General features: G+C 44.3%; 54 protein-coding genes and 1 tRNA gene. 24 read left to right on the forward strand and 31 right to left on the reverse strand.

Annotated elements, in window-relative coordinates; genetic code table 11:
• Positions 1–571: 571 nt before the first annotated feature.
• Positions 572–2,137, reverse strand: a complete 1,566-nt coding sequence (locus tag AAFP14_RS14760; protein ID WP_341733008.1) for an RNA-directed DNA polymerase — start codon at positions 2,135–2,137, stop codon at positions 572–574.
• A gap of 68 nt (positions 2,138–2,205) precedes the next feature.
• Between AAFP14_RS14760 and AAFP14_RS14765 the strand changes: the two genes are divergently transcribed.
• The 6 genes from AAFP14_RS14765 (at position 2,206) to AAFP14_RS14790 (ending at position 5,337) form a co-directional block, all read left to right on the forward strand.
• Entirely contained in the window at positions 2,206–2,337 is a 132-nt protein-coding gene (locus AAFP14_RS14765) for a hypothetical protein (RefSeq protein WP_341733009.1), read from the forward strand.
• 224 nt (positions 2,338–2,561) lie between these two features.
• Positions 2,562–2,735, forward strand: coding sequence for a hypothetical protein (locus AAFP14_RS14770; RefSeq protein WP_341733010.1), 174 nt, complete (start codon positions 2,562–2,564; stop codon positions 2,733–2,735).
• A gap of 589 nt (positions 2,736–3,324) precedes the next feature.
• Positions 3,325–4,266: a DnaJ C-terminal domain-containing protein gene (locus AAFP14_RS14775; RefSeq protein ID WP_341733011.1), complete on the forward strand. Its 942-nt coding sequence runs from the start codon at positions 3,325–3,327 to the stop codon at positions 4,264–4,266.
• Complete coding sequence (locus tag AAFP14_RS14780; RefSeq protein ID WP_341733012.1) at positions 4,263–4,574, forward strand: chaperone modulator CbpM; 312 nt, start codon at positions 4,263–4,265, stop codon at positions 4,572–4,574. The genes AAFP14_RS14775 and AAFP14_RS14780 overlap by 4 nt, the downstream gene beginning before the upstream one ends.
• A gap of 327 nt (positions 4,575–4,901) precedes the next feature.
• A tRNA-Gly gene (locus AAFP14_RS14785) sits at positions 4,902–4,973 on the forward strand.
• Between the two features lie 121 nt (positions 4,974–5,094).
• A complete protein-coding gene (locus AAFP14_RS14790) occupies positions 5,095–5,337 on the forward strand; it encodes a hypothetical protein (RefSeq protein ID WP_341733013.1) in 243 nt (80 codons plus the stop codon).
• Positions 5,338–5,351: 14 nt separating this feature from the next.
• Here AAFP14_RS14790 and pqqE read toward each other — a convergent pair whose 3' ends face one another.
• The 6 genes from pqqE to pqqA form a co-directional block, all read right to left on the reverse strand.
• On the reverse strand, positions 5,352–6,458 hold the full coding sequence (gene pqqE / locus AAFP14_RS14795) for a pyrroloquinoline quinone biosynthesis protein PqqE (protein ID WP_341733014.1): 1,107 nt from the start codon (positions 6,456–6,458) through the stop codon (positions 5,352–5,354).
• The gene (gene pqqD, locus AAFP14_RS14800; RefSeq protein WP_341733015.1) at positions 6,451–6,714 is read right to left on the reverse strand and encodes a pyrroloquinoline quinone biosynthesis peptide chaperone PqqD; all 264 of its coding nucleotides are present in this window, start codon (positions 6,712–6,714) and stop codon (positions 6,451–6,453) included. The genes pqqE and pqqD overlap by 8 nt, the downstream gene beginning before the upstream one ends.
• Before the next feature lie 275 nt (positions 6,715–6,989).
• Complete coding sequence (gene pqqC / locus AAFP14_RS14805; protein ID WP_341733016.1) at positions 6,990–7,712, reverse strand: pyrroloquinoline-quinone synthase PqqC; 723 nt, start codon at positions 7,710–7,712, stop codon at positions 6,990–6,992.
• Between the two features lie 254 nt (positions 7,713–7,966).
• A complete protein-coding gene (gene pqqB, locus AAFP14_RS14810; protein WP_341733017.1) occupies positions 7,967–8,869 on the reverse strand; it encodes a pyrroloquinoline quinone biosynthesis protein PqqB in 903 nt (300 codons plus the stop codon).
• Positions 8,870–9,137: 268 nt separating this feature from the next.
• Entirely contained in the window at positions 9,138–10,364 is a 1,227-nt protein-coding gene (locus AAFP14_RS14815) for a PQQ-dependent sugar dehydrogenase (protein ID WP_341733018.1), read from the reverse strand.
• Positions 10,365–10,378: 14 nt separating this feature from the next.
• Positions 10,379–10,543, reverse strand: coding sequence for a pyrroloquinoline quinone precursor peptide PqqA (gene pqqA, locus AAFP14_RS14820; RefSeq protein ID WP_333058502.1), 165 nt, complete (start codon positions 10,541–10,543; stop codon positions 10,379–10,381).
• A 445-nt stretch (positions 10,544–10,988) separates the two neighbouring features.
• On the opposite strand from pqqA, the gene AAFP14_RS14825 reads away from it, so the two are divergent.
• Together AAFP14_RS14825 and AAFP14_RS14830 are read left to right on the forward strand one after the other, a co-directional pair.
• A complete protein-coding gene (locus AAFP14_RS14825) occupies positions 10,989–11,234 on the forward strand; it encodes a hypothetical protein (protein WP_341733019.1) in 246 nt (81 codons plus the stop codon).
• The gene (locus tag AAFP14_RS14830) at positions 11,231–11,419 is read left to right on the forward strand and encodes a hypothetical protein (RefSeq protein ID WP_341733020.1); all 189 of its coding nucleotides are present in this window, start codon (positions 11,231–11,233) and stop codon (positions 11,417–11,419) included. Before AAFP14_RS14825 ends, AAFP14_RS14830 begins: the two co-directional genes overlap by 4 nt.
• Positions 11,420–11,466: 47 nt before the next feature.
• Here the strand turns inward: AAFP14_RS14830 and AAFP14_RS14835 are convergent, their stop codons facing one another.
• The 3 genes from AAFP14_RS14835 to AAFP14_RS14845 form a co-directional block, all read right to left on the reverse strand.
• Positions 11,467–12,594, reverse strand: a complete 1,128-nt coding sequence (locus AAFP14_RS14835; protein WP_341733021.1) for an RNA-guided endonuclease InsQ/TnpB family protein — start codon at positions 12,592–12,594, stop codon at positions 11,467–11,469.
• Between the two features lie 384 nt (positions 12,595–12,978).
• Positions 12,979–13,863 (reverse strand): ChaN family lipoprotein, encoded by an 885-nt coding sequence (locus AAFP14_RS14840; protein ID WP_341733022.1) that lies wholly within the window; start codon positions 13,861–13,863, stop codon positions 12,979–12,981.
• 550 nt (positions 13,864–14,413) lie between these two features.
• Positions 14,414–14,689, reverse strand: coding sequence for a hypothetical protein (locus AAFP14_RS14845; protein ID WP_341733023.1), 276 nt, complete (start codon positions 14,687–14,689; stop codon positions 14,414–14,416).
• Between the two features lie 168 nt (positions 14,690–14,857).
• On the opposite strand from AAFP14_RS14845, the gene AAFP14_RS14850 reads away from it, so the two are divergent.
• From AAFP14_RS14850 to AAFP14_RS14865, 4 genes are all read left to right on the forward strand, one after another.
• A complete protein-coding gene (locus tag AAFP14_RS14850; protein WP_340524493.1) occupies positions 14,858–15,496 on the forward strand; it encodes a peroxiredoxin in 639 nt (212 codons plus the stop codon).
• Between the two features lie 100 nt (positions 15,497–15,596).
• Positions 15,597–16,181, forward strand: coding sequence for a Uma2 family endonuclease (locus AAFP14_RS14855; RefSeq protein WP_341733024.1), 585 nt, complete (start codon positions 15,597–15,599; stop codon positions 16,179–16,181).
• Positions 16,182–16,307: 126 nt separating this feature from the next.
• Positions 16,308–17,282, forward strand: a complete 975-nt coding sequence (locus tag AAFP14_RS14860) for a cysteine synthase A (RefSeq protein WP_341733025.1) — start codon at positions 16,308–16,310, stop codon at positions 17,280–17,282.
• Positions 17,283–17,462: 180 nt separating this feature from the next.
• Positions 17,463–17,762 carry a (2Fe-2S) ferredoxin domain-containing protein gene (locus AAFP14_RS14865; RefSeq protein WP_341733026.1) on the forward strand — a complete coding sequence of 100 codons (300 nt, stop codon included), beginning with the start codon at positions 17,463–17,465 and terminating at the stop codon, positions 17,760–17,762.
• Between the two features lie 14 nt (positions 17,763–17,776).
• Here AAFP14_RS14865 and AAFP14_RS14870 read toward each other — a convergent pair whose 3' ends face one another.
• The 5 genes from AAFP14_RS14870 to AAFP14_RS14890 form a co-directional block, all read right to left on the reverse strand.
• Positions 17,777–19,009 carry a hypothetical protein gene (locus tag AAFP14_RS14870; RefSeq protein ID WP_341733027.1) on the reverse strand — a complete coding sequence of 411 codons (1,233 nt, stop codon included), beginning with the start codon at positions 19,007–19,009 and terminating at the stop codon, positions 17,777–17,779.
• Positions 19,010–19,045: 36 nt separating this feature from the next.
• Positions 19,046–19,396, reverse strand: a complete 351-nt coding sequence (locus AAFP14_RS14875; RefSeq protein ID WP_341733028.1) for an HNH endonuclease — start codon at positions 19,394–19,396, stop codon at positions 19,046–19,048.
• Between the two features lie 19 nt (positions 19,397–19,415).
• Entirely contained in the window at positions 19,416–20,687 is a 1,272-nt protein-coding gene (gene iscB, locus AAFP14_RS14880; protein WP_340094708.1) for an RNA-guided endonuclease IscB, read from the reverse strand.
• A 295-nt stretch (positions 20,688–20,982) separates the two neighbouring features.
• Positions 20,983–21,741 carry a class I SAM-dependent methyltransferase gene (locus AAFP14_RS14885; RefSeq protein WP_472851056.1) on the reverse strand — a complete coding sequence of 253 codons (759 nt, stop codon included), beginning with the start codon at positions 21,739–21,741 and terminating at the stop codon, positions 20,983–20,985.
• A 211-nt stretch (positions 21,742–21,952) separates the two neighbouring features.
• Entirely contained in the window at positions 21,953–22,972 is a 1,020-nt protein-coding gene (locus AAFP14_RS14890) for a S66 peptidase family protein (RefSeq protein ID WP_341733030.1), read from the reverse strand.
• A gap of 74 nt (positions 22,973–23,046) precedes the next feature.
• On the opposite strand from AAFP14_RS14890, the gene AAFP14_RS14895 reads away from it, so the two are divergent.
• On the forward strand, positions 23,047–24,480 hold the full coding sequence (locus AAFP14_RS14895; RefSeq protein ID WP_341733031.1) for a carotenoid oxygenase family protein: 1,434 nt from the start codon (positions 23,047–23,049) through the stop codon (positions 24,478–24,480).
• A 657-nt stretch (positions 24,481–25,137) separates the two neighbouring features.
• Complete coding sequence (locus AAFP14_RS14900) at positions 25,138–25,962, forward strand: SDR family NAD(P)-dependent oxidoreductase (RefSeq protein WP_341733032.1); 825 nt, start codon at positions 25,138–25,140, stop codon at positions 25,960–25,962.
• Between the two features lie 76 nt (positions 25,963–26,038).
• Here the strand turns inward: AAFP14_RS14900 and AAFP14_RS14905 are convergent, their stop codons facing one another.
• From AAFP14_RS14905 to AAFP14_RS14935, 7 genes are all read right to left on the reverse strand, one after another.
• Complete coding sequence (locus AAFP14_RS14905; protein WP_341733033.1) at positions 26,039–26,341, reverse strand: type II toxin-antitoxin system RelE/ParE family toxin; 303 nt, start codon at positions 26,339–26,341, stop codon at positions 26,039–26,041.
• A 2-nt stretch (positions 26,342–26,343) separates the two neighbouring features.
• Positions 26,344–26,619 (reverse strand): ribbon-helix-helix domain-containing protein, encoded by a 276-nt coding sequence (locus tag AAFP14_RS14910; protein WP_341733034.1) that lies wholly within the window; start codon positions 26,617–26,619, stop codon positions 26,344–26,346.
• A 33-nt stretch (positions 26,620–26,652) separates the two neighbouring features.
• Positions 26,653–30,468, reverse strand: coding sequence for a tetratricopeptide repeat protein (locus AAFP14_RS14915; protein WP_341733035.1), 3,816 nt, complete (start codon positions 30,466–30,468; stop codon positions 26,653–26,655).
• A gap of 95 nt (positions 30,469–30,563) precedes the next feature.
• Complete coding sequence (locus tag AAFP14_RS14920; protein WP_341733036.1) at positions 30,564–33,503, reverse strand: CHAT domain-containing protein; 2,940 nt, start codon at positions 33,501–33,503, stop codon at positions 30,564–30,566.
• 40 nt (positions 33,504–33,543) lie between these two features.
• On the reverse strand, positions 33,544–34,311 hold the full coding sequence (gene tsaB, locus AAFP14_RS14925; protein ID WP_341733037.1) for a tRNA (adenosine(37)-N6)-threonylcarbamoyltransferase complex dimerization subunit type 1 TsaB: 768 nt from the start codon (positions 34,309–34,311) through the stop codon (positions 33,544–33,546).
• 3 nt (positions 34,312–34,314) lie between these two features.
• Positions 34,315–36,027: a serine/threonine-protein kinase gene (locus AAFP14_RS14930; protein WP_341733038.1), complete on the reverse strand. Its 1,713-nt coding sequence runs from the start codon at positions 36,025–36,027 to the stop codon at positions 34,315–34,317.
• Between the two features lie 392 nt (positions 36,028–36,419).
• Positions 36,420–36,668, reverse strand: a complete 249-nt coding sequence (locus AAFP14_RS14935) for a Ycf34 family protein (protein WP_341733039.1) — start codon at positions 36,666–36,668, stop codon at positions 36,420–36,422.
• A gap of 106 nt (positions 36,669–36,774) precedes the next feature.
• Here AAFP14_RS14935 and AAFP14_RS14940 point away from each other — a divergent pair, with 106 nt between their 5' ends.
• Both AAFP14_RS14940 and AAFP14_RS14945 read left to right on the forward strand, forming a co-directional pair.
• Complete coding sequence (locus AAFP14_RS14940; protein ID WP_341733131.1) at positions 36,775–38,028, forward strand: CCA tRNA nucleotidyltransferase; 1,254 nt, start codon at positions 36,775–36,777, stop codon at positions 38,026–38,028.
• Between the two features lie 205 nt (positions 38,029–38,233).
• A complete protein-coding gene (locus tag AAFP14_RS14945) occupies positions 38,234–39,247 on the forward strand; it encodes a DNA-methyltransferase (protein WP_341733040.1) in 1,014 nt (337 codons plus the stop codon).
• Between the two features lie 12 nt (positions 39,248–39,259).
• Here AAFP14_RS14945 and AAFP14_RS14950 read toward each other — a convergent pair whose 3' ends face one another.
• From AAFP14_RS14950 to AAFP14_RS14965, 4 genes are all read right to left on the reverse strand, one after another.
• Positions 39,260–39,853, reverse strand: coding sequence for a PDDEXK family nuclease (locus tag AAFP14_RS14950; protein ID WP_341733041.1), 594 nt, complete (start codon positions 39,851–39,853; stop codon positions 39,260–39,262).
• A 6-nt stretch (positions 39,854–39,859) separates the two neighbouring features.
• Entirely contained in the window at positions 39,860–40,219 is a 360-nt protein-coding gene (locus tag AAFP14_RS14955; RefSeq protein ID WP_341733042.1) for a DUF952 domain-containing protein, read from the reverse strand.
• Between the two features lie 206 nt (positions 40,220–40,425).
• Positions 40,426–40,878: a cupin domain-containing protein gene (locus tag AAFP14_RS14960; RefSeq protein ID WP_341733043.1), complete on the reverse strand. Its 453-nt coding sequence runs from the start codon at positions 40,876–40,878 to the stop codon at positions 40,426–40,428.
• A 241-nt stretch (positions 40,879–41,119) separates the two neighbouring features.
• Positions 41,120–41,890, reverse strand: a complete 771-nt coding sequence (locus tag AAFP14_RS14965) for a cysteine hydrolase family protein (RefSeq protein ID WP_341733044.1) — start codon at positions 41,888–41,890, stop codon at positions 41,120–41,122.
• A gap of 308 nt (positions 41,891–42,198) precedes the next feature.
• On the opposite strand from AAFP14_RS14965, the gene AAFP14_RS14970 reads away from it, so the two are divergent.
• The 4 genes from AAFP14_RS14970 (at position 42,199) to AAFP14_RS14985 (ending at position 47,582) form a co-directional block, all read left to right on the forward strand.
• Complete coding sequence (locus AAFP14_RS14970; RefSeq protein ID WP_341733045.1) at positions 42,199–43,848, forward strand: amidohydrolase family protein; 1,650 nt, start codon at positions 42,199–42,201, stop codon at positions 43,846–43,848.
• Between the two features lie 74 nt (positions 43,849–43,922).
• Positions 43,923–45,116: a glycoside hydrolase family 10-like protein gene (locus AAFP14_RS14975; protein ID WP_472851057.1), complete on the forward strand. Its 1,194-nt coding sequence runs from the start codon at positions 43,923–43,925 to the stop codon at positions 45,114–45,116.
• A gap of 169 nt (positions 45,117–45,285) precedes the next feature.
• Positions 45,286–46,059: a 1-(5-phosphoribosyl)-5-[(5-phosphoribosylamino)methylideneamino]imidazole-4-carboxamide isomerase gene (gene hisA / locus AAFP14_RS14980; protein ID WP_341733047.1), complete on the forward strand. Its 774-nt coding sequence runs from the start codon at positions 45,286–45,288 to the stop codon at positions 46,057–46,059.
• A gap of 119 nt (positions 46,060–46,178) precedes the next feature.
• Positions 46,179–47,582 carry a cation:proton antiporter gene (locus AAFP14_RS14985; RefSeq protein ID WP_341733048.1) on the forward strand — a complete coding sequence of 468 codons (1,404 nt, stop codon included), beginning with the start codon at positions 46,179–46,181 and terminating at the stop codon, positions 47,580–47,582.
• A gap of 233 nt (positions 47,583–47,815) precedes the next feature.
• Here AAFP14_RS14985 and arfB read toward each other — a convergent pair whose 3' ends face one another.
• Positions 47,816–48,229: an alternative ribosome rescue aminoacyl-tRNA hydrolase ArfB gene (gene arfB / locus AAFP14_RS14990; RefSeq protein WP_472851054.1), complete on the reverse strand. Its 414-nt coding sequence runs from the start codon at positions 48,227–48,229 to the stop codon at positions 47,816–47,818.
• 235 nt (positions 48,230–48,464) lie between these two features.
• Here arfB and AAFP14_RS14995 point away from each other — a divergent pair, with 235 nt between their 5' ends.
• Complete coding sequence (locus AAFP14_RS14995; protein WP_341733049.1) at positions 48,465–48,617, forward strand: hypothetical protein; 153 nt, start codon at positions 48,465–48,467, stop codon at positions 48,615–48,617.
• Positions 48,618–48,648: 31 nt separating this feature from the next.
• Here AAFP14_RS14995 and gnd read toward each other — a convergent pair whose 3' ends face one another.
• Positions 48,649–50,103, reverse strand: coding sequence for a decarboxylating NADP(+)-dependent phosphogluconate dehydrogenase (gene gnd, locus AAFP14_RS15000; protein ID WP_341733050.1), 1,455 nt, complete (start codon positions 50,101–50,103; stop codon positions 48,649–48,651).
• A gap of 289 nt (positions 50,104–50,392) precedes the next feature.
• On the opposite strand from gnd, the gene AAFP14_RS15005 reads away from it, so the two are divergent.
• Complete coding sequence (locus AAFP14_RS15005) at positions 50,393–50,821, forward strand: hypothetical protein (protein WP_341733051.1); 429 nt, start codon at positions 50,393–50,395, stop codon at positions 50,819–50,821.
• A gap of 587 nt (positions 50,822–51,408) precedes the next feature.
• On the opposite strand, the gene AAFP14_RS15010 is transcribed toward AAFP14_RS15005, so the two are convergent.
• Positions 51,409–53,274: an ABC transporter ATP-binding protein gene (locus AAFP14_RS15010; RefSeq protein WP_341733052.1), complete on the reverse strand. Its 1,866-nt coding sequence runs from the start codon at positions 53,272–53,274 to the stop codon at positions 51,409–51,411.
• A 238-nt stretch (positions 53,275–53,512) separates the two neighbouring features.
• On the reverse strand, positions 53,513–54,283 hold the full coding sequence (locus AAFP14_RS15015; protein ID WP_333390850.1) for a phospholipase D-like domain-containing protein: 771 nt from the start codon (positions 54,281–54,283) through the stop codon (positions 53,513–53,515).
• Positions 54,284–54,469: 186 nt separating this feature from the next.
• Here AAFP14_RS15015 and AAFP14_RS15020 point away from each other — a divergent pair, with 186 nt between their 5' ends.
• Together AAFP14_RS15020 and AAFP14_RS15025 are read left to right on the forward strand one after the other, a co-directional pair.
• Entirely contained in the window at positions 54,470–54,817 is a 348-nt protein-coding gene (locus tag AAFP14_RS15020; RefSeq protein ID WP_341733053.1) for a helix-turn-helix transcriptional regulator, read from the forward strand.
• Positions 54,817–55,971, forward strand: coding sequence for a PIN domain-containing protein (locus AAFP14_RS15025; protein WP_341733054.1), 1,155 nt, complete (start codon positions 54,817–54,819; stop codon positions 55,969–55,971). The genes AAFP14_RS15020 and AAFP14_RS15025 overlap by 1 nt, the downstream gene beginning before the upstream one ends.
• Positions 55,972–56,048: 77 nt before the next feature.
• Here AAFP14_RS15025 and AAFP14_RS15030 read toward each other — a convergent pair whose 3' ends face one another.
• A complete protein-coding gene (locus tag AAFP14_RS15030) occupies positions 56,049–57,236 on the reverse strand; it encodes a Fic family protein (protein WP_341733055.1) in 1,188 nt (395 codons plus the stop codon).
• Positions 57,237–57,348: the final 112 nt, after the last annotated feature.

Consider the following 57,348-nt stretch of genomic DNA (forward strand, 5'->3'; position numbering starts at 1 on the left):
AATTGAACAATGCTGGTCTTGGCTGAAAAGTCGAATTCGTAAACTCAAGAATCAGTTTGATTCTTTGCGAGATGCGATCGAGGTTGTCTTACATCTTGCGTCCTAACCGCCTTGGCGGTTGCTATAACTGACCAGAAACTGCTCCGAACAGAATGCTTTCATTCAAACAAAAATAAGGAGCGTTACATTTCATTAACTCACCCTAAAGCGATCGCTATTCCTGTGAGTCGTGATTTTTAGGCGATCGCACTTAACCTACAAGATCAGCGATCGCGCCTTTTACTCACCGAATACCAGACCGAACCACACTACAGCGTCATGCCGATATGATTGAACGCGGTGGGCAGGAAGGAATTGCGGAGGAGTTGGACTACGAAAATGTGAAGGAGCGGTATCTGGCTGCGGTGAAAGCGATCGGTCAAGTTTAATCAATCTGCGATCCCACTTAACCGACAAGAGCAGCGATCGCATTAATAAACATCCCAAAAATCAGATAATTACAAATTCATCATGATTAAAAGAAAAAAGGCGCGTTGAGCAACGCACCCTACAGCGATGGCGATCGCACTGTTTAGATAATTTTTTCAATAATACCCTTGGTTTTATGTGCTAACTTCCAATGCTTCCTTTCATCTTTACCTAACTTTTGAGACGCTTCTAAAATAGCCAATCTCAGCATATCGGAGGCTGCACTCAAATCATTCTTAATTACAAGTGCCTCTGATCTGGTTCCACTTTTTGCGATAGCTAATGCTGCATAACGTTTCACAACCTCTGAGGTGGAGTTTTGATAAATTTTAATGATATCTGTTATGTGATTCCAATCTTCTGATGTGCTAAATATATATAACATCCACATTGCATAGTAATCAGGCGGGGAATTCCGTTTACGAATTAATGGATTTAATAGTTTTTTTGCTATTTTTTTCTTTTTGGTTTTTGGAAGATTGGTGAAAGAAACAACATATTTAGCAATTTGCTCAGATAAGGGGTAAAACAGTTCGGCACTTTCAATAATTAAATCTAATACTTCATGCTTGAGTTGTTCTGGCACACCAGGAATATGAGGGAGTCTAGTCAAAACATAGTTGACAATTTCGTAATCTACTAAAGTTGTATCAGAGATAGACCTCTGAAGCATACTGCGAATGTCAAATCTTTGTAGCTGTTCCAAAACATTTTGAATCTCTTCCTCATCAAGCTCTTCTTCAATGTCTCCTTCATCTTGATAACTAGTATGAACCTTTTTTAACAAAGCAACAGCAGAGTCTCTATCTCTTAAATCCTCATCTGGCTTTGCAAGCACTTCTTTGATATACCTATGTTTAGGTAGTATTTTTGTCTTCGCTGACTGCAATGTTAGCCCATGATTAGAGAATAACCATTCTCCTAAACGAAAAAGGTTGGATTGAGTCTCATACTCTGATTTGCAGAATATATTGTAATCATCCACCCAACGAACAAAATCTATATTGTTTGAGTATAAATATGAGTCAACGTCGATCAATACAGCTTCCGCTAAAATCCTAGATGCATAAGGACCAACAGGAATACCGTAACTATTACGCTCCATTAAATTAGAAATTAATTTCTTTACTAAGACACGTGCTATTTCCATTCCACGCAGAGTTGTAGCAACTGTCTGAACTATATTTTCTAATCTATGCTGATAAATTCTTGGATAGAAATCGGCAATATCTGCAATTCCGATAAATTTGATGTCACGTTTATGGGATCTCTTTTGTAATTGATCCAAATAAGAATCGTGCGTTCCTTCTGTATTATAAAGTCTGTCTGCTCTTGATGTATCAACTCTATGTGAGAATACCCGCTGAGATTTTTTAGGGAGACGTTGAGCTTCTATGTCGTTTTTAACTATTAAAACTAAAGCAGTATAAATAATTAAGTCTTCAGGGTGTAGAAGATGGACGATTCGTATGTTTGCTCTACTTTTGGGAGCAAACACTTTCATGGGTTTGTAGGGTTCATAAATGTCTAGATCTACATCCTTGATATAATCTTTTACTTCTTGCCACTTGTTCTGTATGTCCACCCATTCGATGGGTTCAGGCAACATTGTACTATATCCGTGATGGTTTATCGCTTCAAAAGCATATTCTAATTCTTGCTCGGACAACTTAAACACTCAACTATATCCCTTGTTATAAAGTTTTGGCTGAATTATACATTTTGTTCAACAGAAGATTGAACAGATCCCCCTATAGTGCGATCGCCGATCTTTTAGCTTGGGTTAAGGAACGCAACCCAACGAGAGAAAATGATAACCTCACTGTGGGTTACTGCGTACCGACTCAAGTTCGATCGCCGATCTTGTAGGAGAATTATAACTCTGTTTTGGGCTAATTCGTCAAGTTACTGCGATCGCTATTCCTGTGAGTCGTGAGTTCTAGGGGATTGCCTCAATTATCTATCTGCTAAAGGTTTTGCGGTATGCGATCGCTATTACTGTGAGTCGTGAGTTTTGGGCGATCGCTCAAACCCAGTAAATTTATCCCAGTTTGATTATTTATCCGCATTCTAATCACTATCTTGCTCTATTCGTGTATATCATACCACAGCGAGGTTTTAATGTTAAAGATGCGAGGGTATCTTTTAACTCCAATGGCGATCGCATCTATTTAACAGCTAGCAGCGATCGCGGCACGAATATTCAAGGACTTTTTTGGCTAAATAGACACCGCCATTTTCCGACCTTGAGAAGCCACGACGGGTAAGTCTTGCCGATTGGCTGCTAGTCCTTTTTTTGAACTTAGGATAGCCTACCTTACCCCCTTTTCTCTTCCCCCTACAGGAGTCAAAAAAATTATTGAAATCAGACCCAAATTCTTGGTGAGATTAACCTCAAGGCTCGAAACAATCAACTTTAAACGCATTCTGGTTGCCATTAATCATTCTCCTTTTAACATCCATCGTGTTTGATCTGGCACTCAATTTAGCTTGCTTTTGCTGCGCTAAATTGATGATCTATAATTATAAAAGATGAGTATATTAGCGCGAGCATTAGGTTAAAATTTTATCTATCACTATTGACATAGATTCAACTAAAAATTAGGAGTTAAATATCTGTCTATTGACTGATAGATTTACGGGGGATTTCGAGTCTAGTTAAAGTGGTTAGATAGCAGATAAATTTAATCTTCATAAAATCATCAAAAACTTATATCAAATCCGTGGGTATCAAAATCATTCATCCCTCTCTTATCTTGCTCTGCGGTCTCTGCGCCCTCTGCGGTTTAATAATTCCGAAACCACCATAAACGATATTATTTTTTTTCCAAGATTAGAGTATTTTAGAGGTCAGTGATGCCAACAGCAACGGATTTTAAAGACTATTACACCATCCTAGGAGTCAGCAAAACGGCAACTCCTGAAGAAATCAAACGGGCTTATCGCAAACTTGCTCGCAAATATCATCCTGACCTTAATCCTGGAGATAAAGACTCCGAGGCAAAATTCAAAGACCTCAACGAAGCAAATGAGGTGCTTTCCGATCCAGAGAAACGGCCGAAGTACGATCGCTTTGGTGAGCACTGGAACCAGGCTGCTTACAGTGAAGCGCCACCATCTAGAGGTGCTAATCCTGGGAATGTTGACTTCGATCAATACGGCGATTTTGATTCCTTTATCAACGATTTGTTAGGTCGATCGGGACGTAGAACCAACACCCAGAGTACAGATTTTGCTGGCGGATTTCGATCGCAAGCCCCCGCACCGGATAGCGAAGCTGCGATCGCCCTGACATTTTCCGAAGCGTTTCACGGTGTCCAGAAACGCCTGCAATTCGACGATGAAACCATCAATATTCGCATTCCCGCAGGCGCAAAACCAGGTAGTCGCATTCGCCTCAAAGGTAAAGGCCGCGCGAGTCCGTTTTCTCAGCAGCGTGGCGATTTGTATCTAACTATTGAGGTGTTGCCACATTCCTTATTTCGATTTGAAAACAATGACCTTATTTGTGACATTCCAATTCGTCCCGATGAAGCGGTTTTAGGGACCGAAATTAGCGTTCCCACACCGGATGGTAGCGTAAAAATGAAAGTGCCTAAAGGAGTGCGATCGGGACAATCCCTCAGACTGCGCGGCAAAGGCTGGACATTGCAAAAGGGGGGACGCGGTGACTTACTTGCCAAACTTCTGATTGTTACGCCAAAAGACTTAAGTGCGATCGAGCAAGAATGCTACGAAAAAATCCAAGCAAATACCAACTTTAACCCGCGCGCCCAGTTAGAGGAGATTAAATTATGAGCTTTAGCCTTTCAACAACGGTGGTTTCACTCGAAGGAGACCAACTCTACACCTTTGAATATGCTGCATGGGTAACAGAGACTTCGGTTATGCTCGTGAAGGTTTATGTTGAGTTGGGGGTAATTGAGGCGATCGGCTCAATGCTACATCAGCGCGAGATTGCTCGAATTGCTCAGATTCAGCGGTTGCGTCAAGACTTGGGGCTAAACTTAGTCGGAGCGGCAATGGTGCTAGATATGGCGAATGAAATTGCCCAACTACGAGCACAATTAAAGGCATATCAGTCTGATCGATCGAACGCATTATGAGCTATCAAAATCAATAAATGAACTGAAACAACGTCTTGAGGTAAATAATTTGGGTGGTCGCATTGTAGGTATTGAAACAGTTGACAAGATGACTGAGCCTCAGATAGTGGCCAAGATTCGACAGCACTTTGCCGAGTAGTGTGATTGCCCTGGGGCTGAGGGGGTGCGATGGGAGGGCGATCGAGATATGTGCAAGGACCGATCGACTCCCACCCCCAATTGACCCTGAAAAGAGTAGACTCAAAATTGGAAAATAGGTGTATAATGTGTTTGAAGTCATTTTTTACGGTGATTCCTACAAGCTAAACACAAGTAAAAAAGACAAGGGCGGACGTAATTCAGTGGTAGAATGTCAGCTTCCCATGCTGAACGTCGCGGGTTCGAGTCCCGCCGTCCGCTTTGCCAAAAACATTTAAAACCCTTGATTTCTCAAGGGTTTTCGCGTTTCTAGGGTCTAAGTTTGTGCTGTCGTCTGAGCGTTCTTCTGAAGATATCCAGGGGATTCGGAATAAAGCGTCCTTTGCTCGACCTGCAACTGGTCGCGATCGCTCTTTGTTTGCGGCCAGAGAGCAAGAATTATTTTAGTATCGGCCACCTGCTTACAAGAAAACTTGAGTGTGCGATCGACAGCAATAGCAGGGTTTTATTGGCGCCGAAAATCAATTCCAAGATTGCTGCCGCATTAGATGGTGCGGTGCAAACAAGAGAAGTATTCGCATCTTACTCTTATTACTTCGGACGCATTTATCTCGCTATTGCTTAAAACCATTGTGGGATTTAATTAAATCCTTTTGTTCCTGCCGATCGATCGCGGTAGACAAAATCTTCTTTGTGCACGGACAATCTATCTAACACCGATCGAATTTCAGAGTGTTGGGGTGAAAGATGGCAAACAGGATCGGTAGCCCGTGCATCTTGGGTTAACAGAAATGCTTGACAGCGACAACCACCCCAATCCAAGGTTTTACGATCGCAACTCTGACAAGGTTCCGGCATCCAATTCGTGCCGCGAAATCGATTCATTCCCGCAGACTCAAACCAAATCCAATCAAGGGGGCGATCGCGAATATTGCCAAACTCAAGATCGGGAATTGCCATCGCCGCTTGACACGGTAAACCGTCGCCATTGGGAGTAATAATTAACGTCCGATTCCCCCAACCGCCCATGCAAGGTTTGGGATATTCAGCGTAGTAATCGGGAATAACATAGAGAATTCCCATCGGAATTTTGCGCGTTTGTTGAGCTGCTTTCACCACTTGTTTCGCGCGGGCTAACTGTTCGCGAGTCGGCAATAAAGCATCCCGATTGTGCAGCGCCCAACCGTAGTATTGAGTATTTGCTAATTCAACGCGATCGGCTTGCAAAATCTCGGCTAGCGATAGCATTTCCTCAAGGCGATCCAGATTCTGACGGTGTAAAACAAAGTTCAATGTTAGCGGAAATCCTAGCTCTTTTACCAGTTGAGCCGCAGCAATCTTTTGGTCGAACGATCGCGCTCCAGCAATGCGATCGGACTGGGCCGCGAGGCTATCTTGAATGCTGATTTGAACGTGATCTAAACCCAAGTTTTTTAAATTTGCAGCCCGTTCTTTGGTGAGTAAAGTTCCGGCCGTAACTAATGTCGTGTAAAGCCCTAACTCGGCCGCAGTTTCGACCAATATTTCTAAGTCTTTGCGTAGCAAAGGTTCTCCACCAGTCAGTCCCAATTGCAAAACACCCAACTTTCGAGCTTGTCGGATTACTCGCAACCAGTCCTCTGTCGGGAGTTCTTGCTGGTAAGAATTATCGCTCCAATTCATCGGATTCGAGCAGTAGGGACAGCGCAAAGGACAGCGATAGGTTAACTCTGCAACCAAACTAAAAGGTAATGGAATCTCATTCATTTAAAAAACCTCGCTGCGAAATTCGATCGATTAGTTGGCGGACATCTGCTTCTACATTGGGGCTAGCAAACTGCGCGGATAACTCTGCAATAATTTCCTCTGTCGTATGGTGGCGATCGCACAGTTTTAAAATTGCCCAAGCCGTTTTATTCAGTTTGACTGCGCCTTCGGGAAACAAGAGAAAATGCTGTTGCCTGATCTCATCCCAAAACAGCCGCACTCCACAAGCAAGATAGGGATAACTGTTATCATTCATTTGTTTTCAACATAGTTGACAGTTGACATTTTGTAGGGGCGGTGCCCCCGTGCCCGCCCTCTTAGTTGACAGTTAGTAATTTTCCCAATCTCCCAATCTCCCAATCTCTCAATCTAAAATCTCCCTCTGTTCCCCTCATGTTTCACAAAGAGTAATTATACCAAATCGTAGTTATCCATCACCTTTATAAATCCTTCGTTTATAGTCATAGTCTATGCGATTGCTTCACTTCCTTAGCAATGACAATAAAAGGGGTCCTCAACCCGGATTTGGTATTATTTACCTTCGGGACGAGTGTCTCCTCGATCGATCGCTTCAAGCTGGCTCCACAACAGATCGCATTTAAAAATTAATGCTTGAACAGCTTTCTGTTGCATCTCAACAGTCTGACAGTTTTTCAGCACTAAATTCAGTGCGTAGCGAGCGTCTTGAGGGGCTTGATGCAATCGCACTCGGAAATAATCAAATCCACTTGGCTCGATCCATGAATAGTATTTTTCCAACGCAACCAATCGATCGCGAATTGCATCGGGCCCGAACAATTCTGTCAGCGAAGATGCGATCGCTTCAATCCAAGGTTTAGTCTTGCAGAAATTGACATAAGCATCGACAGCATATCGCACTCCGGGCAAAACATTGCGATCGTCCAACAGTCGATCGCGCGACAGTCCCACCGCTTCACCCAATCGCAACCATGCTTCAATTCCTCCTGCTTCCGCACCCTTACCGTCGCGATCGATATTCCGGCCGTCATGGTCGATAATGCGTTGAATCCACTCGCGCCGCACTTCGCGATCGGAACAATTCGATAAAATTGCAGCATCTTTAAGCGGAATATTGCGTTGATAATAAAATCGATTAATTACCCAGCGCCGAACTTCTTCTTGAGTCAATTCTCCTGCATTCATGCGTTGGTGAAACGGGTGCAGGTGGTGGTAGCGGTGGTGTTGCTGGCGCAGCAAATTCTCGAATTCGATCGGTGACAATAATTCTTGCATATAGCAATCCTAAATCATTTGCGTAATTACTGTAGGGGCAATCCCCCCGTGGTTGCCCGATAGATTAGGGGTAGGCACGGGGGCACTACCCCTACAAATTTTGCGAATCATTTAGGATCGCTATAGTTCGTCTAAATTATTTAAGATCTCTGTATAGCGATCGCAAATGATTTGTAAATCTCTTACTCCCTCCCCTTAGTAAGGGGAGGGTTGGGGTGGGGTTAAAAATTTATGCTTCATTTAGGGTTTCTCTATCACAAAGCAAACATTAATCCATCACAACCAATTTCAACTCCTTGACTCTCAACTGCTTGTCGCTCAGGAGAATTAGTAACTAGAATTGGATTGGTATTATTGATATGAACTAAAATTTTGCGCAGCCCAGTTAGTCCTTCAAGCTGCCGCAAACTGCCTTGCTCTCCCGATAAAGGTAAATGTCCCATTTGCAGTGCCGATCGCGCTCCAACACCCAAGGCTGGAAGTTCGTCATCAGTCCAAAACGTGCCGTCGATCGCGATGCAATCGCTGGCATTTAAACGGCGCTGCATTGTCTCGTCGATCGCCGCCAATCCCGGTGCATAAGTTAGAGTTTTACCAGTGCACAGATCGCGAATTGTCAATCCTACACCCCAAACTTCATCCGGCGATCGATCTTCGTTCTGCATATATTTCGGCGGTTTTGTCGAAAGTGCAAAAGCCTCGACTTCCAGATCGGATGCCAGCGAGATAGAAGCATCTAGAGGCGACCAATCGACACCGCAATAATTTTGCAGTGTCGAAAATAATGGATAGCCGGTTGTCAGGGCGAATTTGACTCGATCGGAACTGTAAATTTTTAAAGGATGCGATGATTCCCGCAACAGCATCAACCCAGTCGTATGGTCGATTTCAGCATCCGTTAAAATGATGCCAGCAAAAGGCAGCGAGCGCCCGTTTTGCGGAGCAAAACAGTTGTGCGTTCTCATTAGTTCAATTTGCTGGCGCACGTCCGGCGAAGCATTAATTAAAAACCAATCCCCGCCGTTCGATCGAATTGCGATCGATGATTGAGTTAGCGCTGTTGCTTTACCCGATCGACTCGCTTCACAGCCCCGACAGTGGCAGTTCCATTGGGGAAATCCCCCGCCCGCCGCTGCTCCCAAAATTCTCACGATCATCTATCAAAATCCGTTAAAAATAAGAATTCAGCAGCCAGAATTCAGAATAATTCTAACTCCTGATACCAATTTAATCCGTCGTTGCATATATTTCGATCCCCCTCGCATCCCCCTGATAGTCGGGGGACTTTGAGAAGAATCTTGTCCCATCCGAATGTAGGGGCGGTGCCCCCGTGCCCGCCCTCTTAGTTAGGGGCGATCGGATTCGGGAGCAGCCTCATGAAAAATTGGTATGACTCCTGAATTCTGTTGTGTCGATCGACCTCAGTTAGCTAGTCGGTTCCAGCCGAATCAATTTACCGTTCGACTCATCTGTGAGAACGTACAGCAACCCATCTGGACTTTGGCGCACATCCCGCACCCGCTGCCCGATGCTAATTTCTTCCTGGCTGCGGACATTTCCTGCTGCATCTAGCTCGATCCGGCGCACGTCTTGAGAAACTAAGCCCCCGGCAAACAGATTTCCCTTCCAAGTCGGAAAACGATCGCCAGTGTAAAACGCCAATCCAGAAGGAGCAGTTGCCGGAGTCCAAACCACTTTAGGATCTACCATACCGGGGCGCGATCGCTCCTGTGAAATCTCGCCGCCTGTATACTCCTGACTGTGGGTGACGAGCGGCCATCCATAGTTTTTGCCGGCTTCAGCTAGATTCAATTCATCGCCGCCGCGCGCCCCGTGTTCCGTTACCCAAACTCGTTTTGTTCCCGGATCGAAGGCCAGCCCTTGAATATTGCGGTGTCCGTAACTCCAAACAGCCGGATCTGCATTGGCATTTGTTGCCAAGGGATTATCGCGAGGAATTGAACCATCATCGTTTAACCGCACTATTTTGCCCAGACGGCTGCGTAAATTCTGTGCTTGCTTCCGAATGAGTTGGCCTTCTAGCTGCACCGGTGGATTTCCGCCATCTCCGATCGCGACTAACATGGTGCCATCTGGCAGCCACTGGATGCGCGATCCAAAATGTTGCGTACCCGACTTGACTTGAGACACCTCGAAGATGACGCGCAAATCCTGCAAAGCTTTGCCGTCAAATCTGGCTCTGGCAATGCGAGTCCGATTGGCATCGGCGGTGCCGGAGGCGTAAGTCAGATACACAAATCGATTTTCGGCAAATTTAGGATGAAGGGAAACATCCATCAATCCACCTTGGCCTGATGACATTACGGACGGCACTCCCGCGATCGGAGTTGGTTCCAACACCCCATTTTTCAGCAACCGCAGTCGCCCTGCTTTTTCCGAAATCAACATACTGCCATCGGGCAGCCATGCCATGCCCCAGGGGCGTTCTAACCCTTCCGCGACCGTTGCTTGCTTGAACCCCTGAGCCGTGCTGCTTGAAGATACTGCTTGAACGGGCGATGCTTCAGCAGTAGGGGCAGCAGTAGGGGCAACAGCAGCCGTATTTGGGGGAGCGACAGAACAAGCTGCGATCGTGATTCCAGCACTTGCCAGCCCAATCCTCAGAATTGAGTGTTTTATCAACAAAAGCATGATAGTTATGACTCCTATTGCTGGTTGTAGATATAGGCGGTGACTTCCAAACACAAATCGAATTCTTCGAGCTCTGGTTTTTCCCAATCTTCAGAAGTGCGGATCGGTTGGCGAGATTCAGGGCGATCGTCGCTAGCTGAATTTTGCTGTGAGGTTTGAGATTGGTTTTGCGTTGCCATGAAAATTCTCCTAAAACTTAAAGCTGTGTTCGGAGCGTGCTTGATGCTGTTGCAACTTCCAGTTATATCGCAAAATCTAAAAAAAGATCGGCCTATCAAAAGGATGAACTCGCGATCGAGAACAGTCGATCCTTTGTCTTTCGCAAGGACTCATGGGCGATAAAAGCTTCATCTATTATTGACAGAAAAACTGGTTTACAAGCTGCTACTGTACTTGATCAACCTGGAATACGCTGTATGTAGTAAATCCTACAGAAGTAAGCTTTCTAATATCTTAAGCTTCAGCGGTATTTCGCATACAGGATTATGCACACTACACAAGAGCGATCGTGCAATTCTGCGTTTGTATTGCCTCGAATGGGAACAGACAGTTACACATCCTGAATGCTATCTGTCCGGTTTGGGCCCGCAAAACGCGCTTGGGTAGTGCCCAGAGGCCGCAATTTTGACAAAGATACACCTCTGCAAGACACGCTGGACTTTAATTAACCATCAAGTGTTTGGCGAAGATAAGGACATTGTTGAAGAACAGTATCCCGAAGATTTACCTCGCGCGCTGCAAGATGAAGTCCACATTGCCGGGGATAAAAGCTCGATCGCCTATCGCTTGCGGATTGGCGGCATTGGGTCTAGGACGATCGTTTACCGCCTAACTCCTATCTCAATTAAATTTCGGAGATCCAAACCATGAGCGCTGATTTAGAATTTCAAAAACCAATTCCACCAAAGCAATCCTACACAGGTTGGCAAGCAGCACTGGCAGAGTTCTTTCAGTTTGATTTCTACAAAACCAATTTCAGAACAGAGACGCTCGCGGGAATCACCACCTTCATGACGATGGGATATATCTTAGTCTTGACATACTCCCCGGCGTGAACGCACGGGGATTCTTGACACTTCACGGAGATGTGCCACAAGTGGTCTTACCTTCTCTCTGTGTCCGAAAGCGAGTCGTGGCAATGCCCTATCCCGACTTGATTTATATTTCTTGCTGCGTTCAAATCCCTATCTTGATGTGTACCGCAGTTTAAACAGATTAACTCTCGAATTGAAAGGTCTAATTTGCCCCATTTAAACCCGCAATCTGAGCAAGTTTGGCTTGTAGGTTCCCAACGGCTGATTACCCTCAATTCTCTGCCCAATTTCTCAGATTTACCCTCACATAGCACCCTAAATTCATACCAGCCTTGCTGACTGATAGCCCTTGCAAGTTTGCGGTTTTTGACCATTCCCGATACATTCAAATCTTCTAAAACAATCACTTGGTTATCGTTGACTATTTTAGTAGACAGTTTGTGCAGGAAGTCTTTGCGGGTGTCTGCTATTTGGTTGTGCAGTTTAGCAATTTGGAGGCGTGTTTTATTTCGGCGTTTTGAGCTGACGGGCTGGCGAGCTAGCTGGCGTTGCAGTCCACGAATTTTCCGGTCTAACTTTTTATAGCTAGGGCTTTTTGCTTGTTCGCCATTGCTCATCACTGCAAAGGTTTTAATACCTAAGTCGATGCCGATACTTGGATTCTTAGCTTCAACTTGAACTGGCTCAACTTCTACAACAAAGCTCAAGAAATAGCGATTTGCCAGGTCTTTGATTACCGTGACTGAACTAGGTGTCGATGGTAATTTTCTCGACCAGACTGGATTAACAATTCCAATCTTGGCTAAGTAAACTCCATTACCTTTAAAGGAAAACCCTCCCATTCTCAAACGTGCAGATTGGCTGTTTGTTTTTTTTTTGAACTTAGGATATCCGACTTTACGACCTTTTCTCTTTCCTTTACAGGAGTTGAAAAAGTTCAAGAAAGCAATATCTAAATCGGCAACCGACTGTTGCAATGGAATACAGGACACTTCCCCTAACCAAGCTCTTTCTTTAGTGTTTTTGGCTTGAGTGATAACTATTTTTTGAAGCTCCGCCGAACTTGGTTTTTTTTCGGATTGCTTGCAGAGTGCAAGAGCATCGTTCCAAACTACCCGAACGCAGCCAAACAACTGAGCCAGGCTCTGTTGCTGTTGGTTGGTCGGGTAGAATCTGTAGCGAAATCTTGCTTTCATAGCTTGTGCTAAAATTGGCCTGTTACTCAATTATATACAACGGATTTGATATTACCCGGCTCAGGCGATATCCAACTGCTAGGTTTGAATCACTTATATCAAGTTCGATCTCCCTGATATCTTGCAGCAATGTCAATCAGGGAATTTTTTGTGCGGTCGGACGGGTTTATCCTCCCAACTTTCGATCGCTTTAATTTCTACCTTAATAAGTTAACTACCAGCCGGGAAGTCCGTCGGTATATTTAGAGGGGATTAAGAGGTTTTTGAATGCCCAGCATAGGGCTTAAATATAATGCTTGTGGAGACAATTTTGAGATAAATGCAAGGTCTTTAGCCCTGGAAACGATATTTTTGTATTTCTAAATCACAGGGCTTCATCACCAATTAATGTTTCCAGATATAGTCGGCAATGGGTTTGTCTGCGGAAAAAGGAGAGAAGGAAGTCTCTGTAGGCAAATTAAATAAGACCGATCGCGCTTTTACCGAACCAACTCCCAAACGCCTTTCTACACGGCTAGGAATCCCATGACCATAAACCAGATGTCCTGTCCCCGCTAACACTACAACTTGATAATCGGGATTCGTTTTGACAAATTCAGCTATTTTTTCAGCCATTGTTTCATCCCACAAAATTTGAGCTTGCAAAAATCTTTCAAAGGCGTTACTATTTCCCAGCTCTGCTTTTTGATGTTGTTGGTAAATCTCTAGTAACATTTTTCGATAGGCGACGTTATCAGTGCGGATTTCTGCGAGTGGTGGAATGTGCTTTTTTTCATCGGGAGTGAGGCTTTCTAAACCTTGGGTGGCAACTTTTCTCGTTACTTCTGTTGGTGTGTTTAATGCCAGAAGTTGCAGTTTATTTTCTTTTGCCAATCGCACAATCGGCGCGTAATATTCCCACGGAAAACGCCATCTTTGATTGTATTCTGTTTGCTCAATCAATTCCTCTTCTGTGAGTTTACCTGCTACATATTGGTCTAGTACGCTTTGGAAGGGGCGCTGAAACATTTCAAGGGCGATCGCAATTTTCGGGTTTTGTCGCTGCATTTCTCGGATAATCACCAGTTGAGCTTGATGGTCTTCGATGCGATCGTGGGTTTCTCCCAGATAGACGACTCTTGCCTTTACCAACTGTTGCATAATCTCAGAGTTGGTATAAATCTGCTCTGACTGAGGGCTGGCTGTCGGTTCCGCGGTGGCTGCACTGCTACACAATAAAAAAATACTGAGCGATAGGGCGCACAGTTTGATGAGTTTGGTTGTTTTCATACAAATATTATCCCTTTTTTCTCGATCGCAGGCAGTGCCAGACTCTAGTATTTTAACTTCATGGCCACCAGCTCATGATTAATAATCCTTTACCTTCTGTCCTCTTGCTGCTACCTTTATTTGTAAAGTTTAGTTGCAGGTACTTGCACTTTTCAAGCTAGGTGCTAAATTAACAATATGAAGCAAACAAACAGCTTCTCTGACAGATGCCACAGCGAAGTTCAAAATTGAATATTAAGGAGTAAAACGCTGTTTAATCTCAAATCTGTCTCATCAAAAGTCAATAGCAGCACCCACCAACAAAGCTGATAATTCCTCAAATAATTAGAGGGAGCAATGCCAAGGAATTTCTTAATTTATGGCAACTCCGTATCGAAGTTGAAAAAAGAGGAAATCCCTCGCTAGATCTGGTTAGGTGCTGTTGTTGTGAACACAGCTTTTCGGTTGAGGATGTTGTTGGTAGTAGAGATAGATCCAAAGCATCGGGATTACCCTGCCTAGCCTAGTAACTAGAAAGTTTTATCTAGCAGGAAAACCCCAACATTTTTTTTTAACCCCAAGTGCGGGAATGCGATCGATAATCAGGACAGTCGATCGCCTCTTCCGACAAGGCTATTGTAGGGCGAACGGGACACTTGAGGTGGTAGTCGCCAGTAAAAAATACACAATTAGCACAAGGGATTTGGTGCATACGTTGGGCTCGGTGCAGGGAGTCGGTGACAGCACGGCCAATACTTGAAAATAGCATAAACATTAAGCCCCAGGCAGACACAAAACACAGGGGGACTAAAACAGGCTGTATTGTCTTAATCAAAAAGTAAAGCATAGAAATATTACGATTGTGGTAGAAACAGCGTACATATAAACCATCTGGATAGTCAAATTGGCGATCGCAGGACCAAAAAGTTTAAAATCATGTAAAGTTCGATCGAGAAACCGGACCCTTGTGAGATGATAGAGAACCGTCCTTAAATACAATTAGAGGAAATCAGTTATGTCTCTGCGATTAGGCGATACAGTTCCCAACTTTACCCAAGCATCCTCCGAAGGAGAAATCAATTTCTACGACTGGGCTGGAGATAGCTGGGTTGTGTTGTTTTCCCACCCCAAGGATTATACTCCAGTGTGCACTACAGAACTAGGTGCAGTGGCCCGTCTCAAGTCTGAATTTGACAAGCGCGGTGTCAAAACCATTGCTCTGAGTGTCGATGATGTAGATTCTCACATGGGCTGGATTAAAGATATTGAGGAAACTCAAAAAGTCACCCTCAATTATCCAATTTTAGCAGATGGCGATCGCAAAGTCTCAGACATTTACGATATGATCCATCCTAACTCGTTAAATAACTTAACAATCCGCACTGTTTTTGTAATTGACCCGCAAAAGAAATTGCGTTTGAGCATTACTTACCCAGCGAGTACGGGACGGAATTTCAATGAAATTCTGCGGGTAATTGATTCCTTGCAACTTACGGACAAATATAGCGTTGCTACTCCCGTAGATTGGAAAGACGGCGACGATTGCGTAATTGTACCTTCCATTACCGACCCCCAAGAGTTAGCCGAGAAATTTCCCAAAGGTTACACCCCAGTTAAGCCTTATTTACGGATGACTCCTCAGCCAAATAAATAGGTTTAATTTACCCACAGGTTTGTAGTAGGGACGACAGTCCTTACTACAAACATAAAAATTGCACTATTGTCTTAACAATTGAGATTTGAGGAAAGGCAAAATGCTGTCATCAACAATCGTATTGCGAATACCGCCAAAATTGCAAATGACAGACGACCAGTTTTTTGAGTTCTGTCAAATCAATAGTGAATTACGCATTGAACGGAGCAAATCGGGAGAATTGCTAATTATGGCCCCTACGGGTTCGGAGACAGGAAACCGAGAAGGTAATATATTTGGGCCTCTGTGGGTTTGGGCAGAACAAGATGGTACAGGTTTAGCGTTTACTTCGAGTACAGGATTTACTCTCTCCACAGGTGCAGAAAAGTCGCCGGATGCTGCTTGGATCAAATTGGAAAGATGGAATGCTTTGTCACCGGAACAAAAGGAAAAGTTTGCTCCTATTTGCCCGGATTTTGTAGTTGAACTCAGGTCTGCTTCTGACAATCTCAAGCCCTTGCAAGAAAAAATGCAAGAATATATGAGAGAACCGGGAGTGCAGGTAGGATGGTTAATCGATCGCAAAAATCGCAGAGTTTACATTTACCATCCCGGTTTGCCAGAGGAATGTTTGGAAAATCCGGCGACAGTCAGTGGCGATCCCGTTTTACCGGGATTTGTTCTGAATATGAGTAAAGTTTGGTAGGAGTTGAATCGTGCTGATTCCCCAACCCATTCGTCAGATTTCAGAACTATAATTAGTAATAAAGTTTCAGTTCGAGAAACCTGTGGAATCGAAAAGTTCACAGGAAACAACTTAGGTAAACTCAGCATGGATATTAAAAACGGCTTTGTAGGCACAATAGGCAACACACCACTAATTAGATTAAACAGCTTCAGCGATGAAACTGGCTGCGAAATTCTCGGCAAAGCAGAGTTTCTCAATCCCGGCGGTTCCGTTAAAGACCGGGCTGCTTTATACATCATTAAAGATGCAGAAGAAAAAGGTTTACTCAAACCGGGGGGAACTGTAGTAGAAGGGACTGCCGGCAATACGGGTATTGGCTTAGCCCACATTTGCAACGCTAGAGGTTACAAGTGTTTAATCGTGATTCCCGATACCCAATCCCAAGAAAAAATAGATGCTTTGAGAACCTTGGGCGCGGAAGTTCGGACTGTTCCGGCTGTCCCCTACAAAGACCCAAATAATTATGTTAAATTGTCTGGAAGATTAGCAGCGGAAATGGAAAATGCCGTGTGGGCTAACCAGTTTGACAATTTAGCAAATCGCCGAGCTCATTTCGAGACAACTGGACCAGAGATTTGGGAACAAACCGACGGTAAAGTTGATGCTTGGGTGGCTGCAACGGGTACTGGTGGGACTTTTGCTGGGGTAGCGATGTTTTTGAAATCAAAAAATCCTGCAATTAAAACTGTCTTGGCCGATCCGATGGGCAGCGGGCTTTACAGTTATTTTAAAACCGGGGAAATTAAGAGTGAAGGTAGTTCGATTACCGAGGGAATTGGCACCAGTCGGGTTACGAGAAATATGGAAAATGCTCCGGTAGATGATGCGATCCAAATTGATGATACTGAAGCCGTTCGGGTGGTTTACCAATTGTTGAGAAAAGAAGGGCTATTTATGGGGGGTTCTGTGGGGATTAATGTGGGGGCTGCTGTGGCTTTGGCGAAGCAAATGGGACCTGGACATAGGATTGTGACGGTACTGTGCGATGGTGGGGCTCGCTATCAGTCGCGTTTGTTCGATCGACAATGGTTAACTTCCAAAGGTTTGTCACCCAATTAAAAGTAAACGAGGACTGAGGTACTCTTGGGTCTAGAGCCTAGGGTCTAGGGGCTAGATGTTTCCTTTTCTGTCTGGGAATTCCTAAATGCCTAGCTCCTTGACTTGAGAATTGTTATATGCTCGCAGCTATTTCCATGATAAAAAAATAGCATATATTGGGAATATTGTCAAATAAAAACTATGAAAATTATCGAATCTTCTCGGCGAGTTCTGGTTTGTCAAAACCGGACTTGTCGCAAGCAAGGTGGAGCCAAGGTACTGGCAGCTTTTCAGAGTTTGTCACCCTCAGAAGTGGCGGTGGTTGCTAGTAGTTGTTTGGGACAATGTGGCAGTGGACCGATGGTGTTAGTGATGCCAGAAGAGGTTTGGTACTGCGCGGTTTGTCCTGAAGAAGTAGCCTTAGTGACAGAGCGACATTTGCGGGGAGGAGAGCCGGTGAAGGCGATGCTTTACCGCAAATTTCATGGCTCTGCTAATTAGTCGATCGCCCTTGTTTAAAATTCTTCAGCAAACAATCGGCGGAGAATTTCCGTAACTTCGGCGCAGATTCTAGCATCGAGTTCGATGGCCAGACTGTCGGTACTCTTAGAACCATCTAAAGTTTTTACACCGCGCAAAGTCAAAGCTAAAGTTCTGAGTTTGGGTGGCTTTCCACCCGCCTTTGGCCGCTCGTCCACAAACCACATCAAAGCGAGGTAAACTGTTTCTATAGTTCCCCTAATCGAGCTGACTCCGTGGCCGAGTTTGGAGATAATTACTGGAGAATTGATGACGCCATCCATCCCCAAAGTTTTAATTGCTTGATCTCCATATCGAGCCGTGTCATTTCCCATGGCTTTAATAATGCTTTTGAGGCTGTTCCACTGAGCACCTCGCAAGCGCGATCGCTGTTCCAGATTGTAGTGCCATCCTAACATTGAAACTAACTTAGTCAGATCGTAGGCGGATACAAAATTATCTTGTCTAGGGCTATTTTCAGCGGCTGTGAGTACCACTTTTTGTTTGATTTTATCAAAGATTTGGGGATTTTCAATAAACGGATCGTCGCCGTAGTCGCTGCGAAAAATGAGGTCATTATTGCCAGTAGTTTTCTTCAGCCACTGTTCGAGTCCTACACGAGTATCAAAGCGTTTGAACATCGCCGCTAAGGAGTTAGAAGTTGCGATATTTTCCGTATAGCTAATCATGTGTGTGGCTAAATCCTCAAAGGGAATATCCTTTTGTTGCCCATCTGCATCTCTGATGGTGCAGTTACTAATGTCGCAGTCGGGATATTTGATATTTACTTGACAGACGGTATTGATTAGGGGAATAATTTTCGTAGCACTCCAAAACTGAGCTTTGGTAAGTGCATTTTTTCCCAGCCACTTCACCTGGATTTTACCATCCACAAAAGTGCCAATACAAACACAGGCTTGTTGGATGTCTTTGTGGATAAAGTTTAAAGCTTGAGTGTCAATTTGAGGCAGGACTCCCAGGCTAGGAAATGGGCTAAATTTGAGCTGGTTATTGACTGGGGGAATGTAGCTAATGAGCTTTACACCATCGGGTTTTTGCTTGAGGTAATCGGGATAGTTTTTAATTTCTTTGCGGTAAGCAGACTTTTGAATACCCCAGTCTAAAAACGCTTGTTTTTCTAAATTAGCTTGGATGTCTATTTCGATTTGGAGGAATTTTTTGAAAATGAGCGATCGATCTTTGGCAATTTCGATGGGAGTTAGATTCATAATATTAGTTGGGTAGTCCGTCGGGAATCAGAAATATTAAGCTTTTTTACCACGTACTTGAATACGTTTATCAGTTTTTTGTTTCTTAGCCCAAGAGATAAATCTCTGGAGTTGAGGGTCGTTTTTGAGCTTTTCCAGGGAGTTGAGCTCTTGGGCTAGGTGTTTGTTGTCAAATAGGGAGTGAATCTGGCGGTGACAAGCAGAACAAATGTCGATTGTCGGGCTGGGATCTGCGTTTTTTCGCTTGGTGTTTTGTTTGGGTATCAGGTGATGGGCGGTTAATGCTTCCATTTCGCGATCGCACAATTCGCACTTCATAAAAAACACTCGGTAAGTGGGAAACTCAGTGGCTTCAGCCCTGAGAGGGAAACGGCTCGGCGATTTCAATCGCCTTGAATCTTCAAATTTAGAATGAGTAGCTATACCCATCTTTATGGTGAATGGTTTTGCAGTATTTATGACTAATCCCTTGCACCAATTCTGATGCCGAAATATTGAATGAACCAGTCGATCTAACCGCAACCCGACCAACATACTCACCTATCTTTTTACCACTGGTAACGACTGCTTTTACAATGTCGCCAGTTTGAAAACCTTTGACAAATTTGTTTCTTGGAACGTACCGAGATGGGAAGCCAAATTTATCGGTACGGCACATTTGACGAGTCCCATGTCCAGTTGCTTTAATTAGTAATGGTTTACTCGTAACTACAGACAATGATTCAAGTTGACCGACACAAGCAGCATCAAGCCAATGAGTTTTAGGTAGTTGCAGTCGAGTACGATTGAACTTTGTCAGCCCACCTGAACCGGTCGAAACGGGCAACCCCGTTTCTTTTAGTCGAGAGAATAACGCCCATCGGGTCGAGTTCACGGCAGCAGCATCCTTAAGTGGACGTTTTGCTTGTGCAAGAATGTGCTTCAAAATATCAGGTTTCTTTGCCAAGAATCGCTCAACATCTTGAGTGCCTTTCTTCTGATTGCACTGCTCACAAGCAAGGCAGAGATTAGAAATTCGATTACTTCCACCTTTGGCTTTTGGCTGAATATGTTCAACTTGCAAGGGTACTTTTTCAATGTTGCAGTAAGCACATTTCCTGTTCCATTTGTTCAATAAATATTCGCGGATTTCGTACCCACATAAAATACCTTGCTGGTATTCCAGCCCACTAATTTCTGGGTTTTCTAGTTGTTGTAGGTCAAATCTGACAAGCTCTTGAACAATCGAATTGATTGGTGCAAGTCTGCGTAATTTATTGACCCAAGTTAAGGTGGTTTCTACCCGGTGTTGCAAGGATGGTGCTAACCAACCTTTTTGGCGGGTACGGTTCAAAAACCTTGCTTGGCGGTAGCGAGTATGACGGTTTCGTCGTCCTCGACGCAGTGCGCGACGGGAATCAAGACTTGCTTTTATGGCTTGCCCTCGATGAGTTAGTTCAGCGCCAAAAATTACTTTTGAGTCGAATAATAAAGCGATGCCAGTAGTTTTAGAGCCTGGGTCTAACTTGAGAGTGATTGATTCGGAGCTTGCTGTTGCCACCACTTTCAAAATGATGGTAAACGGATAATTCCGAAATACCGCAGCTTTTCCGGTGTTCAATAACCTACGTGCAAGACCTGGGCGAACCGGATTCAGTGGTCGTTTTTCGGTATCACAAACAAAAACAAAATTAGACATTTTCAGTCCTCCCTTGCGGGGTAATGTTAGCTTCGACCTGGTTATTTAGGCTTGTTAGGCTTTCAACACTGTTCCAGTGACTTTAGAACTGTTTAATTGAAAACGACAGAGCGGGAAACTAGCTTCGCATTTCGAGGTGTCGTGACCTAAATAACGGCTCCTTTAAAAAGGGGTCTGGTCAGAACAGCTTGTAACTTCTTACAAGCTCAGTGGCTTCAGCCCTGAGTTACTGACAGTTTTCTCTATGTTGTTTAATAGTATAAACTACATCAAACCGATGACTAATCACTCACAACTATGCTTTTTTTTCAAATACCATTAAATGCTGCTGAGGTAACATTTCCTTAGTTTGTTTCCAAACTAAACCCACCGCTGCCATTTCTTTTTTTACTTGCTTTTGCGTCATTTTGTGCAAACCTTTAATCGGCAGTAAGGGGTTTTCGCCTCGATACTCGATGGATACTGTGCGTCCTCCCGGTTTCAGTGCCTTGACAATGCCTTGCATCATCTCTCTTGGATATTCAAATTCGTGATAAGCATCCACCATGACAACTAAATCTACACTGTTTTCTGGTAAATTAGGGTCAGTGACACTACCCAAAACTGGCTCAACATTAGAAATATTTTTCTCAATCTTATTCAATTCTACAAATTTTAGCATTTGCGGCTGCACATCCACGGCAAAAACTTTTCCTTGTGGAACTAATGGCGCAATCCGAAAGCTGAAATATCCGGTTCCCGCGCCAATATCTGCGACAATATTTGTTGGTTTTAAATCGAGATTATTCACTAATCTGGCTGATTTTTCTTCCATGCCACGAGAAGGTCTTTCCAGCCACCCAGCCCCTTCATATCCCATGACTTTAGCGATTTCTCGACCCATATAAAATTTACCTATTCCATCGGGATTGTGGATGGTACGCTGCTGATAAATCTCGTTTCCTTTGGCAATTTCACCTGCAATTGCTACACCAACATTGAGTTGTAAGAGACAAAATATTGCCAAGAAAATTGCTGATATTGAATTGATAATCTTTTTGGTATTATTCACAATAATCCTGAGTTTATGTTTGTAGGTTCTTGGGAACGCCGATGCTTTGGGAGCATCCAGATTTTGCATAGGCGAAGCATTGCGGCAGACAATTTATTAGTGATAACCAGAGATTTACAGCCGCAATGCTTCGCCCCTACGAATATATTTGCAAAACAGAGATATGCCCGATGCTTTGGCTCTGGTTCGCCAATATCGAGCAATAATGCCAGATTTAATTAACAGCCGAATCCAATAATCTAATTGTACCATAACCTGCATCAATTTCAACTTCTTGACCGATGGGCAAAGTGAACTTATCTCGAATATGACCGATGGCAGAACCGTACCAGGCAGGAATTTTCAAGGGGCGGATGCGATCGGACAAAACTTGAGTTAAGGTGAGAGATTCTTTTGGTGTTTCGGGGTCACACTTGGTACATTGTCCGAAAATAAAACCGGATATTTGATCCAGAATGCCAGCTAATTTGAGTTGAGTCAACATTCGATCGATGCGATAAACTTCTTCCCCAACTTCCTCAACAAACAAAATATTGTTTTGCCAATCTGGCAGATACCCGGAGCCAATCATAGTTGAGATGACTGAGAGATTCCCACCGATCAGCTTTCCCCTAGCTTTTCCGTCTCTAATAGTTTCAATATCCATTTTTTGAGGATTTTGGCAAGTGACAGCACCAGCATCAAACAAAACTTGTTTGAGATAGTCTACTGTAAAAGAACTCCAGCTAGATACACCTAAAGGTCCGTGAAATGTGACCAGATTAGTTTTAGTGTGAATAGCTAATAAGAGTGCTGTCACATCACTGAAACCGATAATTATTTTCGGATTGTTACGAATTATGTTATAATCGAGAAGTGGCAAGATGCGACCGCATCCCCAACCGCCCATACCAGTGAAAATAGCTTGGACTGAGGAGTCGGCGAAGGCGTTATTGACATCGGCGGCGCGATCGGCATCTTTACCAGCTAAGTAGCCGTAGCGCTCGTAAAAATGTTCTCCCAATTTAATTTTTAAACCCAAGAGTTCGGCCGCTTTAAAAAAAGGTTTAACTTCCTTTTCGTAGGCGAAAGCGGCGGGATTGATTAAAGCTACAGTATCACCTAATTGCAGGCGAGGTGGTAAGATAGGAGTGGGGGATTTGGGTAAGATATTGGATTGGGCGATCGGTAATAATTGAGTACCAATAGCAGTTAGTCCAAAAGTGCGGAGCAGATAGCGACGGGGTATAACCATAGTGAGAAAATGAGCGGTGGTATGATTGTATAATAAAATATATGTTGTGTTTAGTTTAATTGTGAAATTATCCCATGAAAACCGAAAGTAAAACATCAGCTAAAAAATCTTGGGCGAAACCTTTCGCCAGTCCCGCTACCGAGTTTCCGCTGACTAAACTATCAGTTAAAAGTGGCAAAATTCCCCTCGGATTTCGCGGGAGTCTCTACCGCAACGGGCCTGCTCGTTTGGAACGCGGAGGTCTTGCTGTGGGACATTGGTTTGATGGCGACGGTGCAATTTTGGCCGTACATTTTACTGATGGCGGTGCGAGTGCTGTCTATCGTTACGTGCAAACAGCGGGATATCAAGCTGAGGAAAAAGCTGATAAATTTCTCTACAGTAATTACGGTATGACAGCACCGGGTCCTGTTTGGTTAAGGTGGACTAAAACTGTTAAAAATGCTGCCAATACTTCTGTTTTAGCTTTGCCCGATCGCCTTTTGGCATTGTGGGAAGGTGGCCCGCCTCACCGCCTTGATTTGGAAACTCTGGAAACTTTGGGGATGGACTATTTAGGCAGTTTAGATAGTAACTTTGTGTATTCCGCTCACTGCAAGCGCGACCCGATTACTGGGAATATTTTCAACTTTGGAATTACCAATGGTGCGACTACAAAGTTAAATCTGTATAAAAGCGATTTTACTGGCAAAGTCGTACAAAAATCAACTGTTACCTTAGATGGAATTTACGCGCTCCACGATTATGTTTTTGCGGGAAAGTATTTGATATTTTTTGTACCGCCGGTGCAAGTCAATTTTTTGCCATTGTTAGCGGGAATTAGCAGTTATAGCGAGTCCTTTAAGTGGAAACCGGAATTAGGAACGCAGATATTAGTTTTTGACTCGGAAACTCTATCTTTAGTTAGTCGCGGCGAAACCGAGGCTTGGTTTCAGTGGCATTTTGCTAACGGTTTTGTTAAGGAAGATGGCGATGTGGCGGTAGATTTTGTGCGCTTTGCTGATTTTACAACTAATCAGCGACTGAAAGAAGTAGCGACTGGTGAAACTCACACCGATGCAGAGGGTACTCTTTGCCGAGTGCATCTCAATCCTCTAACGGCGAAAGTGACAGGAATAGAAGAATTGTTGGATAAACCTTGCGAGTTTCCCATCGTACCGGCGGCCGAAGTAGGACAAGACTCCCGCTATATTTATGTGGCAATGTATCGACCTCAAGTAGATATTGTAGCGGAACGTTATGGTGCGATCGCCCGTTTGGACACGCAAACCCGCAATCTCACAATTGCCGACTGTGGCGAAAATCGCTATCCCGCAGAACCCATCTACGTTCCAGATATTTTCTCAGAAAAAGGTTGGATAGTAACAGTTGTTTACGACGGCAATTCTGATAAAAGCGAAGTCTGGATTTTTGACAGCGATGGGCTCGATCGCGCTCCTGTTTGTCAGCTAGAATTGCCTAGTGTCATACCTTTAGGGTTTCATGGTACTTGGAAAAATGCTGTATGAGCAGATTGTAAAGAAGTGTTGCGGAAGATTTATTAAAAATTGTTGCCGCTTTAGCTTCTAGTTGTTAAGGTGTGTGTAGAGAGGTAATTCTCATATCTAGGAGGTGTGCAATTCATGGTCTATATTTATCAAAGGTTCTGTGGTAATTCTGGCGAATAAAATTCGTGGCTATACAGACAAAAACCATCTATTCTGGGTCCATGGAATTTGTGCCTAAACACACACAAACCATCAATTCTGACGAATCAAATTCGCGAATTTTTACGGACATACACGCAAACCGTCAATTGTCGGCGAATTAAATCCGTGACTACACACACCAAGTCCGCCTGTACAGACACACAAACCGTCAATCCCCGGCGAATTAAATTCGCTAATTTGTACGGTGACACACACCAAGTCTGCCTGCGCCGACTAAAAAAAGGCGAATCTAGCCAGATTTTGTATAATTGTTCACCGGGTTTTCCCACCTCAAGTTTGTCTGCTTGAATGAGGTTTACTTATCAGATTCCTGACCAATTTCTGGCACATCAAAGTTTAGTTCAACTCACGGGTACGTTGTCGATTCAAAAGTTTTGAGTTAACTCCACAAAATTCACAACTCACAACTTATAACTCCGTACTCGGTGAGCACTTCAAATCCAGAGGGTTAAATCTATGCAGCTTCAAGGAAAAACAGCTCTTGTGACAGGGGCTTCTCGCGGAATTGGGCGCTCCATCGCCCTAGAATTAGCCAGACAAGGCATCAAACGTTTGTTGATTGTGGCGCGCAATCGCCAGCAATTAGTTGAATTAGCGACTGAAATCGAAGTTTTGGGTGTAGAAGCAGTGCCATTAGCTTTAGACTTAACTCAGTCGGTAGCAGTGAATATTGCGATCGCCCAAGCGTGGCGAGATTGCGGCCCAATTCACCTCCTGGTCAACTGTGCAGGTGTCGCGCACCAAGCATCATTCTTACGTTCCCCAGTCCCATTGATCGAGGAAGAAATCGCCTTAAATTTACTGGGAACTTACACAGTTACGCGCTTAATAGCCAGGAGAATGGCGGCCCAAAGAGACGGAACAATTGTCAATGTTTCGAGCTTGATGGGCAAAATTGCGGCTCCCACAATGGCAACTTATTCGGCTACTAAATTTGCCATTTTGGGCTTCACCCAAGCTTTACGCAGCGAGTTGACAGCGTATAATGTTCGAGTCACAGCTTTGCTCCCGTCGCTAACAGATACCGACATGGTGCGAGACTTGGAGCAATTTCGGTGGGTGGTGCCGACAACTCCCGAAAAAGTTGCCCTGGCGCTGGTGGCGGGATTGCACAAAGACGCGCCGGAAATCTTGGTAGGATATCAAAGTCATTTAGCGGTTTGGTGTCATCGAATTGCGCCTTGGCTGCTAGATTTTGTGTTGCGGATGGCGACTCCCCAACTTTCGGATAAAGCGCGGGGCGATCGCAAATTGCGAGAGGTTTTAGCTAGCGGGCGATAACCTTTTTAGTTTGAGGTAAACAGTTTGTAGGGTGCGCACTGCGCACCTTACCTTTGGCAAACACTCTAACTGTTAGTCACTCATCCTCATCAGAAAATAGCGACGGTAAATCCCGTTCTCCCCTCAGCACCCTGATAATTTCAATTCCACTGTCTATCGCCCGATAAAGAATAATGTAACCCATGAGAGGAAGCCCTCGCACAGAAACAGCTAGTTCCTCGTAACTACGCCCCATGTTAGGAAAGTTAATTAAATGGCGACACTTTCGATTGAATTCCTCGACAAACTGTTCTCCGGCTTCAATATTTCTAGCTGCAAAGTAATCAGAAATTTCATCTAAATCGCGACTCGCTTCTGGAGAAACAATGTAGCGACTCATCTTTAGTTCTCCCGCATTTTCCGAAATTTTTCCTGCAATCTTGCTATGACTATTTCTCCATCAATCCCTTCACCGAGATCGAGTTGAGCTATTCCTGTTGATACTTTTGGTCGCGTTTCTTCTACCCATTTTTGATAGCTGTTGCTCTCTTTGGGCTCGCTGTTGTCGGCTAGGAGTTCTAATGCAGCTGCGATTACCTCCTCCGCCGAAGGATATCTGCCACTTGTAACTTGTGCTTCTATGAATTTTTGCTGCTCAGGCTTGAGAGTAATTTTCATGGGGTTTACCTCTGAGAACCTTTAACTATTATATCATTTCCACTCGCCCTGAAGGGTAAAAGCCGCCCAATAATAGGGCGATCGCCATTTTTCTTGCGACATCATTTCCATCTGCGCCGCCCTCAAAGCTGCCGCCGGCGCTAACTTTTCTTGCAGCATTTTCTGATAAAACTTTTGCATCAATACAGAAGTTCCTTCATCGTCCACATTCCACAAACTCACCCCTACCCGCTGCGCCCCCGCATACATAAACCCTCTGGTTAATCCCACCATTCCCTCGCCTTGAATATTCTGCCCCAGTCCCGTCTGACAAGCACTTAAAACTACCAAGTTTGCGGATAGTTTCAAGTTGAAAATATCCGTGAGGCGCAAAAAGCCATTGACAAGATTGCCATTGTCATCCACCATCGACATCATAATTCCTGACAGTTCGGGATTTTGACTGTTGGCGATGCCGTGGGTGGCAAAGTGAACGATTTGATAATTGGCTAAACTGCCATCGGTAGCGGTAGCGCGAGTGGCCGCAAAATCAAATTGTTGAGTTCTAGCAACGGAAGGTACTAAACTTAATATTATGTCGGCTTCTTTGCGAGTAAAAGGCAGGCGTTTGGGCGGCCATGACATATTAGCAGCGCGGATCGATCGACTTAAACCGAGGTTATTTGACTCTAGCTTTTCGGTCGTTGCTTGAGTAACTGTACCCTTGACTCGTTCATCATCTAGACTGAAAACCGGATCTGCTAAAATTGCTAAAATTTGACTGGGCTGTTTTCTGTCGGCGTAATTTTGCCGGAGAATGCCGAGAGTTGAGGCGGAAGGCAAGGTAATAATTTCATTTCGAGCAATTAAGAAATTACTAGCATTTTGTTCTGCTGCCTGTGTCAGTGATAAAGCTGCAAAAGGAGTATAGTGCAGCACGCCGTCGGGAACAATTAATAGGCGTTTTTGTCCTAACTGCGCTGCGGCTGGCTGTAAAATTAACTGACTCAAAGCTGCACTGGATTCGGCAACTTTTTGGGGAAGTTCTCTCAAACGCGGGTTAGTTACAGTGTCTCGAAAATTCTTGGCTGCTGTCTCAATATCAACCTGTTTGGGAAGTTCGTAGCTGGTGATTCCGGTTGATGTCACAACCCACAAATAACTACGATTTTTGCCGAGGGAATATTGCAATAAAATCGTGTTTTCATCAAGAATCTGTTTTTGAATTTCTGGCAGTGTTAAAGGTTGGGGTTGGGTGAGGGAGGCATAGCGGGGACTGGTACTGCGAATTTGGGTTTGATTTTGCTGGTATTGTTGCAATAATTCCCGGCGTTTATTGTCGATTTCAGTGATTTTAGTGGGATTGGGGTTGGGACTGCTGATTGTTTCGATGCGCTGCTTTTCTGTGGTGTCTAGTTGCTGTTGCAAGCTCTTTTCTTGTTGCAGCAAATCGGGGGAAATACCCTCGCGAATGTTGGCATTACTTTCAGAGAGGAGTTCTAGGAAGCTGCGGGCTCTCGAACGTTCGCTGGCTTCTAAGGCTTTGGCATCATAACCGGATTTCGGATTAGTTTTATGCAGTTGCATTAACAAATCGATGTAGAATTGGTAGTAGTTTTGTACAGTGGCAAAGTAGGAGCTGCGGAGTTCTGGGCTGGCTATTTTGGTGCGGAGATTTTCGATGATTTCGAGAGAATATTCAATATTTTTGAGGGCTTGGGTAAGATTGTTTAGATCGCGTTTGGCATAAGCCATGCTGTAAAGACTGAGGGCTTCCTGTGTGCGATCGCCCACAGCCCTAGATAGGGGAAGAGACTGGTTGTAATACTCTAGCGCTTTGAGTTGTTCTCCCAATGCTGAGTAGACTAAGCCGATGTTGTTGAGGGTGCCAGCTTCTCCTGAGCGATCGCCCAGGGCCCGATATAGGTGAAGGGACTGGTTGTAATACTCTAGCGCTTTCTGTTTTTCTCCCAAATCTGAGTAGACTAAGCCGATGTTTTTGAGGGTGCCAGCTTCTTTCGCGCGATCGCCCAGGGCCCGAAATAGGGGAAGGGACTGGCTGACATACTCTAGTGATTTCTGTTGTTCTCCCAATGCTGAGTAGACACCGCCGATGTTGTTGAGGGTGGTGGCTTCCCCAGAGCGATCGCCCAGGGCCCGAAATAGGGGAAGGGACTGGCTGTAATACTCTAGGGCTTTGAGTTGTTCTCCCAATGCTAAGTAGACATTGCCGATGTTGTTGAGGGTGCCAGCTTCTCCTGAGCGATCGCCCACGGCCCGAGATAGGGGAAGAGACTGGCTGTAATACTCTAGCGCTTTCTGTTTTTCTCCCAAATCATCGTAGACTAAGCCGATGTTGTTGAGGGTGCCAGCTTCTCCTGAGCGATCGCCCACGGCCCGACGCAGGGGAAGGGACTGGTTGTAATAATCTAGCGCTTTGAGTTTTTCTCCCAATGCTGAGTAGACACTGCCGATGCTGGTGAGGGTGGCTGCTTCTCCTGAGCGATCGCCTACTGCCCGATATAGGTGAAGGGACTGGTTGTAATACTCTAGCGCTTTGAGTTGTTCTCCCAATGCTGAGTAGACACTGCCGATGTTTTTGAGGATGGCAGCTTCTCCTGATCGCTCGCCTACTGCCCGACTCAAGGGCAGGGACTGGTTGTAATACTCTAGGGCTTTGAGTTGTTCTCCCAATGCTGAGTAGACACTGCCGATGCTGGTGAGGGTGGCTGCTTCTCCTGAGCGATCGCCCACGGCCCGAAATAGGGGCAGGGACTGGTTGTAATACTCTAGCGCTTTGAGTTGTTCTCCCAATGCTGAGTAGACATTGCCCATGTTGTTGAGGGTGGTGGCTTCTCCTGAGCGATCGCCCACGGCCCGAAATAGGGGCAGGGACTGGCTGTAATACTCTAGCGCTTTGAGTTGTTCTCCCAATGCTGAGTAGACATTGCCCATGTTGTTGAGGGTGGTGGCTTCTCCTGAGCGATCGCCCACTGCCCGACTCAGGGGCTGGGACTGGCTGTAATACTCTAGGGCTTTGAGTTGTTCTCCCAATGCTGAGTAGACATTGCCCATGTTGTTGAGGGTGCCAGCTTCTCCTGAGCGATCGCCGAGAGTCCGATATAGGGGAAGAGACTGGCTGTAATACTCTAGCGCTTTGAGTTTCTCTCCCAAATTTGAGTAGACTAAGCCAATCTTGATGAGGGTGTTCGCTTCCCCTCGGCGATCGCCGAGAGTCCGATATAGGGGAAGAGACTGGCTGTAATACTCTACCGCTTTGAGTTTCTCTCCCAAATCTGAGTAAACTAAGCCGATGTTGTTGAGGATGCCAGCTTCCAGTGAGCGATCGCCCCCGGCCCGACTCAAGGGAAGGGACTGGCTGTAATACTCTAGTGCTTTCTGTTTTTCTCCCAAATCTGAGTAGACAGCGCCGATGTTGTTGAGGGCGATTGCTTCTCCTGGGGGGTCGCCCACGGCGCGACTTATAGGTAGCGACTGGCTGTAATACTCTAGCGCTTTGAGTTTTTCTCCCAAATCATCCCAGATATTACCGATGCTAGTGAGCATCACAACTTCTTTCGCGCGATCGCCCGCTTCCCGAAACAATTTTAATGCTTCTTCCAACTTGACGAGCGCACCTCTTTTTGCTTCGGCTGTTCCTTGATTGTAGAGTTGTTCTGCTTCTTTGACAGCTTTTTGGGCAGCCTTCCTAGTGCTAATTTGTGCCGTTTGTACGGCTTTACCAACGGGTACGGTTGCTGCTACTGGCTGACTTAACTGAAGCGAAAGCGCGATCGACATTCCAGCTAAAATCAATTGAGGGCGATCGAACATAACTACCCCTTTGGTATTTTTTTCAATCTTAATCATTAGCCCGCTTAGTGTAAAGGCGGGAATTGATAATTGGTAATTGGTAATTGCTTGAGAAAGTATCTCACTTACATGAATTTTTTTTAACTATCGTATCACTTCCACTCCCCTTGCAGCGTAAAAGCAGACCAATAATAGGGAGAATTCCATTTGTCCTGTTCCATCATTTCCATCTGAGCGGCTCTTAAAGCCGTGGCAGGTGATAACTTTTGTTGGAGCATTTTTTGATAAAACTTTTGCATCAATACCGCAGTTCCTTCATCATCCACATTCCACAAACTCACCACCATTCGTTGAGTACCTGCATACATAAAACCTCTGGTTAATCCCACCATGCCTTCGCCTTTAATATTCTGGCCAATTCCCGATTGGCAAGCACTTAAAACCACTAAATCTGCGGACAATTTTAAGTTAAAAATATCTGTGAGTCGTAAAAACCCATTCACAAGATTGCCCTTGTCATCTACCATCGACATCAGAATTCCTGACAATTCTGGATTTTTACTGTTGGCAATGCCGTGGGTTGCCAAGTGAAGGATTTGATAATTGGCCAAACGGCCATCGGTAGCAGTAGTGCGACTGGCATCAAAATCTAAATTTTGACTGCTAGAAGCTGAAGGTACTAAACTTAAGATTGTTTGGGCTTCTTGGCGGGTAAAGGGTAGGCGCTGGGGCGGCCATGCCAGATCGGAACTACGCAGCGATCGACTTAAACCCTGGTTCTGAGATTCTAACTTTTCCGTTGTTGCTGGCGTCAGCTTTCCTTTGATTCTTTCATCATCTGGACTAAAAACTGGATCGGCTAAAATTGCTAAAGTTTGAGTGGGTGGTTTTCTGTCTCCGTAATTTTGCCGGAGAATTGCGAGAGTAGAAGCGGAAGGTAAAGTGATAATTTCATGTTGGCTGATTAAGGGAAGGTAGGCATTTTGTCGGCTGCTTAGGGAAATAGTTAAAGCGGGAAAAGGGGTATAGTGTAAAATACCATCGGGAACGATTAATAAGCGTTTATCGCCTAATTGGCTGGCGGCGGGTTGTAAAATTAATTGACTGAGATTTGCACTGGCTGCGGCAACTTTTTGGGAAATATTTCTCAACCGGGGGTTGGTAACGGTGTCTCGGAAATTTCGGCTGGCGGTTTCTATCTCGGCGCGTTTTGGTAATTCATAGCTAGTTAGTCCCTTTTGGCTAATCACCCAAAGATAACTGCGGTCTTTGCCGAGGAAATATTGCAATAAAATAGTGTTTTCATCGATAATTTGTTTCTGAATTTCTGGGAATGTTAAAGGTTTGGGTTGGGTAAGGGCTGCATACCGGGGGCTGGCGGTACGAATTTGGGTTTGAATTTGCTGATATTCTTGCAAAAGTGCGAGCTGTTGTTTGTCTATTTGTTCGATTTCCGTTGGGTTGGGATTGGGGAGGCTAACTGCTTCGATGCGCTGTTTTTCAATGGCATTTAGTTGCTGTTGCAAGCTCTTTTCTTGTTGAAGTAAATCGGGTGCAATGCCTTCGCGAATGTTGGTGTTTGTTTCTTGGAGGAGTTCGAGGAGGCTGCGGGCTCTCGAAAGTTCGCTGGCTTCTAAGGCTTTGGTATCATAACCTAATTTAGGATGAGTTTTGTGCAGTTGCATTAACAAGTCAATGTAAAATTCATAGTAGTCCTGTACGGTAGCAAAGTATGAGGTGCGGAGTTCAGGGCTGGTAATTTTGGTGCGGAGATTTTCGATGATTCTGAGAGAGGCTTGAATGTCCTGGAGGGCTTCGTTAAGATTATTTTGGTCGCGTTTGGTAACAGCTATATTGTAAAGGATACCAGCTTCAATCGATCGCTCGCCGATGGCCCTACTCAGGGTGAGCGACTGACTATAATACTCCAAAGCTTTCTGTTTATCTCCCACATCTGAGTACATACCCCCGATGTTGGTGAGGCTGACAGCTTCGCCCCGACGATCGCCCACTGCCAAAAGTAGGGGAAGGGATTGTTTGTAATACTCTAAAGCTGTCTGTCGATCTCCCAAATAGTTGTGGATATTACCTATGTTGCTGAGAGTGATAGCTTCGCCGTGGCGATCGCCTACGGATCGTTTCAGCGTCAGCGATTGGGTTAAATACTCTAAAGCTTTCTGTTTTTCTCCCAAATCGTCGTAGATTCTACCAATATTGTTGAGAGTGATACCTTCGTGCCAGAGTTCGCCCAGTGCCCGAAGCAGGGGAAGGGATTGTTTGTAATACTCTAAAGCTGTTTGTTGCTCTCCCAAATAGTCATAGACAGCCCCAATGTTGTCGAGGGTAACAGCTTCCTGGGAGCGATCGCCGACGGCGCGACTCAGAGTAAGAGATTGGTTGTAATAATCTAAAGCTTTCTGTTTTTCTCCCAAATTGTCGTAGACACCCCCGATGTTGCTGAGGATACCAGCTTCGTGCCAGCGATCGCCAATAGTCCGAATTAGAGGAAGGGATTGGCTGTAATACTCTAAAGCTTTCTGTTGCTCTCCCAAATTTGAGTAAACTAAGCCTATGTTGGTGAGGGTGATAGCTTCAAGCGATCGATCGCCTAAAGTCCGACTGAGGGGAAGGGATTGGCTGTAATACTCTAAAGCTTTCTGTTTTTTTCCCAAATTGTCATAGACAGCCCCGATGTTGTTAAGGGTGATAGCTTCCTGTGAGCGATTGCTAGTAGCCCGACTCAGGGGCAGGGATTGGTTGTAATAATCTAAAGCTGTTTGTTTCTCCCCCAAATCGTCGTAGATTCTGCCAATGTTATTGAGCGTGATTGCTTCTTTGGTGCGATCGCCAGCTTCCCGATACAGCTTTAATGCTTCTTCCCATTTGGCGATCGTACCTCTTTTTGCTTCGGCAGTTCCTTGCTGATAGAGTAGTAATCCATCATTTAATGCTTTTTGGGCCGCCTCGATACTGCTATTTTGTGCTGTTTTTACGGCTTCCTCAACAGGCGTGGCGGCTGCACCGGGCTGACTTAACTGAAGCGAAAGTCCGATTAATATACCCGCCAAAAACCATCGAGTGCGATCGAACATAGTCAGCCCTTGTGTATTTTATTTAATCTTAATCATTTTTTCAGTTACCCTTAACCGGATGTTGACCGTAAAAAGGCAAAGCATCCGACCAATCTGGACGACTACCCATTTGCCACTCCAAATAAGCCAATTCTAATACGCTAGAAACCGACGCACCCAACCCGCTAGTAGCTTCAATCAACTGATAAGAATTACCCCAACCATCCAACTTTTCCTGCCAAGATTCAGGAGTCATCACCGTATCAGGAAACAACTCATTCAAACCCGAATCTTGATTAACTGAATAAACAGCCCCAAATAATTGACCGCGCTGTGCAGGCATTTGCACCGCCACATCATCTCTCAAAAGCCCCCCCTTAATAAGGGGGGGTTGGGGGGGTTCCAATTCCAAAAGCCCCCCCTTAATAAGGGGGGGTTGGGGGGGTTCCAATTCCAAAAGCCCCCCCTTAATAAGGGGGGGTTGGGGGGGTTGTGCCCAAGCAAAAGCCGCCAAAGTTGAAATAGCAAAAATCGGAATATCCAACTGTTGAGCCAAAGTCCGGGCTGTCACCATACCAATGCGAGTCCCCGTGAAACCTCCTGGCCCCTTAGCAACTGCAATAAAAGCCAAATCCGCCCAAGTTTGCGGCTGAATAAACTCAACTAAATACTGGTGCAAATGAGTTGCTAAATCCCGATCCAAATTCCAAGTTGCAGAGCGAGATTCACCGGCAAAATTGCTGATGGCGAAACCAAGTTCGCGACTAGCTGTGTGCAAGGCTAAGCCGTATTTTTTAACTGAGGTTGCGGATTTGGGATGGCTATTCATTATTTATTGATAATTTTCCTTAATAAAAAACAGAGGAGAAGCTACAACTAAGCAAGCCAAAAGAAAGCCAAATATTCCCGTATTTAAAATCCTGGAATTTCCCATGCTTCCGGCCATCAGAAACAACAATACTAAAGTTGCAAATAAATTGTTATTCGCAAATTCTTTATTTTGGGAAACTTGATACTTGACGAACATAAAAGCCACTGAAATTATCAGGGCAAACATAGCATTAAAAATCACTATTTGAGAGCCAAAGATAAACCAAACTAAGCTAAACATCAGTAAGTCTATCCAAAACTCTTTTGTTTGCAACTTGGGCAACCAAAAATCTTGGGTAGCAAGGGGCGCGATTTGCTTAGCTAATTTATTATGACTCAGGCGAATGATTTTATTTCTTAACTTAATCTTTGGGTCAATTTGCAATACTTGCTGCCACTCTGGCGCGCGGGAATTGTTAACTCTGCCCAACAGCTTCACGGCTGCAACTTTATTTAACTGCAAATCGGTGAGTCTGGTGGTAATTATTTGAGCTAAGTGCGGATAATAAACGGGATTGTCTGGAGTTCTGTTGATGACGATATTCAGCTTGTGCTTGGCTTGGTTAACTTGAATTATCACATGATATGGGGCGATCGCCTCTTGCAAAGCTTGTTGAATTGCGGCGTGCTCTTGGGGACTGAACAGGGACACACCGGGCGCAGGTGTCAGCACCCGTTCTGCGGGTTCCTCCGGCGCGTCTAAAACAGGCGAAGCCTCTAAATATACCGGTTTGGGGTTCAGTTGCCGGATGACGGCTGATACTGAACTATAGCGCCGATTGGTGGCACTTTGGAGCATGGTGTCGAGGATGCGGCCGAAATCGTCGCTAACAGCGGTTTTCAAATAATTTCGCCACGCCCAAGTATCCTCGGTGGTGTCGAACAAATCGAAGGGGGGAATTTGAGTCAGTAAATGAATGCAGGTAACGCCCAAACTATAGATATCGCTGGCAAAAACTGCCTTACCCATCAGTTGTTCTGGGGCCGTATAAGCAGCGCTACCGATGATTGTACCAGTTGGCTGCAAGCCCGGTGCTGTTACTTTTTTAGCGGCACCAAAATCTACGAGAACAATATCTTTTTGAAACGGAGATGGTTGAAAGGAATTTTCTAGTGGTGGTAAAGGGGTTGGGGAGAGTCGGCGACGAATAATATTTTCGGGTTTGATGTCACGGTGAATGACTTTTGATTTGTGGACAAAGTGGAGGACTGGTAATAAATCCTGGAGGATTTTACGAATTTGAGTTTCGGTGAATGCTCCTTTTTGTTCTAGTTCTTGAGCTAGGTTTTTGCCGTCTATAAATTCTTGTACTAAATATTGTCTGCCGTTTTGTTCAAAATGTGCTAATAATTCGGGAATTTGCGGGTGTTTGCCTAATATTTGTAGCTGGGCTGCTTCTTGGTGAAATAGTCGATCGGCTTTTTCAGCGGGGTTTTTTTGGGGTAAGGATTGCTTGATGACGCACTGGGAAAAAATCTGGGGTTTGGTTTCATCTACTGCTAGGAATGTTCGACCAAAACCGCCTTGTCCGATCGGCTTTATGGTACGGTAGCGAGATGCTGGCGAGGCTTGTGCGTCTGGAGTTAACAATAATTGTGAGCCGCAACTTTCGCACAATTCTGCATCACCGAGGTTTTGCGGATGCTGACAAGTTGGGTTTAAGCAATAGCTCATTGGATTTTAGATTTTATATTTTAGATTATTGATTGGTAATTGGGAATTGGGAATTGGGAATGGGGAATTGGGGAATTGGGGAATTGGGAATTGGTTATTGGCAGCTCCAAGCGACGAAAAAATTACCAATTACCAATTACCAATTACCAATTACCAATGACTAATGACCAATGACTAATGACCAATGACTAATGACCAATGACCAATGACCAATGACTAATGACTACTGACTAATGACTAATGACCAATGACCAATGACTAATGACCAATGACTAATGACCAATGACCAATGACTAATGACCAATGACTAATGACCAATGACTAATGACCAATGACTAATGACCAATGACTAATGACCAATGACTACTGACTACTGACTACTGACTACTGACTTAAGTTGGTACGAGTTCGCCCGGCCGCAATTTTGCCCATTTTCCCATTTCTTCCTTGAAACTTTCACAGCCGACTACATCCCATTCCATTTCTACTTCATCTTGGCGGGGGCGGATGTTGACGTTGATTGTGGGTTCTACGGGGTCGAAATCGGGGGTTTCGGTGAGGTGAGGCTGTTCGTGCTGTCCTTCTACGGCGTGGTAAGTGAAGCAGCGGTCTACATAATGGCAGTTAACACAAATACACATCTTTGATATCCTCTGTGCATTTCAAAAAAATTGGTGAATTTCGAGCTTTCTGTTAATCTAGCGTAACCAGAGTTTTATGGTTGTAAGTTTATTTATTTTTGTTGCGATGTCGAATAGTTTGCCACCTACATTATCTCCTGATTCTTGGCCGTTTGATTTGGAACTGCTGACACCACCTGCTTATTTGGTGGGGGGTGCGGTGCGGGATGCGTTACTGGGAAGGCGATCGCCTTATTTTGATTTAGATTTTGTTATGCTAACACGGGCAGTGAAGACTGCTCGAAAAATTGCCGATCGCACTAATGCTGGGTTTGTCTTGTTGGATGCGGAAAGGCAAATTGCACGGGTGGTGTTTGCGGGCGGTACGGTGGATTTGGCGCAGGCGGAAGGGGGGAGTCTGGAGGGGGATTTGTGGCGCAGGGATTTTCGGATTAATGCGATCGCCTGCAATCCTTTTACCGGAGAAATCATCGATCCTGTGGATGGTCAAACTGATTTGCGGCTGGGTTTGGTGCGGATGATTTCCCGCGCCAATTTGGAAGATGATCCGCTGAGGTTATTAAGAGCTTACCGTCAAGCGGCGCAGTTGGGTTTTGCGATCGAACCGGAAACCCAGTCGGCGATTCGCGAATTAGCACCGCTGTTGAGTCGGGTAGCGGTGGAACGGGTGCGGACAGAATTGGGTTATTTGTTAAGCAATCCTAACGGCGCACCTTGGATTTGTCGGGGTTGGGAAGATGGTTTGTTTTCGATTTGGTTTGAAAGTGCGATCGACCGTTTTGATACTTTAACCAAAATTGACCAATCTGCTGACCAATTAACAACAATTTACCCGGAATTAGGAAAGGAATTCGGACGCCCGATTCGAGATACGATTAAAACGCCGTTGTTGGCTGTGGCTAAGTTGGCTATTTTGGCAGATACTGACCCAACAATGGCTGAAACTGAGTTGCTACGGTTAAAGTATAGCAATGCTGAGATTAAAAGTGCGATCGAGCTTGTGAAATATTTGCCCAAATTGCAACAAAAGGCAATCTCTGAAATGTCTTTGCGAGAACAGTATTTCTTATTTCGAGATGTGGGAATAGTATTTCCCGTTTTAGCAGTTTTAGCCGTAGCGGTGGGAGTTGCGATTGATGAGATTTCACTATTAATTAATCGCTATCTTGATGCGGGCGATATAGTTGCACATCCGACACAATTAGTTAGCGGCAATGATTTAATGGAATATTTAAATATGCCCAGAAGTCCGCAAATTGGTCAATTATTAATGGAAATTCAATTAGCGCGGGTGGAGGGGAGAATTTCTACTCGCGAAGCCGCGCTAAAATTGGCAGCCGAGTTGATTGATATTCATTGATTTTACAACTCTCGCCCCAGTCAACCCCAACTTTAAACCCCAATATTTGTCTGGCGGGTTCACCAACAATATTGGCCTAAAACCGATCATCTCGTAAACCCGCCCCCACTTGAGCGGTAAATCGCAATCTACCTCTTTTAAAATACAAGGGTTAAAGTGCGATCGAATCAATAGTCTCTTGACAAGAATAGCTGCAATTAATATTATGGAACTGAGAAATATCAACAAAAATAGTTCAATGCAACCTTTGAATATGATATCACCTGTGACTGCAACACAACGGGGATTGCGAGAGGTTTATCACAGCGAATACGGCATTCTATATCAGGAAGACTGTCTCAAATTTTTAGGTGCTATTCCCGATGACAGCGCCGATATTGTATTTGCCGATCCGCCATTTAATCTGGGCAAAGATTATGGCACTGGTGCAAGCGATCGACTAAATTCCAGCGATTATCTTGCTTGGTCAAAACAGTGGCTTAAAGAAAGTATTAGAGTGCTGAAGCCTGGGGGAAGTCTATTTATTTTCAATTTACCTAAATGGTGCATTGAATACGGTGCATATTTAAATCAAGAAGGAATGAATTTTCGTCACTGGATAGCTTGTAGAATGCCTAAAGCCTTTCCTCGCGGCAAGAAAATGTCTCCCGCACACTACGGATTGCTTTACTACACAAAAGGCGAACCAGCAGTTTTTAATAAAGTTTATACGCCGATTCAAGTCTGCCGACATTGTGGAGGAGAAATTAAAGATTACGGCGGACACCGCAAAAAATTAAATCCTCAAGGTATTAACTTAATGGATGTTTGGGATGCTCCCGAAGATGTCTGGGAAGATGCTTCAGCAGATATTATCGAAAAAAATCTGTGGACTTTAATTGAGGAAATGTGGACAGATATCCCACCAGTACGACACAGACAGCACAAGAAAAGGGGAGCCAACGAATTAGCTCCAATCATGCTGGAACGCATCATTGCTATGGCATCGCATCCGGGACAAGTTGTAATCGATCCGTTTGGAGGTTCTGGTACTACATTTTATGCAGCAGAGAAGTTGGGCAGGTATTGGCTAGGTACAGAAATCGGCGATATAGAACCAGCAGTCAAGCGGTTACAAGACTTGGCAAATGGAAATGTAGAAAATTGGGAATCAGCAAGGGGAAATACCAAAAATAAAGCCCAACCAAACGAGTCAATTCAACTAGAGTTGTTTTCTTGAATGCCAAAAATTTTATATTAAAGCGCGACCATCTGTGCCTTTAGTAATTGTAGGTACGCTGCTATCAACGGCATCATGCTCAATTACAAATATGGCCAAAAAACCTTGTTGTATGTTAATAGCACGCCAGACATCAAAGTAAGGCTCTAGTTCCTCATAGTTGCCAATTCGATCGGTCAAATAAGGGTACAGTTTCCGGCTGGGCAAAACTAATGCCGTCCCCAAAAAAATCCCTCGTAAAATACCGAGAACCAGTTTGTTAACCGCACGGTGACTTGATGAGATGTTTCCTGTTTCCCATTCAAAGGCAAATAAATGATTGTCTAAGATTTTGGTAGCATCTACTCGTCCAGGGAATCTCGTTGCAAATCTGATTTTAGTTTCAAGCTGCCATCCAAAATCGTCATGAAGAGCAGCCATACAAGCATTTTTGATAGGTTTGACACCATTCCCGTGCCTGGTTGGATTTATCGTAAAGCTGGATGCACCGACCGGCCAAACGATGGCGTCAATAGCAATCCGTATTTCATTTTTGATAACTCCCCATTCTTGTGATTCCTCAAAGTCACCGTGACTAATAAGTGATACTTCTTGAACTATCTTCACAACGTACTAAGCCTGTTCATTTATACTTGCTCTTAATTCTGTCGGCAATTCAAACTTCCCATCTGCACCCGCTTCAAACTCCATCACTTTCAACACCGCATCCACATTCAGCGGCCCGTAAATATGGGGATACATATCTCCGGCGGCCGGTTCATACTTAACCTCTGCTTCCACTTTTTCCGAATCTATCCACAGCAAAAGTAATCCTGTTTGTCCGAGAAAAAACTTATTGGCACTTCTAGTAATTTGTGGGATTGTCGAACAGTGGATGAATCCTTCAGAGTCTAGGGTATCGCCGCGATAGAATTGAAGCTGTTTTGCTTCTTCCCATTGTTGGCTTTTAGCAATGTGAAATATAACGCTCATAAATTGATAAGTTTAACGTAAAACAATCTGCTTTTGGATACCAGGTTTTTTCCAGTATCTGCCGATATTACCATAACATGAAATCGAGGCAGAGCCTCTAGATATGCGTTACCAGGAAGAGCCTGGTAACGAGATTTTACAACAGTTTAAATATGCGTTACCAGGAAGAGCCTGGTAACGAGATTTGAACGAGATTTTACAACAGTTTAGCAGGCCACGAGTAAATCCGATCGCCCTAATACTCTCATATCTTCCTCATCAAGTTCCACGGGCATACCGCTGCGTATTAGTTCTACAAAATCTTCATTAGGGACCATGATGCACAAAGTATACAACCGTTCGCTACCAGTATTCTCAATTAGGTGGGTGCTGGTGGGTGGCACCAACAAACTATCTCCCGCCCTAATACTAACAGTTTTGCCATCACAGGTTGCTCGCCCTTGTCCCTTGAGTACAAAAAACATTTCTACTGCCAATAAATGCCGATTGGGAGGAGTTTTGCCACCCACATCAAAAATTTCGATGCAAACTGTTAAGGAACTATTGGCTGCTGCGGGATCGAAGACGATGGCTAATCTATTAGTATCCCGTGGACTAATGCGAAATGCTTGGTAGTCTTGGGGAGACTTTGACACGGGAATCATGCACTGATTTGTCATGTTTTTATTATGGTAAATTATCCGTTGTTATGTTTTTAATGTCATTAGCGAGGGAGCCAGAGTCATTAGTTTAGGATTTAGGTATGGGTGGCCAGAAACCGGGTTTTTACGAGAAGACCCGTTACAGGCGACAAAAACTGCAAAAACCCGGTTTCTTTGGTGCTGGTTGTTATGTTTCTGATGTCATTATGACTAATGACTGCTGACTAATGACTGCTGACTAATGACTAAGGACTGACTGCTATTTAATTGCTTCTAACATAGCCTGAGAATTCGACAAAAAACCAAAACATTGCTTAACGTTATATAGAGTAGCTTGCCAGCAATAATCTGGCGATGTCGTAGCAGTACAATCTTTGACCAAAATGCAGTCGTAACCCAGGAAATTAGCATCTTGCAGCGTCGCCATCACGCACTGATCCGCGTTGACTCCTCCAAAGAAAAGTGTAGTTTTGCCCAGGTTTTTGAGAATACTATCTAAAGGAGTATCCCAAAAGCCACTCATCCGATATTTATCAATGCAAATATCCTCCGGTTGCACTTCTAATTCATCGACAATTTGCGCGGCCCAACTCCCAGCCATTAATACAGAAGCACCGTTTTTTGGTAGCGGATCTCCCAAACCTACACCGTCGCCTGTGGGATTATAAACGTGACGGGAAGCTGCGCTAATATTGAGCAAATCGGGGCGGTTTCCCCAGTTGATCCAAATAATGGGAATTGCGTGCGATCGCAATTTTGGCAGTAAATTTTGTAAAGGAATAATTGGAGTTCTCGCTGGCGTTACATCTACGCCAATATGTGATAGCCAACCGTCGGGATGACAAAAATCATTTTGCATATCTATCACCAACATTGCAGCTTTGGCTAAATCCACACGCAGCGTTTTAGTTTGTGTTTCCAAAGTTACAATTTGGGGCGGTAGTTGGGGGCGAGTGATGTCGGCAATTTTGGCATCAACTTTCCAAGCATTCGGCGGCACGCCCAAGGTACGGAGATTTTCAGGATTCATAGGTTCTATCGCACAAAACTAATTTCAATTTTATCACTATTTTTTTACTTACTAATTTACCAAAGGTGCAGATTTTATGTTTAATAAATTCACAAAAATTAAACACAACTATTCTGACAATTTTTAGGCGATTCGATCTAATTAAATTGTCCTAGCCTAGATTATCCCCAAATCTAGATATCTTAAGGAAAGTTTTATAATAATTCATCTGTAATTCAATATGCTAAAATCCTTGGGGCGCAGCCAGTTTTAGACCGGACCGATCGTAAAATATAAATAGATGTGAATTCACCAGCAGGGGTCAATCTGTGAGCTTTACAATTCAAAATGTTTTAATTCCCGTTGAGGGTGGTTATCAAACCGCAGAGGTGCAGGTGGTGGATAATTGCATAAGTGCGTTAGCGAAGCCCTCGAAGAGGATCGCACCCAACAACCCCTCTGTTAATTCCCCCCCTTACCAAGAGGAAACCCCCCTTTTTAATTCCCCCCCTTACCAAGAGGAAACCCCCCTGTTTAGTCCCCCCCCTTACCAAGGGGAAACCGCCCTGTTTAGTCCCCCCCCTTACCAAGGGGAAACCGCCCTGTTTAGTCCCCCCCCTTACCAAGGGGAAACCGCCCTGTTTAGTCCCCCCCCTTACCAAGGGGGGGATAGGGGGGGTGAAACAGTTATCGACGGCACAAATAAGCTGCTGCTTCCCGGTTTTGTCAACGCCCACACGCATTCTTCGGAAATGTGGCAGCGGGGCATAATTCCCCCTTTGCCGCTGGAATTGTGGATTGCAGAATTGTACGATTTCACCCCTCTCGATACCGAACAAATTTACTTAAGTGCACTGGGAACAGCCGTAGAAACATTACTATCTGGAGGGACAACCGTAGTCGATCATTTAGTCTTGATTCCCGGACAAGAATTAGAGACAATTGCGGCAGCAGTTCGCGCTTACCAAGAAATTGGAATTCGCGCTTTCATCGGGCCGTTAATTCAAGATGAATCTCTAAAATCGGGAATGCCCGGTGGCGAGAGTGGTATCGAGACAGCAGCTTATTTGCGATCGACTCAGACAACTTTAGATTTAATGGAATCAGCCATAAAACAGTTTCATAAACCAGAATTAGGTGTGAATATATTATTAGCGCCGACGGGAATTCAACTGTGCTCTGATGCGTTATTTGAAGGCTGTATCGATTTGAGCGATCGCCAAAATCTTTGCCGCCACGCCCACCTCTTAGAAACCCGCGCCCAGAAACAATTAGCTCAAGAAAAATATGGTTGTAGCGCCGTAGCACACTTGCAACAAATTGGGTATTTGAGTCCCAGAACATCCCTAGCACACTGTGTTTGGTTGGACGATGCAGACATTGCAATTATGGCAGCAACCCAATCCACCGTTGTCCATAATCCCCTCAGTAACCTACGCTTAGGAAGCGGTATCGCACCAATTTTAAAATACCTTCAAGCGGGAGTAAATGTTTCCTTTGGTTGCGACGGTGCCGCTAGCAATGACTCCCAGGATTTGCTAGAAGCGATTAAGATTGGTTCCCTATTGCATAACATCAAAGATTTAGATTATCGGCACTGGATTACGCCACGACAGTCAGTAGAAATGGCTTCATTAGGAGGAGCCAAAGGCTTAAATATGGCAGATAAAATTGGTTCTTTGACTGTAGGTAAACGAGCGGATTTTGTGTTATACGATTTAACGAATTTATCATTACTACCACGGACCGATCCCATTGGTTTACTCATTCTGGGTCGTCCGAATAATGCTGTACATAGTGTTTGGGTAAATGGCAAACAAATTGTAGCAGAAGGTAAGGTGAAAACAATTGATGTTGATGATTTGAGAAAGGAATTATTCGATCGCAGTGAGTGGACTAGCAAGCGCCAATCAGCAATGGTGACTGAAATTGAGGCTCATTACCGCCAAGTGATGAATTTGCCCGATCGCTCTGAGTAAGGTAAAATTGACATTTAGCCTTTGTCACTAACATAAGGTAGCCAAGGGTAATTGGTAATATGTACAACAAGTTGATGATTAAACTACACCGATCGCAGAGGATATTGGCTTTAATACTTGCTTTTGCGATCGCCCTCACATCCACCGCCATCTTCTCTCCCCGTGGCTGGGCTCAAACTCCGCCAAAAATGCCTATAAAAACCGAATTGCGTGGCATTTGGTTGACCAACATTGACAGCAATGTCATCTTCTCCCAGAAAAACATAAATGACGCTGTAAATCGCCTAGAAAAACTTAATTTTAATACCATATATCCTACCGTTTGGCAAGGGGGTTATACCATTCATCCCAGCGCTGTAGCCAAACGAGTATTCGGACAATTAAACGACCCAGCACCAGCATTAAAAGGGCGAGATGTTCTCAAAGAAATCATTACAGAAGCACATAAAAAAGGGATCGCAGTCATCCCTTGGTTTGAGTTTGGTTTCATGGCCCCAGCCAAATCGGAATTAGCGAGATTGCACCCCGACTGGCTGGCGAAACGACGCGACGGTTCAACTATTTGGAAAGAAGGTATAGAAGATCGGGTATGGCTGAGTCCTTTTCATCCCGAAGTGCAGAAATTTATCCAAGATTTAGTTGTGGAACTTGTGGCAAATTACGATCTAGATGGGATTCAATTTGACGACCATTTCGGCTTACCCTCAGAATTTGGATATGAACCGCTAACGGTTTTAATGTACCAAAAAGATATCAAAAAACCTCCCTCGAACGACTCCCGCGAAACCTTCTGGGTGCGCTGGCGTGCAGACAGAATTAATGACTTCATGGCGCGACTTTTTAGAGCTATCAAAGCCCGCAAACAAAAATGTATTGTTAGCTTATCTCCAAACCCTTTTAACTTTGCCTTACCCGCTAGTTTGCAAGACTGGTTTACCTGGGAAAGACGCGGTTACATCGAAGAAATTGTGTTGCAGGTTTATCGCAGCGACATCAAGCGTTTTAATCAGGAACTGGAACGGGAAGAAGTTAAACTGGCTAAGCCTCATATTCCCACAGCGATCGGTATTTTAACGGGTTTAAAAAATAACCCGGTTCCCCTCAAACAAATTCAAGCACAAGTACAAGAAGTGCGAAAACGAAACTTTGCCGGTGTCTCATTCTTTTTCTATGAAAGCTTATCAAGTTGGGCCAAAGAAACTCCCGAAGAGCGAAATACGGCATTCCGAGCATTTTTTCCCACAAAAATACAGCGTCCGTCAGTTTAAAATATTGTAGGATGTTTGTAGTCAGCACTTTAGTTCCCAGAACCAGGAAGCAGGAAGAAGGAAGAAGGAAGAAGCAAGAAGCAAGAAGGAAGAGAATTCCCAATTCCCAATTCCCAATTCCCAATTCCCAATTCCCAATTCCCAATTCCCAATTCCCAATTCCCAAATTATGAATGTAATTCCCGCGATCGACTTATTGGATGGAAAATGCGTCAGACTCTATCAAGGAGACTACGCCAAATCCCAAACTTTTAATGACAACCCCGTCCAAGTCGCCAGACAGTGGGTCAACGAAGGCGCAACCATGCTACATTTAGTAGACCTCGACGGGGCTAAAGCAGGTCATCCTGTCAACCAAGCAGCCATTGAAGCCATTGTCAGAGCCGTTGATGTTCCCTGTCAAGTGGGAGGCGGAATGCGCGATCGCACTTCCGTGGCTGCTATCCTTAATTTAGGCGTTCGGCGGGCAATTCTCGGCACTGTGGCTGTCGAAAAACCGGAATTAGTCGGTGAATTGTGCAGCGAATTTCCCGGTCAAATTCTGGTCGGTATTGATGCCAGAAATGGTAAAGTTGCAACTAGAGGCTGGCTAGAAACATCGGAAGTTTTAGCAACAGAATTAGCACAGCAAATGGCAGAATTAGGTGCTGCTGAAATTATTTATACCGACATTCACCGCGACGGTACAATGGAAGGGCCCAATTTGGAATCTTTGCGCGAAATTGCCAATGCTATTTCGATTCCGGTGATTGCTTCCGGTGGTGTTAGTTCGATCGCAGATTTGTTGAGTTTGTTAGCCTTGGAATCAATTGGTGTCAAAAGTGCGATCGTTGGTAGAGCCATTTATACTGGAGATATCTTGCTAAAAGAAGCAATTCAAGCCGTAGGTCAAGGGCGATGGCAGGATGTTCCTCCCGATTTGGGTTCTTCAAGTTTTGCTTGATCTTCATGTTGAGTGAATTAGCTATAAAATAGCTAGCAGTTATCAGTTTTCCGATTCACAGTCAACAGTCAACAGCGAACTGTCACCCTAGAATCGTCCTTCTTATCCTCACTTAATTCATGTTTGTGAACCATACAATTACACCCTTAAGTTCTGGGATGGCATCCCTAGTTGCTCCCATACCTTTGTTAGCAACCGTCGAAGCCGAATATTCTCCCATCGTCCTCAGCGGAGTTTTACTTAGTTTAGTAGTGATTTATCTCGCCAGTAAACTAGGTGCAGAAGTAGCTAGAAACTTCGATTTTCCCCCTGTTTTAGGTGAATTAGTCGCAGGGGTAATTGTCGGAGTATCGGCATTACACCTCATCGTCTTTCCCGAAGCTGGGCTGTCAGCCTCAGACTCTGGGATTATGAATGTTCTGCAATTAATTAATCATCTCTCCCCAGCCGCCCTCACCAGTATCTTTGAATCTCAGAGTGAAGTCATTTCAGTGCTAGCTGAATTGGGTGTAATTATTTTGTTGTTTGAAATTGGCCTAGAATCGGACCTCAGACAACTTAAGGAAGTCGGAATTCAAGCTGTAGTTGTCGCCTGTGTTGGCGTGGCAGTTCCCTTTGCCGCTGGTACTGCTGGCTTGATGATTTTCTTCCATACTGCGGCGATTCCAGCGATTTTTGCCGGGGCAGCTTTGACGGCAACTAGCATTGGCATTACATCGAAAGTTTTGTCAGAATTAGGACAACTGAAATCTAAAGAAGGTCAAATAATTGTCGGTGCGGCGGTGATTGATGATGTGCTAGGAATTATTGTCCTAGCTGTTGTTGCTAGCTTAGCTAAAACTGGTGAAATAGATGTGGTTAATGTCATTTATTTGATTGTTAGTGCCACTGCTTTTCTGCTAGGTTCGATTCTGTTGGGTGGTTTCTTCAACAAAACCTTTACTGGGGTTGTAGAGACACTCAAAACTCGTGGCAATATTGTGATTCCGGCCTTTACTTTTGCCTACTTCATGGCATTTCTGGGTAATGCAATCCATCTGGAAGCGATTTTGGGTGCGTTTGCTGCGGGTTTGGTTTTGGATGAAAGCGATGCGCGCCATGAGTTGGATGAATTGGTGAAACCTATCGCCGATTTATTTGTTCCCATCTTTTTTGTGACGGTGGGAGCACGGGCGGATTTGGGAGTTTTGAACCCCACAGTACCGGATAATCGGGCGGGACTTTTGATTGCTGTTTTCTTGATTTTGGTGGCGATTATTGGCAAGCTAGTTACAGGCTGGGTGGTTTTTGGTCAGCCGGGAATTAATCGATTGGCGATCGGAGTTGGGATGATTCCTCGCGGTGAAGTCGGGTTAGTTTTTGCCGGCATTGGTTCGGCGAGTGGGGTTCTTGATAAACCCTTGGAAGTGTCGATTATTATCATGGTGATTCTGACGACATTTTTGGCGCCGCCATTTCTGCGGATTGCTTTTGGTGATTCCGTGGAACCGCCTGCTACAGAGGAATCTTCTAAGGTCATATAGGACTTAGGGACTCCGACAAAGAAACCGGGTTTTTATTAAATTTGTGGCTAGGAACGAAGTATTTTGGTAAAAAACCCGGTTTCTCGACTTCATATCAATTCCGATGCTACCGAATTTGATATTATATTAATTCCGGTTGTATCGGAATAATTAAACCACAGAGGACACAGAGGACACAGAGAAAGAGAAGAGAGAAATAATAATTCCGATGTCAATAGATTTGATATTATCGCTCAGTCTGTGACTTTCCCTCTCATTGCTTTAATCTCCCCTCGCTTGGTTTTGCTGTCGAGACGCTTGCGTTGGGAGCTCCTAGTTGCTTTGCTGGGTTTGCGCCTTTTGGGTATGACGATCGCACTTTTAATCAATTCTTGCAGTCGTTTTAAGGCTTCTTCCTTGTTTTGTTCTTGGCTGCGGTGTTCCTGTGCTTTAATCACAATCACGCCTTCGGAGGTAATGCGGTTGTCGCTGAGTTGCAATAAACGCTCTTTGTAGCGATCGGGTAATGAAGAAGCTGGGATATCAAAGCGCAGGTGAATTGCACTCGCCACCTTATTGACATTTTGTCCCCCCGCGCCTTGAGAGCGAATCGCACTAATCTCAATTTCGCCATCAGGAATGAACACTGTATTAGAAATTTGTAGCATGATTGATTTTTATTATATAATTTAGCTTAGTCTAAGACTTACACATGGGGGTCGAGAAACCGGGTTTTTCACCAAAATACACAGGTTGCAGCCAGCAGATTCGGTAAAAACCCGGTTTCTTTAGTCGGAGTGCATAACTCCTGAATTCTTAGCTGTCAGGATGAATTCGATGAGTTTTTTTCTATCCCATAACTCTACATCGTTTAGACGAGCTTGAAGACTATGACGAAACCGCATGATATCAGAATTAAAAGGCGATGATTACATGACAGACGCAGAAAGAGAAGAAGCACTCACGATCGCCCGATCGCTCTTTAACGACCAATATATTAAAAGCTATCTCAAAAACAAACGTCAAAACAATTTACAACCCCAGATAAATTCGTAAGGTGCGCCGAAACGCACCCTACAAAAACTAATTAATCCGTAGTTCCAGTTTGCAGCGACTCTTCAGCAGCCTGAGTCCACTCAGAGTGGAAGAATTCACCGCGCGGTTTGTCGATGCGCTCGTAGGTGTGAGCCCCGAAATAATCCCGCTGCGCTTGCGTCAGGTTTTGCGGCAATCTTTCGCGTCGGTAGCTATCAAAATAATCCAGCGAGGCGCTGAATGCCGGCACTGCAATCCCCAGGGTGCTAGCAGTAGACAACACTTCCCGCCAAGCTGATTGGCGATCGAGAATGCTCTGTTTAAACTCCGGCGCTAACAGCAAATTCGGCAAGGCAGGATCGTCCTTGAAAGCTTTTTTAATCTTGTCCAAAAAGCCAGCCCGAATGATACAGCCACCCTTCCAAATGCGGGAAATTTCGCTCAAACTCAAGTCATAACCGTAGGACTTCGAGGCCGCGCTCAACAGCGCCATGCCTTGGGCGTAGGAGCAAATTTTCGAGCAGTAAAGAGCATCGCGAACTTTGTTGACAAACTCTTTAGTATCGCCTTCATATTTGCCGCTAGGCCCCGTTAATTCTTGGGAAGCTTTGACACGCTCCGCCTTATAAGAAGACATGATTCTGGCATTCACAGCAGCAATAATTGTCGGAATGCTCACCCCCAATTCCAAAGCACTCATTACAGTCCAGCGGCCAGTACCTTTTTGGCCCGCTGCATCCATAATCACCTCAACTAAGGGCTGCTTAGTTTCCGAGTCAATGTACTTGAAAATATTCGCCGTAATTTCAATCAAAAACGAGTTGAGTTCGTCAGTGGTATTCCATTCGGCAAAAACTTCCTGCAACTGCTTACCGTCCAATCCAGCCACGTTTTTGAGCAAATCGTAGGCTTCAGCAATAAGCTGCATATCCCCGTACTCAATCCCGTTGTGAACCATCTTCACGTAGTGACCAGCGCCACCAGGACCGATGAATGTGACGCAGGGACCGTCATCTACTTGAGCCGCAATTTTGGTGAGAATTGGCTCTAGTATGCCGTAAGCAGCGTGGGTGCCACCGGGCATCAAGCTAGCACCATTCAGCGCGCCTTCTTCGCCCCCGCTGATGCCCATGCCGACAAATCCCAGTCCGGCAGCTTCTAAATCTTTGGTGCGACGTTCGGTGTCATCGTAGAGGGAATTACCGCCGTCAATAATCATGTCGCCCGGTGACAGCATGGGTTTGAGCTGGTCGATGACTGCATCGACTGGTTTGCCAGCTTGCACCATGACTAAGATGCGGCGCGGGGTTTCTAGGGCATCGACGAATTCTGTCAGAGTCTTGGCGGCTACAATGTTTTTGCCGGGGGCGCGTTTCGCCATGAATTCGTCGGTTTTAGCTGCTGTGCGGTTGTACACAGCTACAGAGAAGCCTCTGCTTTCGACGTTGAGGGCTAGGTTTTCGCCCATCACTGCTAGACCGATTAAACCAAAATTTTGCTTTGTCATGCTAAGTAATCCGCTGGTTCCGTTTGATGATAGGTTTGCGAGAGAGGAAAGCGAGGCGGGGTTTAGCGCTTTCCTGTGGACAGAAAGTATCGAACAATAGACTTTATGTCAGTTTAAGTGTATTTTTATATGCTAAAAATTGATGTTTGGTGAATCAGTAGGGTTTTTTTAAGATTTAAGGGATATTAAAGAGATCGGTGGGTGATAATAAAACAGATATTAAATCGATCGCAGTAACGGTAGATACAAATTAGCCCAAATTTTCGATAAAAGTTAGGAGACTGTCACTATGGAAGATTTGCAGTATCTCGCGGCTTGGGTGAAGGAGCAACACGCTCGCGAGTATATTTTGACTTGGCTGCTGAGTCAACAGGGGTTGTGGTGGTCTGATGGGGACATTTATCAGGCGGTTTTGCAAAAGTCGGGAAAGCTTTTGAAAGCTTACGTGCAAAAAAGGCAAGCTGGAGAGTTATTTGAGGGGATTTCTGAGAAGTTAGGAACGGATGATAATTGGGATGATTTGGCTGCGAGTTTGGCGCGGATTGTGGCTGTTTATCAAGAGGAATTATCGCATTTGCAAGAGCGCGATCGTAAGGGTGATGGGGTAAAAAAAAATTATTTAAATAGCAGTACAAAGTTGACTGGGGATGCTTTGTCGCTTTTGGAAGTGCAGCAAGCTTTGCCCGATCCTTATGCGGATACGCTGACTGGGAGATAGTCATTAGTCATTAGTCATTAGTCATTAGTCATTAGTCATTAGTCATTGGTCATTAGTCATTGGTCATTGGTTATTAGTCATTGGTTATTGGTTATTAGTCATTGGTTATTAGTCATTAGTCATTAGTCATTAGTCATTAGTTATTAGTCATTGGTTATTGGTTATTAGTCATTGGTTATTGGTTATTAGTCATTGGTTATTGGTTATTAGTCATTGGTTATTAGTCATTAGTCATTAGTCATTAGTCATTAGTCATTAGTCATTAGTCATTAGTCATTAGTCATTAGTTATTAGTCATTAGTTATTAGTCATTAGTTATTAGTCATTGGTTATTGGTTATTAGTCATTGGTTATTGGTTATTAGTCATTAGTCATTAGTCATTAGTCATTCGCGCCCAAAATCCTTACGCTAACCCACAATTCCGCCGGGGGTTGAAAACCCCCGTCTCATAGCGAAAGTCCTCTCAAAGAGGACTGAAAGACAGATTTTTGAACAAGCATTGCGTTGCAATATCTCCCCAGTCGGTTTCAACCGACTTTCGCTATGAGACAGGGGTTTTAACCCCGGTTGGACTGTTGGTTTAACTCTAAATATAGCTGCTGGCTTGACGGGTGAACATTGAGCAGTAAATTCCGTTTGATGCTATCAATTCGTCGTGAGTTCCTATTTCGACTATTTTACCGTTTTCCATCACGGCGATGCGATCGGCTATTTTTGCTAAGCCCAATCTGTGACTAATCACAACCGTGGTTTTCCCGGCGGCGATTTGGCGGAAGATGGTGTAAATTTCGTGTTCTGTCTTGGGGTCGAGGGCGGCGGTTGGTTCGTCAAAAATTAGGACTTCGGCTGTAGAAAGCCGCATTAAGGCGCGGGCGATCGCAATTCTCTGCCACTGTCCTCCCGATAAGTCGATGCCGTCTTCTAATTGTTTCCCCAACGGAGTCTCTAAACCTGCGGACAAAGTATTGACTTTGGCGCTAATTCCTGCTTCGTTCAGGGCTTCGTTAATTGCGGTGTCATCCGACAGGGAAAGCAAGTCACCGAAGCCGACATTTTCTCGCACTGTGGAGGGGAAACGGGCGTAATCTTGCATGACTACTGCAATGCGCGATCGCACGTATGCTAGAGGGTACGATCGCAAGTCTTTGTCGTTCCAGGCGATCGAACCGCTTGTCGGATCGTACAGTCTGCCAAGGAGTTTGCCAAGGGTTGTTTTACCCGCGCCATTTTCACCGACAAGCACTAGCATCTCACCCGGATTAATCGTTAAGTTGATATCTTCAACGGTGTTTTTCTTGCTACCTGGATAGCAGAAAGATAGATGCTCAATCTCGATCCCAATTTTATCATTTGTGGCACTGGCATCTTGCCCGCCCTCTGGTAAACTAGGCAGGCGAGACGCCACATCCCCAAGGGGAGATTGCAATTCCGGCTTGAGATCCAACAATTGAAAAATCGGAGTAACGCTGAGAGAAATATCGTACAAATTAGTGTAATTCCCTATCAGCAATTGCAAGCTGTTTTCTACTTGAACAATCAAACCAGAATAAAGTGCCAAATCCCCCAAAGTATAGCGCCTGCCCAAAGCTCCCATCACTATATAAACAAAGGGCAAAGCTACTCCTATTCTACTAATAACAGACCACAATAGTACAACAATTGCTCCCTTTTTTCTAATTGCCTGCATCTCGCTAAAATACTGCACAAACTGAGCCTGCCAGCGTTTTATCCAAAGTTCTTGCAAGCCAAACAAACGCAATTCCTTAGCGTATTCTTCGCCAGTCAACACTCTAGCAGATAAGTTCATTTCGCGACTAATTTTAGCTTGCTTTTTTTGGATTCTCCAGATGATTTTGGTATATTTTCTTTCGATGTAAATTGAGGGAATAGATGAAATTATTATCAGCAGAGGTACCCACCAAGCTATAGCAGCAGCAATGCTGACAGATGGAATAAAAATAAAAATTCCCGTGATTGTCATGCTGAGGGTAAATGCTAGTTGCTGTACTTTAGATACTCCGGTTTTCGCGAGTTCTACTATATTTAATAGTTCGGGGTTTTCAAACAGGGCGATATCGTCGAAATTGGCGACTTTTTCGAGAACTTTTCCTTCAACTGCGCCTTGAAGGCGATCGCGCAAAGATGTGACTGTAAAGGAACTCATGCTATCGATGGAATCGCCGATTAATTTGAGGCTTAAGACTCCCACAATACTCCACAGCAATATTGGCTGAGAAAGCATCAAAGCAAAGGGCTGTGCTGTTTGGGTTTGTGACAGCAACCGAGATACTTCATCGATGATTAATTTATCTAAAAATAGCACGCCAGATGGGGCTGCACCGCGAACGATGTTGAGTAATATTAAATTGCGGAGTTCGATCGGTGCGGCTTTGATTATGAGGCCCAGACTGCGGCGCAAAGCTTGGAATGTGGTGATTTTGATGGGTTGCATAGTTTGTGGGTAGGTGTCGGGTCTACTCATCCGTGGAGGCTATATTATAACAGTAGTTATTAAGTAATAGGGTTTCCTAACAATTAGGTCGGCAGGGATTTAAATCCCTGCCTCATAGCTAAAGTCCTCTAAAGAGGACTAAGGTTTATTTACCCACCTACTTAATAATTTAAACAGTTTTTGACACAGGCATGAAGCCTGTGCCAGACAAAGAATACTAAGGGCCAGCACTCTTATTTCAAGCAGCATTATCGTCAATCAGCTCATTACCAATAGCTATCGTGTCGCCATAATTGCTCAATTCTGCCCAACGGGGTGAGAATAGGCGATTATGTAGTTCAATTACCTTGTCAAGATCAGTTATAACCTCTACGTGATCGTATCCCCGAGATGCTTTACGCCATCCAGTTAGAGTGAGATTAGCGCCACCTGTGAAAGCTACCAAACCATCAATCACCAGCAGTTTTTGATGAGGTAGTTGTTGCCAGTTTGAACTGCGAACAATCCTAATTTCTAAATTCGGCGCTTCGTTTTTGTAGTTTTCCAGTTCAGGCAAAAGCCAATTTTCTTGGTTTGAAGGTATAGATACAATGCCACGCACCTTAACCTTCTGTGCTGCGTACTTCAAATAGCCCAGAATCTCCTTGCAAGTGCCAAAAGTTGTGAAATGGACAAAATTTTGGGCTTGGTTCAGTCCTTCCAATAATCCATTGATAGGCGAATAATCTGGCTTGTATTGCCGTAAACGACTTGCGATAGATCCAAGTCGCTCAATATGTTTAACATTGTCATTCAACTCAATATAAAGACCCCGCTCTTTGAAATGGGAGCGAAATTTCTCTATTTGGGAGTGACCCTGAACAACATATTGAACACCACAAATTTGACACTGAATCTGTTGCTTCTTATTTTGAGGGATGACCTTGTGCAGACCGTAGCATTTCTGGCAGTGAGCCTTTGCTGGCTTAAAATCCTGCAAACTTGATATGTCAAAGCTGGGATTACCCATAATTGGCTCCATTACATAGGGTGGTTACTTGTCTTCCCTTAGCTCGACACGATTTTGTGAGGTCGTGCCTCTCGGATCGGGGATACTCCTATTTTGCCCAAAATAATTTAGGCTGTCAAGGGGTTTGCCCAAATTATTTTAGGCAAATTTGTGCTATACTCTGATCAGCGTGGAGAAAAACGACTTATGGAACGTACAAAGCCAGTCCCAAGGCTCGCTCAACTCCGTGAGCAGGCAGGGTTGACCCAGTTAGAAGTGTCACAACTGCTTGGAGTAACGGAAAACACAGTCGCCAACTGGGAGAAAGGACGGAGTGGTATAGAATGGATAGAAAGGATTGTCAAGCTATGCAAGCTGTTTGGCTGTAACGCGGAAGACTTGATCGAGTATGTCGTAGAGACTCAACCCACAGAGCCTAATCCAAAACGGCGTACATTAGAAGATTTGCAAAGGATGTTACATACCGACAAACCCGCCCAAACAGCTAATCCTGAAACAAAGGGGGAGTTTGAAAAGCAAGAGGTATATGAATAATGCGAATTCAAGTCGATTCAAACCTCATATTGGAGGCTTTGCTAAATCGTAGTCAATTTATACGAGATGCGAGAAATTGCTGGCTGCTTCTCGGACTTCCTCACGTTCAGGGGTACATGACTGAGAGCGGTTTAAATCAAATCCGCTTTCATTTAAGCAAGGTGGAGGATGAACAAACTGCTGATGAAGTTGTTTCTGAAATTAAAAAAATTATAAAAGTCTCCTTTGTTAACCGCTGTATTGAAGACAAAGCAAGGTCATTAAATATCAGGGAGTTTGAATCTGCAATCGAGGTAGCTTGTGCAATTGAGATGGATGTAAGTGCAATTGTCACCCAGAACCCTCAAAAGTTTGAGGGTTCTGGTTTGTCAATTCTCTCAGTGAGTGATTTATCAGAGCGCAATCAGCTAGAAGAAAGATTAAACAAGCCAAGTTTACCGAGTTTACCTATTTTACAGGTAGGTAGTTTGCCAGAATTTAGATACCAATTGAATCGCAGTTTTTACCAGCCGGAAAATCCCCTACAGTTGTGTCTATTTCAAACCTCGGAGGTTGAGAGTACCTTGAGCTATAGAATCCGAAATCCCATTGGTACTGTATTAAAAGTTTTTAAATTATTAACAAAAGAAGACTTACAAGGTATAACTATTAAGGAATTAAGTATACTAACCAACCATTCACAGAAAACCACCCAAAGTATTATTTGGGATTTTGAAAATTTTAATATGGTACTTTCTCAAGGAGATACAGTAGTAATTCAACCATATTTGTTGAATTTATCAGAAAATGAAGTTGCTGAATATTTGGCTGGTAGATTAACAAACCATGTAGTTACCAAAGAAATATATAGGCAACTAGAGCATCGCAAAATTATGACAAGATGGGGATTACAGGAATTAATAGCTGAGATATCTCCCACTAAAAAGTCCGTCAGCACTAAAACCTCACAGGACTATACCAGTAGAATGCTCACATGGTTTTTATATACAGGATTGTTGGAAGAGCGAGTTAAGAATATGTTTGTCAAACCTCTTGGCGAGGGTAAACAGAAGGGGAAATTAATAGAAGAAGCAGAAGCAAAGCAACTCGAACTTTTTACAGAATCCTATTTCAATATCCAGATAGATTTGCCGAACTCGCGCCCCACCTTTTAACACCTAGTGATGAGCAGTATGGTGATAAAAATGCGATCTATAAAGTCTGGGCGATATTTGCGAACAACAAAGAAATATTAACTTTGAGTTGATGGTATAGAATCAGATTTTTCGGGATTGATTAGTGAGTAGCTGCTTTCAAAAAGATCCAGATAGGGTTTGTAACGATAAAGTCTGTTGCGTTGCCAACCTGTGACTTCATCAAGCAAAGCAATTTCTACAAATTTATCGACTATTTTCCTAGCTGTTGCGTAACTACATTGCAATTCGTTTTCTACTAAACGAATATTGACGATTGGGTGCTGAAAAAGTATATCTAGCAAGCGCAAACCATAACTGCTACTGGAAATTTGCTGACCGATTATTTCGCGGTGTTTTTCGCGCATTTCCAGAATAGAACGGGCTGTAGTTGTTGCTGACTGGCTGACTTCAAAAATACCTTGAAGAAAAAACTTTAACCATCCTTCCCAATCTCCATGAGTGCGAATTGCCATCAGGCGATCGTAATATTCTATTCGGTGAAATTTTAGATAATGACTGAGGTATAGTAAAGGCTTTTGTAGGATTCCTTGCTGACAAAGCAGAAAAGTAATTAGCAATCGTCCAATCCGTCCATTTCCATCTAAAAATGGGTGTATTGTTTCAAATTGAGCGTGAGCTAATCCGCAATGAATCAGTACAGGTAAAGAATTGGTATCGTGCAAAAATCTCTCTAGGTTGTCGAGAGATTGGTGCATTTCTGCAACTGTTGGAGGTACATAGGCCGCAGTACCCAGGTTACAACCTTGAGGGCCAATCCAATTTTGACTTTTCCGAAATTCTCCCGGTGTGCGATCGCTTCCTCGCACGTCTTTGAGTAATTCTGTATGAATTTCTCGCAGCAAGCGCAGACAAAGTGGAAATTCTTGAAGCCGCTTTAAACCGTAGTTCATGGCGTTAACGTAGTTAACAACCTCTTGCACATCTTTAAAGCGTTCTTGACCTTTGACATCAATTTCATATTGAAGTACGTCCTCTAGGGTGCTTTGCGTTCCTTCAATTTGCGAACTAAGAACGGCTTCCTGACGGACGTACATCGCTACGAATAGGTCAGGGTTGGGCAAAATAGAGGTAGCACCGTCTAGTCTTCCCAAAGCGCGATCGGCATTGGAGAGCAAGCGATGAAGCTCTGCGTCCATTTTAATGGGCGGTTCGGGAGGGAGGGGCGCTGGAATGAAGGCGCTGTATCCTTCAATTTGTTGGACGTATCGACCAGATCGCATCATTGGGTGACGGAGGGACAAAGGTTGAGGTCTTGTTATCTTATGTTATTCCAGTGAAATAAGACGGCTGTATCGAAATCTTATTATAGCAAAAGTCTTTTTAGTATAATAAGAT

Origin of the sequence: Microcoleus sp. EPA2 (assembly GCA_020882975.1) — a bacterium.
Classification (GTDB): Bacteria; Cyanobacteriota; Cyanobacteriia; order Cyanobacteriales; family Microcoleaceae; genus Microcoleus.

Coding starts and splice junctions, on each gene's coding strand:
- pqqD (WP_341733015.1), bottom strand. CDS start 6,714: ATGAATGATAACAGTTATCCCTATCTTGCTTGTGGAGTGCGGCTGTTT.
- pqqB (WP_341733017.1), bottom strand. CDS start 8,869: ATGATCGTGAGAATTTTGGGAGCAGCGGCGGGCGGGGGATTTCCCCAA.
- pqqC (WP_341733016.1), bottom strand. CDS start 7,712: ATGCAAGAATTATTGTCACCGATCGAATTCGAGAATTTGCTGCGCCAG.
- AAFP14_RS14830 (WP_341733020.1), top strand. CDS start 11,231: ATGAGCGCTGATTTAGAATTTCAAAAACCAATTCCACCAAAGCAATCC.
- AAFP14_RS14890 (WP_341733030.1), bottom strand. CDS start 22,972: ATGGTTATACCCCGTCGCTATCTGCTCCGCACTTTTGGACTAACTGCT.
- AAFP14_RS14860 (WP_341733025.1), top strand. CDS start 16,308: ATGGATATTAAAAACGGCTTTGTAGGCACAATAGGCAACACACCACTA.
- gnd (WP_341733050.1), bottom strand. CDS start 50,103: ATGACAAAGCAAAATTTTGGTTTAATCGGTCTAGCAGTGATGGGCGAA.
- AAFP14_RS14855 (WP_341733024.1), top strand. CDS start 15,597: ATGCTGTCATCAACAATCGTATTGCGAATACCGCCAAAATTGCAAATG.
- AAFP14_RS14960 (WP_341733043.1), bottom strand. CDS start 40,878: ATGACAAATCAGTGCATGATTCCCGTGTCAAAGTCTCCCCAAGACTAC.
- AAFP14_RS14780 (WP_341733012.1), top strand. CDS start 4,263: ATGAGCTTTAGCCTTTCAACAACGGTGGTTTCACTCGAAGGAGACCAA.
- hisA (WP_341733047.1), top strand. CDS start 45,286: ATGAATGTAATTCCCGCGATCGACTTATTGGATGGAAAATGCGTCAGA.
- AAFP14_RS14815 (WP_341733018.1), bottom strand. CDS start 10,364: ATGCTTTTGTTGATAAAACACTCAATTCTGAGGATTGGGCTGGCAAGT.
- AAFP14_RS14845 (WP_341733023.1), bottom strand. CDS start 14,689: ATGCTTTACTTTTTGATTAAGACAATACAGCCTGTTTTAGTCCCCCTG.
- AAFP14_RS14905 (WP_341733033.1), bottom strand. CDS start 26,341: ATGAGTCGCTACATTGTTTCTCCAGAAGCGAGTCGCGATTTAGATGAA.
- AAFP14_RS14945 (WP_341733040.1), top strand. CDS start 38,234: ATGGAACTGAGAAATATCAACAAAAATAGTTCAATGCAACCTTTGAAT.
- AAFP14_RS14835 (WP_341733021.1), bottom strand. CDS start 12,594: ATGAAAGCAAGATTTCGCTACAGATTCTACCCGACCAACCAACAGCAA.
- tsaB (WP_341733037.1), bottom strand. CDS start 34,311: ATGAATAGCCATCCCAAATCCGCAACCTCAGTTAAAAAATACGGCTTA.
- AAFP14_RS14915 (WP_341733035.1), bottom strand. CDS start 30,468: ATGATTAAGATTGAAAAAAATACCAAAGGGGTAGTTATGTTCGATCGC.
- pqqE (WP_341733014.1), bottom strand. CDS start 6,458: ATGAATGAGATTCCATTACCTTTTAGTTTGGTTGCAGAGTTAACCTAT.
- AAFP14_RS14840 (WP_341733022.1), bottom strand. CDS start 13,863: ATGAAAACAACCAAACTCATCAAACTGTGCGCCCTATCGCTCAGTATT.
- AAFP14_RS14965 (WP_341733044.1), bottom strand. CDS start 41,890: ATGAATCCTGAAAATCTCCGTACCTTGGGCGTGCCGCCGAATGCTTGG.
- AAFP14_RS14955 (WP_341733042.1), bottom strand. CDS start 40,219: ATGAGCGTTATATTTCACATTGCTAAAAGCCAACAATGGGAAGAAGCA.
- AAFP14_RS14775 (WP_341733011.1), top strand. CDS start 3,325: ATGCCAACAGCAACGGATTTTAAAGACTATTACACCATCCTAGGAGTC.
- AAFP14_RS15020 (WP_341733053.1), top strand. CDS start 54,470: ATGGAACGTACAAAGCCAGTCCCAAGGCTCGCTCAACTCCGTGAGCAG.
- AAFP14_RS15005 (WP_341733051.1), top strand. CDS start 50,393: ATGGAAGATTTGCAGTATCTCGCGGCTTGGGTGAAGGAGCAACACGCT.
- AAFP14_RS14975 (WP_472851057.1), top strand. CDS start 43,923: ATGATTAAACTACACCGATCGCAGAGGATATTGGCTTTAATACTTGCT.
- arfB (WP_472851054.1), bottom strand. CDS start 48,229: ATGCTACAAATTTCTAATACAGTGTTCATTCCTGATGGCGAAATTGAG.
- AAFP14_RS15010 (WP_341733052.1), bottom strand. CDS start 53,274: ATGCAACCCATCAAAATCACCACATTCCAAGCTTTGCGCCGCAGTCTG.
- AAFP14_RS15030 (WP_341733055.1), bottom strand. CDS start 57,236: ATGATGCGATCTGGTCGATACGTCCAACAAATTGAAGGATACAGCGCC.
- AAFP14_RS15015 (WP_333390850.1), bottom strand. CDS start 54,283: ATGGGTAATCCCAGCTTTGACATATCAAGTTTGCAGGATTTTAAGCCA.
- AAFP14_RS14850 (WP_340524493.1), top strand. CDS start 14,858: ATGTCTCTGCGATTAGGCGATACAGTTCCCAACTTTACCCAAGCATCC.
- AAFP14_RS14930 (WP_341733038.1), bottom strand. CDS start 36,027: ATGAGCTATTGCTTAAACCCAACTTGTCAGCATCCGCAAAACCTCGGT.
- AAFP14_RS14870 (WP_341733027.1), bottom strand. CDS start 19,009: ATGAATCTAACTCCCATCGAAATTGCCAAAGATCGATCGCTCATTTTC.
- AAFP14_RS14895 (WP_341733031.1), top strand. CDS start 23,047: ATGAAAACCGAAAGTAAAACATCAGCTAAAAAATCTTGGGCGAAACCT.
- pqqA (WP_333058502.1), bottom strand. CDS start 10,543: ATGGCAACGCAAAACCAATCTCAAACCTCACAGCAAAATTCAGCTAGC.
- AAFP14_RS14995 (WP_341733049.1), top strand. CDS start 48,465: ATGATATCAGAATTAAAAGGCGATGATTACATGACAGACGCAGAAAGA.
- AAFP14_RS14940 (WP_341733131.1), top strand. CDS start 36,775: ATGTCGAATAGTTTGCCACCTACATTATCTCCTGATTCTTGGCCGTTT.
- AAFP14_RS14865 (WP_341733026.1), top strand. CDS start 17,463: ATGAAAATTATCGAATCTTCTCGGCGAGTTCTGGTTTGTCAAAACCGG.
- AAFP14_RS14935 (WP_341733039.1), bottom strand. CDS start 36,668: ATGTGTATTTGTGTTAACTGCCATTATGTAGACCGCTGCTTCACTTAC.
- iscB (WP_340094708.1), bottom strand. CDS start 20,687: ATGTCTAATTTTGTTTTTGTTTGTGATACCGAAAAACGACCACTGAAT.
- AAFP14_RS14900 (WP_341733032.1), top strand. CDS start 25,138: ATGCAGCTTCAAGGAAAAACAGCTCTTGTGACAGGGGCTTCTCGCGGA.
- AAFP14_RS14910 (WP_341733034.1), bottom strand. CDS start 26,619: ATGAAAATTACTCTCAAGCCTGAGCAGCAAAAATTCATAGAAGCACAA.
- AAFP14_RS14920 (WP_341733036.1), bottom strand. CDS start 33,503: ATGTTCGATCGCACTCGATGGTTTTTGGCGGGTATATTAATCGGACTT.
- AAFP14_RS15025 (WP_341733054.1), top strand. CDS start 54,817: ATGCGAATTCAAGTCGATTCAAACCTCATATTGGAGGCTTTGCTAAAT.
- AAFP14_RS14985 (WP_341733048.1), top strand. CDS start 46,179: ATGTTTGTGAACCATACAATTACACCCTTAAGTTCTGGGATGGCATCC.